This is a genomic window from Mojavia sp. (assembly GCF_059505145.1).
In genome coordinates this window covers 115,343-172,896 of record NZ_JCACKA010000036.1, presented here as the reverse complement: position 1 = coordinate 172,896, position 57,554 = coordinate 115,343, and the positions used below count along the sequence as shown (strand labels likewise).

32 protein-coding genes and 3 pseudogenes are annotated in these 57,554 nt (G+C 42.3%); 18 read left to right on the top strand and 17 right to left on the bottom strand.

What is annotated here, in order from left to right:
• Positions 1–588 precede the first annotated feature (588 nt).
• Together psaB and AC5JL8_RS07005 are read left to right on the top strand one after the other, a co-directional pair.
• Complete coding sequence (psaB, locus tag AC5JL8_RS07010; RefSeq protein ID WP_495879058.1) at positions 589–2,817, top strand: photosystem I core protein PsaB; 2,229 nt, start codon at positions 589–591, stop codon at positions 2,815–2,817.
• Between the two features lie 579 nt (positions 2,818–3,396).
• Positions 3,397–3,615, top strand: a complete 219-nt coding sequence (locus AC5JL8_RS07005; RefSeq protein WP_495879057.1) for a hypothetical protein — start codon at positions 3,397–3,399, stop codon at positions 3,613–3,615.
• A gap of 322 nt (positions 3,616–3,937) precedes the next feature.
• On the opposite strand, the gene AC5JL8_RS07000 is transcribed toward AC5JL8_RS07005, so the two are convergent.
• The 3 genes and pseudogenes from AC5JL8_RS07000 to AC5JL8_RS06990 all read right to left on the bottom strand — a co-directional run bounded on the left by AC5JL8_RS07000 (position 3,938) and on the right by AC5JL8_RS06990 (position 19,954).
• Positions 3,938–9,385 (bottom strand): SDR family NAD(P)-dependent oxidoreductase, encoded by a 5,448-nt coding sequence (locus AC5JL8_RS07000; RefSeq protein WP_495879056.1) that lies wholly within the window; start codon positions 9,383–9,385, stop codon positions 3,938–3,940.
• A pseudogene (locus AC5JL8_RS06995) lies at positions 9,378–12,941 on the bottom strand (amino acid adenylation domain-containing protein); the annotation flags it as partial. The pseudogene AC5JL8_RS06995 and the gene AC5JL8_RS07000, both read right to left, overlap by 8 nt.
• Positions 12,942–13,030: 89 nt before the next feature.
• Entirely contained in the window at positions 13,031–19,954 is a 6,924-nt protein-coding gene (locus AC5JL8_RS06990) for an amino acid adenylation domain-containing protein (protein ID WP_495879064.1), read from the bottom strand.
• 1,308 nt (positions 19,955–21,262) lie between these two features.
• On the opposite strand from AC5JL8_RS06990, the gene AC5JL8_RS06985 reads away from it, so the two are divergent.
• The 10 genes and pseudogenes from AC5JL8_RS06985 to AC5JL8_RS06940 all read left to right on the top strand — a co-directional run bounded on the left by AC5JL8_RS06985 (position 21,263) and on the right by AC5JL8_RS06940 (position 30,707).
• A complete protein-coding gene (locus tag AC5JL8_RS06985; protein ID WP_495879055.1) occupies positions 21,263–23,548 on the top strand; it encodes a glycosyltransferase in 2,286 nt (761 codons plus the stop codon).
• 288 nt (positions 23,549–23,836) lie between these two features.
• Positions 23,837–24,226 (top strand): annotated as a pseudogene (locus AC5JL8_RS06980) (ABC transporter ATP-binding protein); the annotation flags it as partial.
• A 31-nt stretch (positions 24,227–24,257) separates the two neighbouring features.
• Positions 24,258–26,123, top strand: a complete 1,866-nt coding sequence (locus AC5JL8_RS06975) for a glycosyltransferase family 2 protein (protein WP_495879054.1) — start codon at positions 24,258–24,260, stop codon at positions 26,121–26,123.
• Positions 26,124–26,277: 154 nt separating this feature from the next.
• On the top strand, positions 26,278–27,189 hold the full coding sequence (locus AC5JL8_RS06970) for an SMP-30/gluconolactonase/LRE family protein (protein WP_495879063.1): 912 nt from the start codon (positions 26,278–26,280) through the stop codon (positions 27,187–27,189).
• A 115-nt stretch (positions 27,190–27,304) separates the two neighbouring features.
• Positions 27,305–27,502 (top strand): annotated as a pseudogene (locus tag AC5JL8_RS06965) (IS701 family transposase); the annotation flags it as partial.
• A 94-nt stretch (positions 27,503–27,596) separates the two neighbouring features.
• A complete protein-coding gene (locus tag AC5JL8_RS06960) occupies positions 27,597–28,085 on the top strand; it encodes a DUF6335 family protein (protein WP_495879053.1) in 489 nt (162 codons plus the stop codon).
• A gap of 165 nt (positions 28,086–28,250) precedes the next feature.
• A complete protein-coding gene (locus AC5JL8_RS06955; RefSeq protein ID WP_495879052.1) occupies positions 28,251–28,481 on the top strand; it encodes a hypothetical protein in 231 nt (76 codons plus the stop codon).
• Between the two features lie 353 nt (positions 28,482–28,834).
• Positions 28,835–29,056: a hypothetical protein gene (locus AC5JL8_RS06950; protein ID WP_495879051.1), complete on the top strand. Its 222-nt coding sequence runs from the start codon at positions 28,835–28,837 to the stop codon at positions 29,054–29,056.
• A 387-nt stretch (positions 29,057–29,443) separates the two neighbouring features.
• Complete coding sequence (locus tag AC5JL8_RS06945; RefSeq protein WP_495879050.1) at positions 29,444–30,508, top strand: hypothetical protein; 1,065 nt, start codon at positions 29,444–29,446, stop codon at positions 30,506–30,508.
• Entirely contained in the window at positions 30,498–30,707 is a 210-nt protein-coding gene (locus AC5JL8_RS06940) for a hypothetical protein (protein WP_495879049.1), read from the top strand. Before AC5JL8_RS06945 ends, AC5JL8_RS06940 begins: the two co-directional genes overlap by 11 nt.
• A 96-nt stretch (positions 30,708–30,803) precedes the next feature.
• Here the strand turns inward: AC5JL8_RS06940 and AC5JL8_RS06935 are convergent, their stop codons facing one another.
• From AC5JL8_RS06935 to AC5JL8_RS06925, 3 genes are all read right to left on the bottom strand, one after another.
• On the bottom strand, positions 30,804–31,013 hold the full coding sequence (locus tag AC5JL8_RS06935) for a hypothetical protein (protein ID WP_495879048.1): 210 nt from the start codon (positions 31,011–31,013) through the stop codon (positions 30,804–30,806).
• 450 nt (positions 31,014–31,463) lie between these two features.
• On the bottom strand, positions 31,464–32,624 hold the full coding sequence (locus AC5JL8_RS06930; RefSeq protein WP_495879047.1) for a WG repeat-containing protein: 1,161 nt from the start codon (positions 32,622–32,624) through the stop codon (positions 31,464–31,466).
• A 125-nt stretch (positions 32,625–32,749) separates the two neighbouring features.
• Positions 32,750–32,953, bottom strand: a complete 204-nt coding sequence (locus AC5JL8_RS06925) for a hypothetical protein (RefSeq protein ID WP_495879046.1) — start codon at positions 32,951–32,953, stop codon at positions 32,750–32,752.
• A 539-nt stretch (positions 32,954–33,492) separates the two neighbouring features.
• Here AC5JL8_RS06925 and AC5JL8_RS06920 point away from each other — a divergent pair.
• The 3 genes from AC5JL8_RS06920 (at position 33,493) to AC5JL8_RS06910 (ending at position 36,141) form a co-directional block, all read left to right on the top strand.
• The gene (locus AC5JL8_RS06920; RefSeq protein ID WP_495879062.1) at positions 33,493–34,338 is read left to right on the top strand and encodes a class I SAM-dependent DNA methyltransferase; all 846 of its coding nucleotides are present in this window, start codon (positions 33,493–33,495) and stop codon (positions 34,336–34,338) included.
• 100 nt (positions 34,339–34,438) lie between these two features.
• On the top strand, positions 34,439–35,362 hold the full coding sequence (locus tag AC5JL8_RS06915; protein WP_495879045.1) for an ABC transporter ATP-binding protein: 924 nt from the start codon (positions 34,439–34,441) through the stop codon (positions 35,360–35,362).
• Positions 35,359–36,141, top strand: coding sequence for an ABC transporter permease (locus AC5JL8_RS06910; RefSeq protein ID WP_495879044.1), 783 nt, complete (start codon positions 35,359–35,361; stop codon positions 36,139–36,141). The genes AC5JL8_RS06915 and AC5JL8_RS06910 overlap by 4 nt, the downstream gene beginning before the upstream one ends.
• Before the next feature lie 110 nt (positions 36,142–36,251).
• Here the strand turns inward: AC5JL8_RS06910 and AC5JL8_RS06905 are convergent, their stop codons facing one another.
• Together AC5JL8_RS06905 and AC5JL8_RS06900 are read right to left on the bottom strand one after the other, a co-directional pair.
• Positions 36,252–41,774: a trifunctional serine/threonine-protein kinase/ATP-binding protein/sensor histidine kinase gene (locus tag AC5JL8_RS06905; protein WP_495879043.1), complete on the bottom strand. Its 5,523-nt coding sequence runs from the start codon at positions 41,772–41,774 to the stop codon at positions 36,252–36,254.
• Between the two features lie 762 nt (positions 41,775–42,536).
• Entirely contained in the window at positions 42,537–44,225 is a 1,689-nt protein-coding gene (locus tag AC5JL8_RS06900; protein WP_495879042.1) for an NAD(P)H-quinone oxidoreductase subunit 4, read from the bottom strand.
• Positions 44,226–44,449: 224 nt separating this feature from the next.
• Here AC5JL8_RS06900 and AC5JL8_RS06895 point away from each other — a divergent pair, with 224 nt between their 5' ends.
• On the top strand, positions 44,450–45,013 hold the full coding sequence (locus tag AC5JL8_RS06895; protein ID WP_495879041.1) for a thiol-disulfide oxidoreductase DCC family protein: 564 nt from the start codon (positions 44,450–44,452) through the stop codon (positions 45,011–45,013).
• Here AC5JL8_RS06895 and AC5JL8_RS06890 read toward each other — a convergent pair.
• From AC5JL8_RS06890 to AC5JL8_RS06880, 3 genes are all read right to left on the bottom strand, one after another.
• Positions 45,010–46,665 carry a pseudouridine synthase gene (locus AC5JL8_RS06890; protein WP_495879040.1) on the bottom strand — a complete coding sequence of 552 codons (1,656 nt, stop codon included), beginning with the start codon at positions 46,663–46,665 and terminating at the stop codon, positions 45,010–45,012. The genes AC5JL8_RS06895 and AC5JL8_RS06890 overlap by 4 nt on opposite strands.
• 110 nt (positions 46,666–46,775) lie before the next feature.
• A complete protein-coding gene (locus AC5JL8_RS06885) occupies positions 46,776–47,096 on the bottom strand; it encodes a type II toxin-antitoxin system RelE/ParE family toxin (RefSeq protein WP_495879039.1) in 321 nt (106 codons plus the stop codon).
• Positions 47,096–47,317, bottom strand: a complete 222-nt coding sequence (locus AC5JL8_RS06880) for a ribbon-helix-helix domain-containing protein (RefSeq protein WP_495879038.1) — start codon at positions 47,315–47,317, stop codon at positions 47,096–47,098. Before AC5JL8_RS06880 ends, AC5JL8_RS06885 begins: the two co-directional genes overlap by 1 nt.
• A gap of 141 nt (positions 47,318–47,458) precedes the next feature.
• On the opposite strand from AC5JL8_RS06880, the gene AC5JL8_RS06875 reads away from it, so the two are divergent.
• On the top strand, positions 47,459–47,587 hold the full coding sequence (locus tag AC5JL8_RS06875; RefSeq protein ID WP_495879037.1) for a hypothetical protein: 129 nt from the start codon (positions 47,459–47,461) through the stop codon (positions 47,585–47,587).
• 128 nt (positions 47,588–47,715) lie between these two features.
• On the opposite strand, the gene AC5JL8_RS06870 is transcribed toward AC5JL8_RS06875, so the two are convergent.
• Positions 47,716–48,267, bottom strand: coding sequence for a Uma2 family endonuclease (locus AC5JL8_RS06870; protein ID WP_495879036.1), 552 nt, complete (start codon positions 48,265–48,267; stop codon positions 47,716–47,718).
• A 190-nt stretch (positions 48,268–48,457) separates the two neighbouring features.
• Here AC5JL8_RS06870 and AC5JL8_RS06865 point away from each other — a divergent pair, with 190 nt between their 5' ends.
• The gene (locus AC5JL8_RS06865) at positions 48,458–48,796 is read left to right on the top strand and encodes a hypothetical protein (protein WP_495879035.1); all 339 of its coding nucleotides are present in this window, start codon (positions 48,458–48,460) and stop codon (positions 48,794–48,796) included.
• Between the two features lie 503 nt (positions 48,797–49,299).
• Here AC5JL8_RS06865 and AC5JL8_RS06860 read toward each other — a convergent pair.
• From AC5JL8_RS06860 to AC5JL8_RS06840, 5 genes are all read right to left on the bottom strand, one after another.
• Positions 49,300–50,700, bottom strand: a complete 1,401-nt coding sequence (locus tag AC5JL8_RS06860; protein WP_495879034.1) for a carotenoid oxygenase family protein — start codon at positions 50,698–50,700, stop codon at positions 49,300–49,302.
• A gap of 18 nt (positions 50,701–50,718) precedes the next feature.
• The gene (scyC, locus tag AC5JL8_RS06855) at positions 50,719–51,690 is read right to left on the bottom strand and encodes a scytonemin biosynthesis cyclase/decarboxylase ScyC (RefSeq protein ID WP_495879033.1); all 972 of its coding nucleotides are present in this window, start codon (positions 51,688–51,690) and stop codon (positions 50,719–50,721) included.
• Positions 51,691–51,725: 35 nt separating this feature from the next.
• Positions 51,726–52,778, bottom strand: coding sequence for a tryptophan dehydrogenase ScyB (gene scyB, locus AC5JL8_RS06850; RefSeq protein ID WP_495879032.1), 1,053 nt, complete (start codon positions 52,776–52,778; stop codon positions 51,726–51,728).
• 384 nt (positions 52,779–53,162) lie between these two features.
• Positions 53,163–55,010 (bottom strand): thiamine pyrophosphate-dependent enzyme, encoded by a 1,848-nt coding sequence (locus AC5JL8_RS06845; RefSeq protein WP_495879031.1) that lies wholly within the window; start codon positions 55,008–55,010, stop codon positions 53,163–53,165.
• Positions 55,011–55,478: 468 nt separating this feature from the next.
• A complete protein-coding gene (locus AC5JL8_RS06840) occupies positions 55,479–56,336 on the bottom strand; it encodes an iron-containing redox enzyme family protein (RefSeq protein WP_495879030.1) in 858 nt (285 codons plus the stop codon).
• Positions 56,337–57,554: the final 1,218 nt, after the last annotated feature.

The window sequence follows — 57,554 nt, the reverse complement described above, 5'->3', positions numbered from 1 at the left end:
GATGACTTTGAAATCCTTATTAGTTTTTGTTAGGAAATAAGGTGCGTTTCCCCTGTTACCGCATCAGCATCAGAAAATTATCTGCTGCAAAAATTGGCTTTGTGATTTCTGCATTCCAAGCTTGCTGCTAGCCTTTATTCTACTTTTACGTTAAACGCTAACAGTTTATAGCAAAACATTGCGTTTTGGTGTGGTTTATTGCAAAATGTAAATAAAAGTAAAGTAAAATTCCACTCAAAAATTTGCAGAAGAAACCGTGGAAATGGCTTCAGATTCTATTAACAATCTGCAACATTTAGATTGTATTCAAGGTTACAAAGAAAGTTAATACTAATCTCCTCCTTTAGGAGGAAAAATGAGGCAAGTAGTTGTAGTTTATTGGTTTATTAATCCTATACACATGAATTGCATCATACCTTTGAGGATGTAAGGTCAGGAATTAAAACTGTTAATCCTCGTAATCGCCAGTTTTTGCTATTAAATTGACATTCAATTGTGGTTTTTTGGATGTCTATTCAATTGCTAGGCATTGCTGGCTTACTACAACTAGCAACTTGGATTAGGTTAGATAAGGATGCAATAAACTAGATGGCAACAAAATATCCTAAATTTAGCCAGGATCTCGCTCAAGATCCGACTACGCGTCGGATCTGGTATGCGATGGCTCAGGGTAATGATTTTGAAAGCCATGATGGCATGACAGAAGAAAATCTTTACCAAAAGATTTTCGCTACTCACTTCGGTCATGTGGCAATCATTTTCCTGTGGGCTTCCAGCCTCCTGTTCCATGTAGCCTGGCAAGGTAACTTTGAACAGTGGATTAAAGACCCGCTGCATATTCGCCCAATCGCCCATGCGATTTGGGACCCCCACTTCGGTAAACCAGCAATCGAAGCTTTTACCCAAGGTGGCGCTACCAATCCTGTAAACATTGCTTATTCTGGGGTCTACCACTGGTGGTATACCATTGGGATGCGGACGAACAATGACCTCTACCAGGGTTCAGTGTTTCTCCTGCTGTTAGCAGCATTGTTCTTGTTTGCTGGTTGGCTGCACTTACAACCCAAATATCGTCCTAGCCTCACTTGGTTCAAGAGTGCTGAACCTCGTCTAAACCACCACTTGGCAGGTTTGTTTGGTGTTAGCTCTCTGGCTTGGGCTGGTCACTTAATTCACGTTGCAATCCCCGAATCTCGCGGACAGCACGTAGGTTGGGAGAATTTCCTAACTACGTTACCTCACCCAGCAGGTTTGACACCCTTCTGGACAGGTAACTGGGGTGTTTATGCTCAAAATGCAGATACAGCTGGGCATATCTTTGGGACATCTCAAGGTGCAGGGACTGCAATTCTGACTTTCTTGGGTGGCTTCCATCCCCAAACACAGTCGCTGTGGCTGACCGATATGGCTCACCACCACTTGGCGATCGCTGTTATCTTCATCATTGCCGGACACCAGTACCGGACTAACTTCGGGATTGGTCACAGCATCAAAGAGATGCTCAACGCCAAAAATTTCTTTGGCGTCCAAACTGAAGGACAGTTTAACCTGCCACACCAAGGGTTATACGACACCTACAACAACTCGCTGCATTTTCAGTTGTCTATACACTTGGCAGCTCTAGGCACGGCGGCGTCTTTGGTAGCGCAGCATATGTACTCGCTACCTCCCTATGCCTTCATGGCCAAGGACTACACAACACAAGCAGCGCTATACACCCATCACCAGTACATTGCTGGCTTCCTGATGATTGGTGCGTTTGCTCATGCCGGCATTTTCTGGGTACGGGATTACGACCCAGAGCAAAACAAAGGCAACGTACTCGATCGCGTGCTGAAGCACAAAGAAGCGATTATCTCTCACTTGAGTTGGGTATCGCTGTTCTTAGGCTTCCACACCCTTGGGCTATACGTCCACAACGATGTTGTGGTTGCTTTTGGTACACCTGAAAAGCAAATCCTGATTGAGCCGGTATTTGCTCAATTTGTTCAATCTGCTCATGGTAAAGCTCTGTATGGAATGAACGCTTTGCTATCTAACTCAGATAGTATTGCCTACACAGCTTGGCCAAACTACGGTAACGTCTGGTTATCAGGCTGGCTGGATGCCATTAACTCCGGCACTAACTCTTTATTCTTGACCATCGGGCCTGGTGATTTCTTGGTACACCATGCGATCGCTCTGGGTCTGCACACCACCACCCTGATTTGCGTCAAGGGTGCGTTGGATGCTCGTGGTACTAAGCTGATGCCCGATAAAAAGGACTTCGGCTACACCTTCCCCTGTGATGGTCCTGGTCGTGGTGGTACTTGCCAAACTTCGTCTTGGGAGCAGACTTTCTACCTCGCCTTTTTCTGGATGCTCAACCTCCTTGGCTGGACTACCTTTTACTGGCACTGGAAGCATCTAGGTATTTGGCAAGGTAACGTAGCTCAGTTCAACGAGAACTCTACTTACCTCATGGGTTGGTTCCGTGACTACTTGTGGGCTAACTCCGCTCAGTTAATTAATGGATACAACCCCTACGGTACAAGTAATTTGTCTGTATGGGCTTGGATGTTCCTGTTCGGACACCTGGTTTGGGCAACCGGGTTCATGTTCCTAATTAGCTGGCGTGGATATTGGCAAGAGTTGATTGAAACTCTAGTATGGGCACACGAGCGTACTCCACTGGCTAACCTGGTTCGTTGGAAGGATAAACCTGTTGCTTTATCCATCGTTCAAGGTTGGTTGGTTGGTCTAACTCACTTCGCAGTTGGCTACATCCTTACCTTTGCAGCATTCCTCATAGCATCAACCGCTGGTAAATTTGGCTAAAAATTTTTGATATCCTCTGACCTTTAGCAATTTCCCCCTCTATACCTTCAGGTGAGAGGGGGATTTTTATATTTCTATATCAATATCTGGGGAAGGAAGAGGCTGGGTAAAGTCGAGCATTCAGCTTGATATATTTTTCTGTGTGTTTGATATCGCAGTGTTCCAAAAAGACTTGAATTTCTCTGGTGCTGTAAAGAATGGCACGCTTGTGCGCGTTATTTATTGAGGCAAGCTCTTTGAGCAGGGGGAGCGGGGGGGGTGCTGGGGGAGACAAAGAAATAAATGTATTCAAAGTTATTGCAGTAGTAAGAGATACTGTCAATTACTCTTTACTCTCTCAGCCTCCCCAGGCTAAAGAGCTTATCTTCGTGACATTCTTTCCTGGTAGTGATTGACCTGGGTGTGAGGAGTTAAGCATCGAATAATACATTTATCTCTTGAGGCAGAAGCCTTGAATATGAAAAAGCTTTTACCTTAACTACATTAAGAAAAAGTTATTGAATAGCTCACTTTTGTTTAAAATCATCAGTGCGCCATTAACATTTATCTTGATCCTGTCTTTTAGCGTCAGGAGCATACTTGCAAAACCCAGAGCGTATTCAAGTCGGAGACGAAGTACTGATTTTAAAACCTAACTATGTAGCGGGAAAATATGGCGTAGTTCTTGGTCGAGAGTCACGCTCAGATAGTCAAGCAAGCCTGCGCTGGCTGATTCAAGTGGTAGATTCGGATTCGTCCATTATTGTAGTGTCGCTCACAAAAGATGAGTTTATCTTGAGCAGTCCAGAATCAGACTGACTTCAGTATCGTACTGGTGGCTCGTTATCGTACATTCAAGGGTTTAGGGACTTCCAAGTAAAAAAATATTCCATCGCTTTGATGGCACTTGTGCAGGAGAGAAGTGACGGGTAGGCAGGGGTCTCCCCAAGTGAAGCAACTTCGGAGAGCAGGGGGAGGGAAAGCCGTTTTGAAGGAGTAAAATTGGATAATTTATTTTTTGGAGTTCCCTTAAATCCCCGACTAAAAATGTCTTTAATTTTGAATTTTGAATTGTTAATACTATGTTGCGATCAGACAGATTCGGATTCCCTCCCCTCTGCTCCCCTGCTCCCCTGCTGCCCTAATTTACTATCTTTGAATGCAACTCGGTATAAGTATCGCTTTCCAAGTATATCTTTAAGCAATTAGCCATAACTTGGACGTGAGGGGGGAAGTTCATTGTAATGTGATTGCCTGGAACTTCGTGGATTTCTAGTCCTTCGATTGCCAAATTTTGCCAGCCAAGTTCTGGGTTTTGGGGGTTGAAGGAGTCGCGATCGCTTGCTCGGAAAAAGATAACCCGACCTGGATAAGCTTGCGGGACATAACTTCTCATCGCTTTAATGTTGCTTCTAAACAGATGGTAGTAGTGGCGCAGTTCACTTATATCTAAGTCAGCAGGCATTCTCAAAGCAGTTTTTCCTTGCTCCAAAAAGTAGCGCAGCCGTTCGTCAGCGCTCAGTTGCTCTAGGGAATCCGAGGCGATCGCAACGTTAGCACCAACATCCAACAAGTAAGCCATGATTTTGAGTTCGTCATCTTCTATGTTTTCTGAAGGCATATGACCAGGGCCAGGAGTATCGATAAGAGCCAGTAAAGCAACTTTTTCCCCAACTGCTTGGAGTTGCTGCGCCATCTCGTAGGCAATCATACCCCCAAAAGAAGCGCCTCCCAGAAAATATGGCCCTTGCGATTGAACGATACGCACCGCTTTTAAATAATGAGCTGCCATTTCCTCAACCTGAGTTAAATTGTGGCTTTCCCCTGCCGTATTTTCGGACTGTAAACCATAAACTGGTTGATCTGAGCCGAGATAATGTGCTAAATCACGGTACTGGTAGACGTGTCCGCCAGCAGCGTGTACCAAGAACAGAGGGGTCTGTAAGTTTCCGGCTTGAATTTTTACCAGCGACGATGGGAGTGTTTTAGTAATAGATGGCGAGTGGGTTGTTTCTATTAATTTTATTAACGCGGCAATTGTTGGGGCGTCGATTAAACTATGAGGAGACAGTTTTGTTTGAGTAGCTTCACTGACCTTGCCAAGGAGATGAACGGCTAGTAAAGAATCTCCCCCCAGTTCAAAGAAGTCATCGCCAATGCCGACTGGCTCGACACCCAAACATTTTTGCCAGATATCTGCAATAGTCTGTTCTAAGCCATTGCGCGGGGCAACATAAGCATTGCTTAGTTCCGGTCGAGAGTGGAGCTGTTTTGAAGGGTTGTAATTTACAAGCAATGGTTGAGATACAAAATGCTGCTGGAAGCGGGCGATAAAATCTTGAGTTGAGACTAAAACTTGGGGTAGAGCGATCGCTAGAATGCGACTAAATGCCTCGGTTCCCTCAGACGGTAATATTCCGTGTTTCAAACTTTCTTCGCGCCATTTCTTGAGTTCTGCTGGCACAATTGCATTGGCTGCTTGTCCAACCTCTTGCCAGCTATCCCAGTTAATTGCAACGGTGAACCTGTTAGAACGAGTGGTATTGTATTGAGCAAAGGCATCTAGAAAAGCATTCGCACCACAATGGTCTACTACTCCAGGAAACGGTAGAAATGAATTGAGAGAAGAACAAAGTACAAAGAAATCTAAATTCAAATTTTTGAGGAGAGTATCCAGTACCAAAGTTCCTTGCAGTTTAGGTGCGAGAAGACTAGCTGAGGTTTCTGGCGTTTTCATTTGAATTGTGCCTGCTGGTGAAATTCCGGCGGCGTGGATAACACCGTGAATTGAACCAAAGCGATCGCCAATTTCACAAATAACCGCTTGCATTTGTTCAAGGTTGGCAACATCGGCACACGCAACTATGACTTCTGCACCTAATGCTTCCATATCCTGAAATTTGCGAATTTTGACGCTGGTACTATCCTGTTCGTCATGAGAGGTCAGCCATTGTTCCCACTCGGATTTTTTGGGAAACGGCGATCGCCCAACTAATACTAATTTTGCCTGTACTGTTTTTGCGAGATATTCTGCCAAAACTAAGCCAATACCGCCTAATCCACCTGTAATTAGATAAACTCCGCCATTTTTTAACCGAGGTCTTGCTTTCTCAGTTTTATCTAATCGGACGGGTGCAAAGGTTTGTAGCCAACGATGATTACCACGATAGGCGATCGCAATATCTGAGGTTTGAATGGTTATTTCTGTAAGCAAATTGCTAATTAACTTCTCTTCTTGCTGAGTTCCAGGTTCGGGCAGAACTATATCAATGCTGCGACAAGAGATATTGAGGTATTCTTGGGGAATAACTTTACATGGGCCGAGTAGGGTTGCTTTCTCCGGGCATAGATTTTCTTCACCTGTCACTTCTTGCAGGTTGTTAGAAATGACAGCAATTTTTAGGCGATTGCCTCCGGCACTGCGCTCCGCGCAATCGCTGAGATTTTGTTTCCCTATTGCCTGTGCTAAAAAGAACAAGCTCCAAAAACCTAAATTTTGCAACTTTTCTACTTGCTCAAATCTCGTTTTTGACGACTCGTTAGGCGTAACACTCCACAAATGCACAATAGTTTGCGGCATCTTGTTGAGTGCGTACAGTTCTTTTAACAAAGCATCATAGTCTTGGAGTTGTGAGGGATTGATCGTATAAATATTGTTGCCCTCGCTACTAAAATATTTGCCTATACTGACAGTAATCACATCTTGACTTGCGAGTTTTAGTTGGTTGACGATGCGATCGCCTAAACCGCACTCATCTAAAAACACCAACCAACAGGAACCTTCTTTAGTACCGTCAGTATTTTGCACCGGAATCGGTGAACGTTGCCAAGAGGGAATATAGAACCAGTCAGCAATATCTGATTGTTTGGTCAAAGAGTTAGCAGCCTCAGTCTGCGCCCAGTCCATACCAGATACCGCTTGCGGTTCAATCCAGTAACGCTGACGTTCAAAGGGATAGGTTGGTAACGGCACACGATAGCGTTGTTCGCCAGTATAAAACTCTGACCAATCAATTTCTACACCTGCTAGCCAAAGTCGTCCTAGAGTATTTAACAAAAATGCCACATCTGATTGTTCTTCTTGGGGATGGCGCAAGGAAGAAAGGATGACCGCCCCTGCATCTTTATCGGGATGCTGTTTAGCGAGTGTCATCAGCGTTCGGCCCGGCCCAACTTCTAAGAGAATTCTATTTGGGTCTTGCATCAACTGTTGCACACCATCAGCAAAGCGTACTGTCTGACGTAGGTGTTGTGCCCAATAGTTGGGATTGGTAGCTTCTGCGGCGGTAATCCAAGTGCCGGTAACGTTGGAGATATAGGGAGTTTGTGGGGGGTTCAGCTTTACTTTCTTAACCCGCTCAATGAAAGGTTCTAAAATAGGTTCCATCATTTGCGAATGGAACGCATGGGAAGTATGCAAGCGACGACTTTCTGGTAACTGCTGTTCTAAAGCATCTATCTCTGCAATTGTACCTGCAATGACGCAACTCGAAGGTGCATTGATGACTGCCAGAGAAAGATGTTCGTTGAGGTGCGATCGCACTTCTGTTTCTTTTAAAGGTACGGCTAACATGGCTCCCGGAGGCATTTGCTGCATCAACCGCCCCCGTGCTGCAACCAATGACAAGGCATCTTCCAAAGAGAATACACCAGCAATACACGCTGCAACATATTCGCCAATACTATGCCCAATTGTCGCTTGAGGACGCACGCCCCAAGACATCCATAATTGTGCTAAAGCGTACTCAATGACAAACAGTGCTGGCTGTGTAATTGCTGTTTGCTTTAATTGCTGTGCGGCAATTTCTGCTTGTTCTTCGCTAGGATACAGAACATCACGCAAATCTATTCCTAAATCAGGTTTGAGGAATTCCGAGCATTTATCGATTTGTTCACGAAATGTCGATTCAACCTGATAAAGTTCCAACGCCATATTCACGTATTGGGAACCTTGGCCAGAAAACATGAATGTGATTGGCCGTTGTTTGGATTCTTGAGTATTTGTCAAAACTCGCTTCGGATCGAGGCTAGAAAGTACTGTAACAGCGTCTTCAGAATCGCTACAAACAACTATCCGGCGATGACTAAAAGCCTTGCGACCTACAGCAAGCGTGTAGGCAACATCAGCCAAGTTGAGTTCGGGATGCTGTTTTAAATGTGCAATTAAATTGTGTGTGGCTGTATCAAGTGCAGATTCAGATTTGGCTGAAACTATCAACAACTGATAATTTCTCCCCTGCTCCTCTGCTCCCCTGCCCCCTTGCCCTCTTAAAGATGGTGCTTCTTCTAAAACAACGTGGGCATTCGTACCCCCAATCCCAAACGAACTGACTCCAGCACGGCGAGGACTGCCATTTTTTTGCCATGCAGTCAGTTTTGTATTCACATAAAAAGGACTATTGGCAAAATCAATTTTGGGATTTGGGGTTTCAAAGTGCAAACTGGGTGGTAGAGACTGGTGCTTAAGTGCCTGAACAGTTTTGATTAAACCTGTAACCCCAGCTGCTGTATCCAAGTGTCCGATATTTGTTTTCACCGAACCAATAGCACAAAAATTCTTTTTCTGGGTGCTAGCGTGAAAAGCTTTCGTGAGTGCGGCAATTTCAATGGGGTCACCTAATGGTGTTCCCGTACCGTGTGCTTCGATATAAGTAACGCTTTCTGGATCAACTTCCGCCATTGCCAAGGCTTGAGCAATCACTTCTGCTTGTCCGTCTACACTGGGAGCGGTGTAACCTACTTTCATAGCTCCGTCATTGTTGAGAGCAAAACCTTTGATGACAGCATGGATAGTATCCCCATCTGCGATCGCATCTTCTAATCGCTTTAAAACGACAATTCCGACTCCACTTCCCGCCAAGGTTCCCTTCGCTTGAGCATCAAAAGCCCGACAATGACCGTCCGGCGAAAAAATCATGCCTTCTTGGTACAAATACCCCGTTTTTTGCGGCAAGCTAATCGAAACTCCTCCTGCCAAAGCCATGTCGCATTGATAGTTCAGCAAGCTTTGGCAAGCCATACAAATAGCGACTAACGAAGTCGAGCAAGCTGTTTGAATATTAACGCTCGGCCCTTTGAGGTTGAGTTTATATGAAACACGAGTGGGCAAGAAATCTTTATCGTTGGCAATTATGATTTGATAAGCGCCAGCCGAACGAGCAAACTCAGATGCCCAAAGATTATTCAATAAGTAGGCACTCATCCCCACCCCCGCATACACTCCAATTGCACCTGTGTATGTTTCTGGGTTGTAACCCGCATTTTCCAGCGCTTCCCAAGCAGATTCTAAAAATAAGCGATGTTGTGGATCGGTAATGGTGGCTTCTTTGGGACTAAAGCCAAAGAAAGCAGCATCAAATAACTCGACATCTTCTAAAACTGCTTTGGCTTTAACATAGTCAGGGTTACGAACTACGGCTGGTTCGATGCCATTCGATTCTAATTCTTGCTCCGAGAAGAACGAAATGGACTCTACGCCATCCTTAAGATTCTGCCAAAATTTCTCCACATTTTTGGCTCCTGGAAATCTCCCAGCTAGTCCAACAATGGCAATTCCTTCTAAGCCGACGCTAGTTTGTAAACTATCCATTGTGTTGCTTCCTTTGCATTCTTTGCTTTTGTAGATGCAGGGCTTGTTTTTGCTTGTTGGCGCGTTCGCGGCTTTGTGTAAATCCGGGTTGTACTTCGTCCTGACTCAAGTGTTTAGCCAAACTACTGATAGTGGGATATTGAAACAATTCCACCATTGAGATGTCTTGCTGCAACACGTCGCGCAACTGGCCGTGAACTTGTGCCATACGCAGAGAATGACCGCCTAAGTCGAAGAAATTATCGTGCAAACCAACTTTTTCCACTTGCAAGACTCGTTGCCAAACCGAAGCGATCGCTTGCTCTATCTCTGTTTGGGGTGCAACATAGCTGCTGTCTAGTTGCGATCGCAGAGCCTCCGGTGCGGGCAATCCCTTGCGATCCACCTTGCCATTCGGAGTTTGAGGTAAGGCATCGAGAAACACAAAGCTAGAAGGCACCATATAGTCGGGTAACTTTTCTTTGAGAAAGCTTCGCAAGCTTTCAACAGCCGTGCGTTGCAAAACTTTTAAAAAGCCTCCAATTTTGAAGAGATACTCAACACTTTTATTCAAAACCGCTTGCTCGGATGGCGTAATCTGAAATTGAATCCCAACTCGTTTTCCTTGCTGCCAAGCAATTTTTCCAGTAAACCACTGAGCTTCACTCGAACCTGGTAGTGTAAGGTACAAGCGGAGGTGTTGAGCGATACCTGCCATCTCTGGCATTCCTACCAAACAAGCGCCTCCAACGGAGATATCCTCAGTTTGGAGTTTCACTGTCCCGTAGCCGTTCAATTCTGCCAAACACTCGCTTTCATAAGGCACCCGATTCGGTTTTTGCTTCGAGACTATATAAGCAACCAGCCGCTTGTCACCTGATGTGTCCTCTCGTGCTATAGCGATCGCTTCCCGTACATCTGGGTGCTGGCTCAAAACCGCCTCAATTTCTCCCAGTTCAATACGGAAACCGCGAATTTTTACTTGATTATCAATGCGTCCAAGGTATTCGATATTACCATCAGCAAGATAACGAGCCAAGTCTCCAGTTTTGTACAGACGCTCCTCTGAGCTCTGAGTGCCCAATGCCCTCTGCCCAATGCCCTTTGACTTGAAAATAAACTTCTCAGCGGTCAGTTCCGTTCGGTTAAGGTAGCCGCGTGCTAAACCGACTCCGGCAATATATAGTTCACCAGGAACGCCGAGCGGGACAGGCTGTAGATGAGCGTCAAGTATATAAACTTGCGTATTCGCAATTGGATAACCGATAGGTAATTTCTTGTGGCCTGGAGTACATTCAGCAACAGTGGCACAGACAGTACTTTCTGTTGGGCCATAAGCATTGAAGAACCGACGACCAGGTGCCCAACGTTTCACTAGTTCGGGAGGACAAGCTTCTCCAGCGACAATAATTGTCTGCAAATCGGGAAGTTCCTCTGCTGGCAAAACTGCTAGTGCTGAGGGAGGCAAGGTAACAATTGCGATCTGCTGGTCGCGCAACAACTCAAGCAAAGTAGTACCTGGAAGCAAGTCGTCCCGTTGGGCAAGGACAAGGGTTGCTCCAGCGAACCAAGCCATGACAATTTCCCAAATAGAAGCATCAAAACTGAGGGATGCAAATTGCAAAACACGGTTGTCTGGCTGCACGTTGAAAAGCTGTTGCTGTGCTGTAGCTAGATTGCACAGACCGCGATGTGTAAGTAAGACACCTTTAGGTCTACCTGTAGACCCAGAGGTGTAGATTGTATAAGCTAGATTGTCAGAGGTGACGCCAGAAACAGGGTTTTCCTCACCGCAGGTATCCGTTTCCCACTTGTCTAGATAGACGATGGTTGTCTTTTGTAATGATTCGTTGTGTGTCTGGTCAATGCCTAATGACTGCTGAGTTAGCAGCACGGGAACTTGAGCATCCTCTAACATAAATGCCAAACGCTCGGCAGGGTAACTAGGATCGAGTGGCAAGTATGCACCACCTGCTTTGAGAATGCCTAATATACCGATGAGAGTTTCTAGCGATCGCTCAACGCAAATCCCCACCAGTACTTCTGGCCCGACACCGAGGGTTTGTAGGTAATGCGCTAGTTGATTAGCTTTGGCATTGAGTTCTCGGTAGGTAAGCTGCTGATCTGCAAAAACTACTGCTACAGCATTGGGTGTTTTCTCCACCTGCGCTTCAAATAACTGATGAATGCAGGCGTTCTGAGGATAATCAGCTTCGGTGTGATTCCACAACTGCATCTGCTGCCACTCTGGTTGAGTCAGCAACGGTAACGCACCAATGGACTGGTCTGGATTAGCAAGGATACCTTCGAGTAAGGTTTGGAAATGCCCGACCATACGAGCGATTGCATCCGTTTCAAACAAATCGGTGCTATATTCAAACGCGCAGATGAAACCTTCTGCTCTTTCTTGTAATGTCAATGTCAAATCAAATTTTGCTGTGCCCGTATCCATATCTAGGAGGCTGTAACTCCACGGTGGAGTCAGGCCTGGCATGGGGGGTGCAATAGCAAAAGCTACTTGGAACAGAGGATTACGACTCAGTTCACGTTCGGGTTGCAGCGCTTCTACCAGTTTCTCGAAAGGCACATCTTGGTGAGCGTCGGCTTCTAGAGTCACTTCCCGCACTCTAGCCAGCAATTGCCGGAACGTCGGATTGCCAGACAGGTCAGTTCGCAACACTAAAGTATTGACAAAAAAGCCCATTAACCCCTCTAGCTCGGGACGTTGGCGATTGGCAATAGGCGAACCGACTAAAATATCTTCCTGTCCTGTGTAGCGGTAGAGTAAGGTTTTGAACACTGCTAACAGTGTCATAAACACAGTGACGTTTTCCTGACGGGCGAAAGTCTTCAGCGCCTCGCTAAGGGTTGAGGATAGGGCAAAGGGTTGTCGCGCCCCTTGGAAAGACTGGACGGCGGGCCGTGGTCTGTCGGTTGGGAGTTGTAGCACGGGCAAAGAACCGCCGAGTTGCCGCTGCCAGTAAGCGAATTTGCTTTTTAGAAGCTCACCTTGCAACCACTCTTGCTGCCAAAGGGCAAAGTCAGCGTACTGGATGGGAAGTTCGCTAAGAGGTGAAGGATTGCCCTGTGAGAAAGCATGGTAAAGAACCATTAATTCCTGCATGAGTACGCCAAACGACCACCCGTCTGAGATAATGTGGTGTACCGTTACTATAAAGGTGTACTCCTGTTCGGCAAGGCGCAAAAGCGTGACGCGCAGCAGCGGCCCTTGAGCTAAATTAAACGGTCGTTGAGCTTCTGCGGTTGCCACTCTTTCGACTTCAAGTTGGCGGTTTGGTTCGCTTAAGTGGTTGAGGTTTATTTCTTGCAATAAGTAGTAATGCCGCAGGGTAAAATTTTCTTCCACCGAAGCAACAGCTTGTACGGGTTGTCCGTCGACGATTGCAAAGGTTGTTCGCAGAATTTCGTGGCGACGAACGATTTCGTTAAAACTCTTCTCTAGCGCCACCCGATCTAAGCGTCCGTGAAATTGTACAGCACCGGGAATGTTGTAAATAGGACTGTTGGGAATTAATTGGTCAAGAAACCATAACCGTTGCTGAGAAAAAGAGAGAGGAAAGACAAAGACTTCCTCATCAGCAGCTAAAGAATTTCCAACAGCCTCTAAGGAATTGGTAGGAAGTTTTTGTATCATTTTTTTATCCTTTATTGTTCGCAACCCAAGCCATCTGTCCCTTTGTTGAGAGCAGAGCGCTTCATACGATAAGCAGCGCGAGAAACTGATGTAATGGTGGGTTCTGGATCTGTTGCCGGAGTATCTTGAAGTTGGGCGAGTGCTTCTGCGAGTTCCGCCACTGTCGGAGACTCAAACATCAGGCGTAAGGGCAATTCCACCTGGAAAAGACCGCGCAACCGAGAGATTACCTGTGTTGCCAAGAGCGAGTGTCCCCCCAAATCTAAGAAGTTGTTGTGGATGCCGATGCGATCGCATCTGAGGACTTCAGCCCAAACACCAGCAATAGTTTGCTCTATAGCATTACGAGGCGCAGCAAATCCTGCTTCTAATTCTGACTTGGCTGGTGGCGCTACGCTTGCCGAACGTTGCTGCAAGGCACGCCGATCAACTTTGCCGCTTGGAGTAAGAGGCAAAGCATCCAGCAGGATAAAACTCGTAGGAACCATGTAGTCGGGTAACTTCTGCTTGAGAAAATTCCGTAAGTTAGCACTAACCGTGCGCTGCCAAACTTTTAAAAAGCCTTGGGTTTCGAGAAGATAGTGAACACCTTGCTCCCACAACTCTTGCAGGTCACGTGTAAGGTCGAGTTGAATTCCGGCTCGATTTTCTTGTTGCCAAGCTATACTCCCCAACAGCCATCGTTCCTCATTGGAACCTGGTAATTGCAAGCGCAGACGGACTGGTTGTCCCGGTTCAATATCACTGACGCCGACCAAACATACTCCACTGATAGAGATGTCGTCAGTTTCTAAGATAGCTGTTCGCTTACCAGTAAATTCCACCGGACAGGCAACTTGATAAGGAACTCGTTCTGGATAATGGGTATTAACAACGTAAGCCACCAGGCGCTTGTCACTCGCTACATCTTCTTGTACAACAACTACTGCTTCCCGCACATCTGGGTGCTGACTCAACACCGCCTCAATTTCGCCCAATTCGATACGGAACCCACGCAATTTCACCTGATGGTCGAGGCGTCCGAGGTATTCAATACTGCCATCAGGAAGGTAGCGAGCCAAGTCGCCAGTTTTATACAAACGCTCTTGTGAGTGCTGAGTGCTGAGGAGCCAGTGCGTTGCGCGGGGAACCCGCGTTGAAGCAACTGGCGTTGCTGAGTGAGATTTCAAAATAAACTTCTTAGCGGTCAGTTCTGGTCTGTTGAGGTAGCCTCGCCCGACACCAACTCCTCCAATGTAAAGTTCTCCAGGCACGCCAACGGGTACAGGTTGTAAATGGGAATCTAACAGGTAGATTTGTGTATTGCTGATCGGGCGACCGATGGGAACGGTTGATAAATTGCTATCTCGCTGGCATTTCCAAGCAGTAACGTCAATGGCGGCTTCTGTTGGGCCGTAGAGGTTGTGTAATTCGGCATTCAGTACAGCAAAGTAACGTGCTTGTAAACTAACGGGTAGGGCTTCACCGCTACAGATAATACGTTTGATGCAGTTGCAAGTTGTTACTTGTGGCTCTTCTAAGAAGACTTGCAGCATTGAAGGAACAAAGTGCAACGTTGTAATTTGCTGCTGAGTTATGACCTTCACTAAGTAACTGCTATCTTGATGTCCGCCCGGTTGAGCGATAACTAAACGAGCGCCTGTAATTAATGGCCAGAAAAATTCCCAAACCGATACGTCAAAACTGAAAGGTGTTTTTTGCAACACGCGATCGCTTTCTATTAATTGATAAGCTTCCTGCATCCACAACAAGCGATTGCAAATTCCTCGATGAGTATTCATCGCCCCTTTTGGCTTTCCGGTTGACCCAGAGGTGTAAATTACATACGCTAGGTTTTCGGCGTTAACTTCGCTATGGGGATTTTCTTCACTACATTGGGCAATGATTGACCAGTCGGTATCCAAGCAAATAACTTGTGCTTGGTGAGGTGGAAGAGAGACAACTAACTGCGACTGAGTAAGCAGAATGGGGACTTGGGCATCTTCGAGCATGAAAGCTAAACGTTCTTTAGGATAGCCCGGATCGAAGGGAACGTAAGCACCACCAGCTTTCAATATTCCTAGCAGTCCCACGACCATCTCTAAGGAACGTTCCATGCAAATACCAACTAGCACCTCAGACCCTACGCCTTGTGCTTTTAGGTGATGGGCGAGTTGATTGGCACGTTGGTTTAGTTCGTGGTAGGTAAGAGTAGGCTTGACACCTTCTAACCCATCAAAGATAACTGCAACAGCATCGGGAGAGCGTTCTACCTGCTGTGCAAATAATTGATGCAAACATACATTTAGAGGATAGTCTGCTTGGGTGTCATTCCACGCCTGCAACTGCTGCTTTTCTGGCTCAGTTAACAGAGGTAATTCTGAGAGTTTTTGTGTTGGATTTGCAACAACCGCTTCTAATACAGTTTGGAAATGCCCGACTAAGCGCACAATAGTCGCTGTATCAAATAAGTCAGTATTATATTCAAAGTAGCCCACTAAACCTTCCGGGCGATCGTCGAGCGAGAGCGTCATATCCATATTTGACGTTCCCGTATCCACAATTAAAGGACGCAAACTCCATCCAGAATCTAATACTGGTGTTGGCGGTTCCAGAACGAATAGCACTTGAAATAAGGGCTGATGACCGAGATGGCGTTCTGGTCGCAAGACTTCAACTAACTTTTGGAAGGGTACATCTTGATTGGCGTAAGCGCCTAAGGTAACTTCCCGCACTCGTCCCAACAGTTCTTGGAAACTGGGATTGCCGGAAAGGTCTGTCCGCAACACTAAGTTATTAATTAAAAACCCAATCAACCCAGCAATTTCGGGGCGATTCGATCCGGAAATTACCGCCCCTACAGAGATATCATCTTGTCGGGCATAACGTGCTAGTACCGTTTTGAATGCGGCTAGCAAGATCATAAACAGGGTAACTCCCTCACGGCTACTAAGCGCCTTCAGATCGTCTGCCAAACTTTTAGGCAATTTTAGCGAATGCCTTGACCCTCGGAAAGTTTCCATTGCCGGACGCGGACGGTCTGTTGGCAATTGCAGCATCGAAAGATTGGCAAGGTGCTTTTCCCAGTAAGCCAGTTGGGGCGCGAGAACTTCTGCTTGCAACCATTGCCGTTGCCAGTAAGCAAAGTCTGCATATTGAATTGATAATTCTGGTAACGGCGAAGGTTTGCTTTCACAAAAAGCTTCATAAAGTACCGCTAATTCTTGCAAAAAGACGTTGTACAGGGAAATGCCATCAAAGATGAGATGGTGCATCGTCATGTACAAACGATAATCTGTCTCAGTGAGCCTTACTAAAATCGCTCGCAGCAGAGGTAATTGAGTTAAGTCAAAGGGTTGCTGCGCCTGAACGCTTGCAAGTCGCAACGCTTCGGCTTCTCGTTCGGCTGTGGGAAGCGCTTGCAAATCTATAACAGGCAAAGAAATATAAGGAGCAGGATGGATTGCTTGAACGGGTTGTCCATCGACCATTTCAAACGTCGTGCGCCAAATTTCGTGCCGCCGGATAATTTCGTTAAAGCTTTGCTCTAGGGCAGTTGCATTCTGTAATCCAGGGAGGCGAAAATCCGCAGACTGGTTAGATAAGGCAGTACCGGGAATCAATTGTTCAAAGAACCACAAGCGCTGTTGCGAAAACGAAAGCGGTAAGTTTTGATTCCGAGGAATAGGAACAATGGGAGGTGCTTGCAGCCCAGGTTTTTCTTGGCTGCTTTCTATTTGCTGGGCGAGTTGGGCAATAGTGGGCGAGTCGAACAGCGATCGCATAGGCAAATCTACCTGATAGCTGTCGCGGATGCGGGAAACTACCTGAATGGCGAGTAAGGACTGTCCGCCCAATTCTAAGAAGTTGTCTTGAATGCCGACTCGTTCTAGTCCCAGCACTTCTGCCCAAATTTCTGCCAGTCCTGTTTCTAAGGGCGTGCGCGGCGAGACAAAGTTTTCTGCTAGTTCCGGTCGAGTTCCATCGGGGGCTGGTAATGCTTTGCGATCAACTTTACCGTTGGGCGTAATCGGGAGGGCATCCAACAAAAGAAAGCGATCGGGCACCATATAGTCAGGTAACTTTTCTTGCAAGTAACTCCGCAGTTGCGGAATCAGCTTGCGAGCCAGTTTACTTTTAAGGGGATTGTTGGCGTAAGCGCTCCAAGGTTGGGGATGAAAGGTTTGAGAATGGGCATGGGGCATCGGGGAGCCAGTGCGTTGGTGAGGCAGTCCGGTCTTGGGGGTTTCCCCCAGGAGGAACTGCCGAAAGGGTTTCCCGACTTGAGGCAACTGGCGTGATTGGGCATTGGTAACTCCTTCCTCATGCCCAAAAACTCTATCTCCTTGTGGTTGGAGTTTTTCATTAGGACTGCCTTCTTTGTAGACGAGGGGTGGGATATCTCGCCGCTGAAACACCACGTCGTAACAACCTGCAACATCAGACCAGATGATATCGATGTTGTACGGTAGGTCTTCGCTGAATGCCCACAGTTCCTCTGGATCTATTCCCCATCCTTGCAAAGTTGGCAATATCTGGGTGCGAAACTCATCGACTGTCTCAACACCATCGCTATTTGCCAACCATTCTAGAGTCTTGACTTCTGTGGATAAACGTGCATCAGGAACTTGTCGCAGTCCCAATATCTCTGGCTGGGTTTCGGTGAGGTGTTGGCGGAGTGCTGGTAACGTGAGTTCCTGCTGCTGCCAGTCTAACCAGGTGATATCGCCTGAAGAACTAACTTCGCTACCGATGTGGAGGGTGACATCGTAGCGGAAGCGAGTTAATTCATTGTGATGGACACCGCGTTTGAGTTGAATTTGAACACGGCCAATTTGAGGAAAGTGCTGTTGCAAGGCGAGGAAAAAGCCAGGATCAATAACAAGTTCTTCCTCTTGGGCAAAGCGCGATCGCACTCGTTCTTGTAATTGTGTTCGTGTTAGCGAATCGGGAGCTTGATATAGTTGCACAGAGGCATGATACGCTTCCAACAACGGCAAACTACGGACATCGCCTACAAAAATACGACCGCCCGGTTTCACCGCCTTGACTGCCCCTGCCATTACTTGCACCATATAGTCGATGCTGGGGAAGTTTTGGCTAACTGAGTTCAAAATCACCGTGTCAAAGCTGGCTGGTTCAATACCTGCAAAGTTATCAGCCGTGCGGTGTCCTAACTTGATTTGCGGTAACTTTTGGTCAAATCGCTGTAATTGTTGCTGGAGATATTGCAGCACTTGTTGAGAAAAATCAGTTCCCCAATAAAGGCTGCACTGCGGTGCAATGCGGAACATTAACATTCCCGTTCCACAACCAAGTTCTAAAACCTGCTTGGGTTGCAAAGATTGAATTCGCGCCACAGTTTGTTCAACCCATTCGCGCATTTGGGCTTCTGGGATAGGTAAACCTGTGTAGCTGCTATTCCATCCAGCAAAATTGAATGTATGATCGCGATCGCCAGAGGTTTGTTTGTAAGTTTCATTAGAAACGCTTTGCCATTGCGAGATAAACTCAGCTTGTAAATCGGCAACTTGTTCCGGTTCGCCTTCGTATTCAGGATTTTGAACAACATAAGCGATTAAGCGGTTCTGTCCCGGTACGTCTTCGCGTGCCATCACGACTGCTTGCTGCACACCTGGGTGATGTCCGATTACCGCTTCAATTTCACCAAGTTCGATTCTATAACCGCGAACTTTCACTTGTTCATCAATGCGTCCCAAAAACTCCAAGCTACCATCAGGGAGGTAACGAGCTAAGTCGCCAGTTTTATATAGTCTGGTGACTGGTGACTGGTGACTGGGGATTGGGAAATTCTCCTCTGCTCCTCTGCCCTCTGCCTTCTTCAAAATAAACTTCTCTGCCGTCAATTCCGGTCGGTTGAGATAGCCTCTTGCTAAACCCAACCCGCCGATGTATATTTCGCCAGGTACACCGACAGGTACAGGCTTTAACTGTTCGTCTAATAAATAAACTTGCTTGTTAGCAATCGGATAGCCGATAGGAGGTTTTTTAATATTGGGGGTGCATTCAGCAATTGTCGCGCAAACAGTTACTTCTGTTGGGCCGTAGGCGTTGAAGAAGCGGCGACCAGGTGCCCAACGGTTAATCAGTTCGGGGGGACAGGCTTCGCCAGCAACAATGAGCGATCGCAAATCGGGTAATTCTTGTACGGGTAGAACGGCTAAGGCTGATGGTGGTAGCGTTACTGTTGTAATTCGCTGTTCGCGTAACAGCTTTAGCAAACCCGTTCCTGGCATCAATGAGTCCTGCGTTGCTAAAACTAGTGTTGCGCCTGCTAGCAATGCCATGAAAATTTCTGACACAGAGGCATCGAAGCTAAAGGAAGCAAATTGCAAAATGCGGCTATCTGGTTGTACGTCGAAGATGCGGATCTGTTCTCTGGCTAGGTTGCCAACTCCCGCGTGCGGAACTAAGACACCTTTAGGTTTGCCTGTAGAACCGGAGGTGTAAATCACATAAGCAAGGTTGTCTGAAGTGACTTCACTGGTAAGGTTTTCTGGGCTGTGTTGGGCAATTGCATCCCAATCTGTATCTAAGCAAATAATTCGTGCGTTGTGCGCCGGGAGAGACTCAACCAAACTTTGCTGAGTTAGCAACACTGGTACTTGGGAGTCTTCTAACATGAACGCCAAGCGTTCTTTAGGGTAACTGGGATCTAGAGGAACGTAAGCACCGCCTGCTTTCAAGATGCCTAATATCCCAACAATCATTTCGATTGTACGCTCCAGACAAATACCTACCAGTACTTCTGGCCCTATGCCTAAAGTTTTTAGGTAATGTGCTAGTTGATTGGCACGAGTATTTAACTCTTGGTAGGTGAGGACGCTTTGAAAGGCTTGCTGGTGAGACGGTTGTTCTAAAATTGGTAGCAGGCTAACCTGCTGATTTTCCAACCCCTCAAATACTATCGCTATAGAATCAGGTGATTGCTCCACCTGAACTTCAAATAGCTGGTGGATAGATGCATCTTGAAAGTAACTAAGCATTTAATTCTAGCTTCCCCTGAAAATTGAATAAGCGATTTTGATGCAACTTGATTGTCAAGCAGCTTGCCTTAAGCGAGGTAGCTGAACGATTCTGCTTAAAGCCACAGCAGAGATTTTCCACGTTTATTAATTGTCGTTAGCGATCGCAGTGCTGATTTTCTAATTTTTAGTCTAAAAAAATACTAATGTGAATGAGAAATTTACTTAAAATGTAGTGGCATAGAAAAATCGTCATGTTTAGAGATTTAAGCGGCTTATGACAAGTAAAAGCAAGCTAAAAATATTGTTCCCATGAAATAAACAAAGTTAACAAGCCTAGCCCTCTTCTGTCACTCTCCGAAAACAAAAATCGAAGGCAACTTTTAAAACTCTGACTGGGGTTAGGTTTGTGGCTTTATTTTCTAATATGATGGATATCATCATAGCTTTAGGCTGAAACTCTTGTCTGATAAGGGTTATATCTTTTTATCTAGGGAAAGTGACAGAAGAGGGCTAGGAACTTCCAAGGAATAAAATCACCAACATAAGAATGATAATCATTGTTAGAAAGAAGGAGAAGCAGCCGTCGGCTGCTTCTCCTTCCCTTTTTGTAGTAAATTCGATTGGGAGGAAAAATTTTGGGTGGAGAGGAGTGTTAATAGAATTAACTGATTCAGTCAAAACAGTATTTAAGGAAACAGCAAGGCAACTCAAAAGTTGGCAATTTTCAGAGATAAAAACATTTATTCTGAATCAAGATAATGGTAGAGAGAATAATTCTCGGTTTAAATGTCAGCTTATGATTTTTGTTGAGTAATTTATTCCTTGGAAGTCCCTTAAAAGTGATTTTTGGAGCTTTTTTAGACCTGTGAATTTGTTCAATACCTTTGTTAGACAAGCACCTCCTAAATTACCCTTATTCAAAATACCGTATTTTTAAAAGAGCCGCACCAAATAATTTATCACTCATGTTTAGCAATGGTATCAATAAAACCAGAAAAAGCGGTTATTAAGCGTATATTTACAGCTTATTAATACAAATCAAATGTATATTTAAATACAGAAATAATTTTGTTAATAAAGTTTGTATTTACAACTACCAAGTTATTTAAAATTTTATGTGACTTTGGATAGAAGATATAAAAAAAGAATTACGTTAATCTTTGGAAATATTTGAGCGGAAATTTGAGGATCAAACCTTAAAGACTTGACAAGTTTTAGATTCAGGCATATGGAATGTTTATGAATTAAGATTACGTAAATAAACAAATAAAATTTATGAGTAGTGCGAAAGTAGCTATTGTTATTGTTACCTGGAACAAGCTACGTGATGTTTCCTTGGTGATTGAAGACATTAAGGGACTGAATTTACAGCATTTAGAACTAGATATTTATGTTGTAGATAATGCTTCAACGGATGGTACTCAAAGTTACTTAGAACAGCACTATTCTTTTGTCAAAATTTTGCAAACAGGTAACAATATAGGCGGTTCTGGTGGATTTTCTTACGGTTTAGAATTTGTTAGCAGACTGGAATATGATTACATCTGGCTACTTGATGATGATGTACGTCTAGATTCCCTAGCTTTAATGCCGCTAATTAAAACTTTACAAAATTATCCTGAAGTAGGATTAGTTGGTTCTCAAATTCGGAAATTAAAACAACCAAATTTAATTCAAGAATTAGGTAGCTATATTAATTATAAAAAGGCACATTTGACAACAAATTTTAGTAATTTTAGTCATATTTCAATTGCAGGTTCTTTTCAAGATATATCGTATATTAACGTCGATGTTTGTGCATCTGCGTCATTATTAATACGTAAAGAAATTATCCATAACTTAGGAGTATTTGAAGACTATTTTTTACATTTTGATGATGTAGAGTGGTGTTTGCGAGCCAAGCAAGCTGGTTGGATTGTAGCAGTTAATCCAGCTTCTATCGTTTGGCATGATTCACCTGATTTTAAATGTAGACCCTGGATTAATTATTATGATGAGCGCAATCTCTGTTACTGTTGGCAAAAACATCGACCTGACTTAGTCTTAAAAAGAGTCGTTGTAAGTTTGCCGCGTCTAGTTTATTACGCTGCAACAGGGCGGTACTTTCTAGCTGAACTTTCCCTGACAGGTCTTCAAGACTTCCTTGCAGGTATTCGTGGAAAGATGCCAAGATCACTAAATTATAAACAATATTCTCTAGATGAGATTATTAACCAACCTTCTAAGGTTTTCGTACAATTTAGTGTTTATGAAGATGATTTACAAACTAAAATTTTCACCAAAATGAAGGAAGAGCAAAAACTAACTTTATGCTATCTTCCCCAAACGTTAGAAAAGCGTTTTTGGTTATGGTTATTTGCTTTTTTTTGCAAACCGATAGATGTAGCTTTTATTAATTGTAAACAGCCCAACCTTTATGCATTTAATCTAGCAAAAAAAATTTATTATTTTGCAGGGGATGGTTATATACCAGTTTCAATGAATGTTTTAGCTATTATCCAAGCAGTGGCTCAAACTATCAGTCAAATGTGGCAGATATATTGGCAAGTTCGCAAACTCAAGTTATCAGCAATGCCGAACATGTCGCCAACCTTAGTATCTCCCTTAGTCTCAATTGTAATTTGCACAAGCGATCGCCATCATTTTTTGGAAAAAGCGCTGAAATCTCTCGAACTCATACGCTACCCAGATATTGAAGTGATTGTGATTGATGCCTCATTAACAACACAAACAAGTGAAATAGTTAGTAGCGTAACTAGCAACAATAAGTTGACAGTAAAATTTTTGAGAATTGAGCTTCAAAATATTAGCTATTCCCGCAATCAAGGAATTAAACTAGCATCAGGTTCAATTATTGCTTTTTTTGATGATGATGCAATTCCGCCATCAGTATGGATAGATAAATTGCTATTTACCTATTCGCTACATGGCAACAAATGTGGCGCGGTTGGAGGTACAGTTAGAGACTTAACTCGTGCCGATCATCCCCTACAGTTTCATCGTGGTATTACCAATGTTTTGAGCAAAACAATTGCAATCCGCCCTGCTAATGCTGTTGATTATAATCAAGCATACGGTTTTTGGTTTAATAGTTTAATGGGAACAAATTCATCTTTTAAAAAAGATTTATTAGAGAAAATTAATGGTTACGATGAATTTTTTGATTACTTTTTGGATGAAACTGATGTTTGTTTACGTCTAATTCAAGCGGGTTATGAAGTCCATTATGCTGATGTTACTGTAAATCACTATCCTCAACCTAGCCATAACCGCATAGACCAAAAACATCTGACTTGTTGGTATTCTCTAGCAAAAAATACAACTTATTTTGCTTTTAAGCATGGGTTTAGAAAACTCCCATTTCTCATATTCGTTGCTCGTTTAATCTTACTTTTAATCCATCGCTGCCTACTGAGAATATTGCGATTAAAATTCACGCATAATCTTCCAGTTTTAACTTTAATTAAGTACATCCAGCAAAGTTTCTACGGATTTTGTATTGGCTGGAATGCTGGGATAAATTTGTATAAACCTAATCTTAATAAAGCTAATTTTGGTTGAGTAGTCCTATATTTTATCCAGCAACAATTGTGTCGGTAACAGTAAAGTCGTTTCTAATACTAAACCCCTTATTGCCCGTGATTGAAAGTATTCGTCAAATTTCGTTCTCAGGAACAATACCCAATGTTTATCTAATTGCACACTCTCTTTTAAGTGGAATTATTTTTTTTGTACTAGGGCTAAGTTGCTTTCGTTGGTGGCGATATTCATTCATGGATGTACTGTAAATGGAAGTTATTCGTCTAAATCAAGTTTCTTTGTGGCGACGCACGCAAGAAGAGTTTTCTTATGATTACCAGATCGCCATCTATTTTAGAGTTTGCAGAACTACAAGAATATTCCTTAGCCCCTGTGAAAGTCTTGTCATCCGGTATGGCGGCGCGGTTGGGGTTTGCGATCGCAACTGATGTGCAGCCAGACATTTTGATTCTGGATGAAATATTATCGGTGGGGGATGAAAGTTTTAAAAACAAGTGTAAACAGCGAATTGAAAAGTTTTGGGCTGCGGATGCTACCGTTTTAGTAGTTTCTCATGATTTGGAATTTGTTAAACAGTCATGTGAGCGCGTAATTTGGTTGGATAAAGGAAAGGTAAAGTTAATTGGAGAAGCCAATCAAGCCATTGAAGCCTATTTGACAAGTATGATACACACACATCATTCTACTATTTCTCTTTAAAATTCAGATTTCTAATATGGATAATATAAAAATGACAGATGTTATTTTGACCCCAAAGCTAGAACAGGAAACCACATTAACTGACGTTAAACTTCAAAATATTATTTTACCAAATACAGATATTTGTACTGTTGAAGAACTTTTTTTAAGACTAAATAATAAATGTTTATTGAATTATGAGCAAAATCTTGTTGAGCTAAAAGAAGGAGGAATTATTAAGTTTAATACTTATTTTAATGCTTTCTCATCTCACAAATGGCAAGAATATACGATTGTCAAAACTATAAATATTAAATTATTGTTACAGGGAAGATTTCACATTAAACTTTTGCATATAGATTATTTGTCAGGCTACGCTAACTTAATTGATCAAAAGTTAATTACTAACAATGATTTAACTGAAGTTAGGGTTTTCAATAACATCAAAATACAGGAATATAAAGGATTACTATACATTCAAATTGAGGCTTTTAAAAATAATAGTATATTTGCAGGTGGCTATTTTTATACAGAAGTTGACGTTTTGCCAAAAATTGACACAAAAATTGCTATTATTATATGCACTTATAAAAGAGAAAATTACATTAATAATAATATTAAAATTCTGCAAAAATATTTATTGAGCAATCCTAATTTAGAAAATGCTTTTGAGATATTTGTGATTGATAATGGGAGAACATTAAGTAGCTTCACTAATTCTCAAATTCATTTAATACCTAATAAAAATACGGGTGGTAGTGGCGGTTATACTAGAGGAATTATAGAAGTTTTAAAGCGTAAATTATATTTTTCTCACATCATACTTATGGATGATGATATTATTATAGCTCCAGAATCATTAGAAAGAATTTACAATTTTCAAAAAGTAAATAATCAAAAAGACTTATGCCTTGGTGGTAGTATGCTCAAACTAGACAGCAAATATATCCAACATGAAAATGGGGGTGTATGGGATGATGTGGTTGTCAGAGTAAAGCCAGATCTTGATTTAAGAATTTTAAAAAATGTTTTATTTAATGAAATAGAGGAATACATTAACTACAATGCTTGGTGGCTTTTTTGCTTTCCGACAAAAGTTATAGATGATTTTAAGCTACCCTACCCATTTTTTATAAGAGGGGATGACATAGAACTGTCTATGAGGTTAATGCTAAAAATCGTAACTCTTAATGGTATATGTGTGTGGCACGAATCATTTGAGAGTAAATATTCTCCTACACAAAATTATTACATGAGGAAGAATGAAATAATTTTAAATTTTATTTATTCTGAGCAATTTAATAAATTGGATGCTATTAAGCTGATTTTAAAATCTACTCTGAGAGAGGCATTGTGCTACAAATATAAAACGGCAAACCTTATTTTGGAAGGGATATCAGATTTATTGAAAGGCCCTGACAGCTTAAAAGAAACAGATCCAGAGAAGAAAAATTTATTAATTTTAACTAAAGGAGAAAAAACTACAAAAAAAGTAGAGCTACCATTTGTCTATGAAAAGTATGCTAAAAGCATAGCTGAGACAGAGAATTCTTTACACCGTTGGTTTAGGAGAATTACATTAAACGGTCATCTATTACCTATTTTTTTATTTCATAAAGATAATAAATTATCTCAAAGGGGATATACAATTGTTCCAACGCATGGATATAGGCCTATTAATTTTTTTAGAGCTAGAAAAGCTTTGTACTATAACTTAACTAACCAAGAAGGGTTTATAGCTAAAATATCACGATGGGAATTTTTTAGAGTTTTTGTTAGAACAAGCATAATATGTTTAAAAATATTCATAAATTTTTCTCGTTTGAAGCAACTTTATAGGCAAACGCTACCTGAACTTACTAATAAAAGTTTTTGGGAAAGCTATTTAGAAATAAATAAACACTCTAATAATTTATAAGTTATACTTCTTTTAACTTTTCATGCAATATAGTAAAGGTCATTTCAAGCGTGCCATTCCATCCTCAAGGCTAATAGACGCTTCAACCAAAGAAATTAGTATTTCCTTTGGCTGCTAATTCATGTAAATTTTTTGCAGATGTAATATTTGTTAGATTGTGCAAGATAAACTCTACAACGTTTTAAACGCACGGGCCCGCTTGGGTGAAGGCCCGATCTGGGATGATACCGAAAAATTGCTTTACTGGGTTGATATCTTTAATCATCGGGTACATCAGTTCCACCCTGCTAGTGGGAAAAATGTGTTTTTTGATGTAGGCGATGTAGTAGGGGCGATCGCTTTTGCTGGTGCAAATCGGTTGATTATGGCGCAACGTCATAGTTTAGCATTCCTTGATATTCAGACAGGTACAGTTACCTCAATTGTTGAGATGGAAACAGATTTGCTCGATAATCGTTTCAATGATGGCAAATGCGATATACAAGGTCGCTTTTGGTTCGGCTCAATGTCTGCTTCAGAGAAAGAGCAAGCTAGCCTTTATCGCTATGACTTTGATGGTTCATTACAAGTGATGGAAACAGGACTGACTGTTTCCAATGGTTTAGGCTGGAGTCCAGATCAAAAAACATTTTACTTGACAGATTCTCCAAAGCAAAAAATATATGCTTATGACTTTGATGCGGTCACAGGTAATATTAGCAACCGCCGTATTTTTGTTGATTTAACTGGTGAGTCTTTCTATCCTGATGGGCTGACCATAGATAGTCAAGGATATATATGGTCAGCAATGTGGAATGGATGGTGTGTAATTCGTTTCAGCACAGAAGGACAAGAAGTTTTCCGCTTACAGCTACCAGTACCACTTGTAACTAGCTGCACCTTCGGAGGCGAGGATTTACAGATACTTTATATCACCACTGCCTCTATTGGCCTTAGCCAACGAGAAATTGAAAAAAGTTTTAACTCTGGTGATTTATTTGCCTTTAATACTGATGTTATGGGATTACCAACGTATGAGTTTAACTTGTCTAAAAGACATAAACAAGTTTATCGGCGATCTCATTAGCGTGAACGGCACGTCTTCTCCTTCTTTGACGAAGACAGCGAACCAGACGCGTAGGGTAGCTTGCTTGTTGTGATTGAGTACGACGAACGCTGCCACAACCCAACAATTCACCCCATATTTTATTTTAGTTTTTTGTGCCTATACTTTTATTCTTTGGCATCAGTTGACAGGAGGCTTGAGACGCAGGTGGGTAAATAAACCTTTAAACACCTTTACTGAAGCTTTGGAAGCCTTTAGAACAGCTATGTCTTATCGATTTTTTGACTGGTTGACCTTCAACCGTGACGTATTTGCTGCGAATATCGCTAGTTTACCTAATAAATTCTCATCCTATTTGCGGATTATAGGGAATATCATTTTCAGATATGTTCTATTTAGAGGTATTCGGATGATTCGCAGGAAGCATTATGGCTGATCTAACTAGCAAAACAGACAACGAACCCAATACAAACAACGAACGCAATCTTTCAGATATACCCATCGAAGATACTGATCTTCTTTCGGATATACCTATAGAAGATACTGGCGAACCAATTATTTCAGATCTATCCCAGGCAATTACTGAATCGTATGGAACGGGTGTGGCCCTAGAGCCTGGGCTTGAAATCGGCGGACGAACCATGCACGACCGGATGGAGCAGTACACATCAGCTAGTCCAGAACTAACGGGAGGTGATATTGATGCTCGTTGGGATCAGGCTGAAGCAGTTGGTGATGAAGCAGTGGGAGGAACTGTTCCTACTCCTGATCAGAGCATTGTTGAAGAACTCGGAGTTGCTGTTGGGTTAAATTATGACGACGGGGTATCTCTTCAGACAAACGAGATTTTGGAGTCACGTGACTCTGGTAGATGGGAGTTAGACCCCATGTCTTCGGAAGATTATCAGGAGCGTTGAGTGTTATCTGGAAACGTGCGATGCCGCTGTTTCTCCCACCGTAGGTAATCGCATTATCCGTGTGATTCAAACCCAGTGCTTGGATAAGGATTTGAGTGAACCCTCTCAATAAGAGAACTCAAAAAAAATTAACCAATCTTGATTAATACTAATGAGGAGCAATTTATGGCGATCCAAGAATCTCCCGACACCAGGCCAACAGACTTAGATATCTCTGGAAACGTTGATACACCAGATACACCAGCTATGCCAGAACCAGATGCAAGTGTTACTTTAGGCGATTCGGCAAGCAACCCTTTAACCATTTTTCCGCTGTCGGAAGAAGAACAAGCAACGGAGTATTGGCAAGACACTGAAGATGCCGAACGCTCAACAACAGCTAGTGAGGGGGAGTAAAGCGATTAAAAATTACATTTTATGTACCTCCAGGCTTTCGTTAAGTTGCAATTGATGCGGACTCAAAAGCTGATTAGCAACTGGTACGAAGTGCAAAAAAACTATTTGATGGGGTACGTTGCTTGCAGCCGTTGACATCGCTCCTTCCCCAAAACCTGTCATCGATCCTGTTAAGAGTTCCCTGCCTCAACGAGTAATTTCACAACTTATTTAGGATTGCTATAGAAGCATTTCAAAAAATTGTTGAAGATCTCAAGGGAAGCATTGAAGATTTTGGCATTCATGATTGGGGAAAGGCTCCTTATGGCGCTGCTTGTCATGCATGGCGACCTAATGTCAAGTCAGGAGAGGTAATGGTACGTTTAAGAGCCTTTAGCCTGATCGATGACCAATACAAGCATAAAAATATTCATATCTGCGGAGAAGCTTACTCTGATTACCAAGGATTTATTGAAGGTGCGTTGCGTTCTGTTCAGGACGTGTTGAAATGGATTGAGGCGCAAGAGGAACGAGAAAATGTTAGTAGACCAAAAACTTCTGCGTTAGCGAAGCTCACCGAAGGTATCGCTCTGTAATGAATACCTATTTCAGTATAATTTTGCTTAAAAACTGTGTTTTAAATACTAATGTTGAATGGCTCAGTTGGACTAGGAAACCCCATAATTAAAATTAGGGGTTTCAAGCGAGGACACCGTATGCCTTATACTGTGTATTTTGAAATACATATTTTATGTAATTAATACTTAAATGTAGGCAGCTCAAATCCTTTTTCTTCGGGGCTAATTTCTTTCCCTACACCCTACACCTGCCCCCGTTGGCGCACTCTGTCTACGACACGCTCCGCAAACGTAGAGAAGGGGCTTGGTCACTGTCACCATAATGAGCTAATTAATAGGAACTTCTCGATTGTGGGGAGCATCGATTCAACTAGCTAAATAACATAGGTAAGGTAGTAAAGAGCAATGCGCCGAGCAGTATTATTCCTATCCAAATTTGTAATCAGCCTATGGACTATACTAGTCGTTTCTTTTTTATCCTTACTTATATTTAACGCTCCAAACGTACCTAATACTGCTCCTTTTGCTGAAGTATCGATTAAAACTAACAATGGCTCTACCATTCACTTACCCAACCGAATATTTAACTGCACAGAAACAGGACAAGAATTTCAGTGTCAGGCAAACATCCAAGATCGTTTGCTCAAGCTCACCCTGACAAAAGGAAGTGAGTATAAATATGACCTAAGCAATTGTCGAGCGTTGTACAACAATCAACCGATTGACTGTTCGGAGAAGGGACAAACCTATGCCCCCATAATTGCCAAAATATACGAGATTACAAACCCGGAATTAACTCCTCAACAACTACAGGCAGTTAGGCAGAAATATTGGGGCATTAATGCCCTTAAACAATTCGGTGAACTTGGCTTAATGTGGATCAGTACGGGGCTGTCACTTGTCGCAGGTCTTAATGCCGCCTTCCTAGCCTGGTTTTATCCAGGGAAACTTAGCAAAGCCTTTGCAAGCCTTGTATGTGGATTTGGAATGTATCGCTTCGTCTGGGGATTACTGGGTCGTGTGCAGTTTGACGTTGTAACACCCTATGGATTTACGCCCGACAGTTGGTCTTGGGTTGTCGATGGAGGAGCGTTGATTGCGGGTGTGGGAACGCTTATTGCCACCGCTTTGGTGCTTTGGAGAAGATTTCACCGCTTCATCAGACTTCCGATGAGCATTAGCAGTAGCGTAGGAATTTTCAACCTCTGCTCGTTCTCCCTTTTATGGATATTTACTTATTTACCTTCTTTATTTGGTTTCACCGAAACCTTGTTACAAAACAGGTCTGTGCTGATGTGGGTCGGCACAACTATTTCGTCTACCTTTGCAATTGTTGCTGCAATCTTATTTTATTTACATACCAATCAATCCATCAAAAAGTTTCTCTGCCTCAGCAGTGGCATTGGTGCAGTAGCTTTAGCCATAAATCTTTTCTTGTTTGTTCTGTTAGGATTAGGATATGCAGACTAAAAAAGATGCTCCCCTTAATACATCTCATTCCTTTGCAGCTTGGTTGAGCAATCTTTGGGTCTCTTGGATGACGACGAAAAGCTCTCAGCTTGGCAAGACCTGCCAGATGTTTGAGAATTTGCGATACGCTGCTGACGTATTGAAATGGAAGACTGGTATCGTAGCGATCGCCCCCAGAGTATACCCCAGTCATTATTAGAAAACACCAATCAAACTTTCCTCACTCCCCATATTGGATCTGCCGTTGATGATACGCTCTCTAAGTTCTATTATTTCTTGGGTAGAGAGCGCATCGTTAGAAGATTTTGCGGTTTTGGTTATCTGTTTTAATTCGCCGCAAAGCATTAGCAACCAGCATCCCCTTACCACTGCCACCAATTCCAAAAATAATGCAATTGCGGATCAAGGAGGCGATCATCCCAACAATATCTATGACATTGCTTTGGTTGTGGACATTAGATTGGGTTGATACGGGTGTGAGGGTGTAAGGGTGATAAATTTTCATTTCCTCCTACACCCCTGTACTCCTGTACCCCTGTTGCCTTGTCTTCTAAGTAATCCAAGACCGCATCTGACAGTGAATAACCCCGTTGATTAGCAAATTTTAACTCTGCTTCTACCGCATCTTTGCCCACCTGCTGGTAGTAGGCGCGAAAATCGTCCCCATCCAACACATGAGCAACACAACCGTATTCTCTAATCGTTACTTGATTGCGTTGTACTAAGCGTGCTTGCTGAACGCTACTAAAAATTGACTAAAGGGCGATCGCTACTCCGGTAATTGGTAAAAACTTTTAGCATCTCAAGATTGCTAATTACTGAAGTAGGAAGCCCATTATAGAATTTTTTCAGCATTTTTAAGGTGGGGTCGTCGTTGTCTTTTACTTGATATCTGCTGCGATTATCAGATGATGGAATAACGGCATAATTAGGGGATGAGCCAACAAAAAAATTCTTATTGCCATTCAACTCTACACCAAGCAGACTCGCGGATCATAGGAGCCAAACTTTGGTGCAGTTGAATTGTCATTTTTCCTGTTTTGTCGATATAACCACATTTGTTCCCAATGCTAACTAGTGCTAAAGAGTCGGAAAACTTAGCAGTGTAATCAAACTGTGGCGGGATAAGCATTTTTCCTGTCTTGTCAATGTAGCCTCTTTGATTGCCGATGCTGACTGATGCTAGTCCAGAGGAAAAATCGGAAGCACTGGTGAACTGTGGCGAGATGACAACTTTTCCTGTTTTGTCAACATAGCCAGACTTCTCGCCAATGGCGATCCATGCCATGCCTTCGGAGAAGTTAAAGGCATAATCGAATTGTGGCTTAATGACAACTTTGCCTGTTTTGTTAATATAGCCTCGCTTACTGTTGTATCCAACCGCAGCTAGTCCTTCAGAAAACTTAGAACCTGCATATAACTTTAGCTGGTCGAGCTTAATCACGAACTTGCCTGTTTTGTCGATATAACCATATTTACCACGCCCAGCGCCCTTGATTTGTACCCATGCTCGTCCAGAGGAAAAAGCTTCAGCAACATCAAACTGTGTTGGAATGACGAGCTTCCCGGTTTTATCGATGTAGCCAGACTTATCACCAATTTTTATTCGTGCTAATCCTTCATAAAAGTTGGCAGCATCTGCTCTTTGTGGACTGAACATAGTAAATGCACTCAACTTTGGCTGGAGAACACGCTTACCTTTTGAATCAATATAAAAAGCTTGATTACCAATGCTGACCAATGCAAGCCCTTCGGAAAAGGTGGCAGCATAATCAAACTGTGGTTGAATCACAAAATTCCCGGCTTTATCGATATAACCCCACTTACGGTTAACTAGTACCCGTGCTATTCCCTTAGAAAAATCTGAAGCTCCGTCAAACTGAGGCTGGATAACCAGTTTACCTGTTTTATCGATATAGCCCCATTTGTCATCAATCTGTATCCGTGCCAACCCCTCAGAAAAGTTTGACGGAGAATAGTACTGGGAGCTAGCAGAAGAATTATTCTGATTCTCGATAGAGCTTAGTTTTTGATTAACACCTAGTCCCAATAATCCTTGAGAGGGTGCTAATCCTATGACAGCAAAACTAATGAATAAAGAAAATATTTGTTTCATAATCTATTTTTCAAAAATACTAATTTTTTTCTGTTTTCTGCAAAGTCTTAATCTCTACGAATGTTTAAGCTGATGATTTGTGCCTCAATTGTTAGTTTGCTTTCAAAATTTGTGAATGATGTTTCTTAATTCAGATAGCAACTAGTTTTATTTTCTGGAGTTTTGGTGGTTTTATATAGTGTATTGGTAATATCAGTGGCTTGACCACCATTATCAATTGTTAGCCTCGCAATGTCTGGCAATTGGTAATCTCGTGATTCTGTAGACACAGCTTGTACAACTGCAAAAGCAGCAGAATATTGTTTAGCTGCTGTAAAAATTTCTGTCATTATGCGTAAATTATGATCCTGGGCAATTGTTTGCTTGAGCTAATGCAGGGGATAAAATTGGCTGGACAAAACTATCTAACAGCACTAAAAGTGATAATGTCAAAGCGAAAAACTTGAAATCTGAATTTTTCATACTGAATAATAACAGTTCTAATTACAGCTTTATTTTTATATACAGGCTCTTCAGTAGTTATTACGCAGAATAGCCTCCTATAAAAATCATATTTTATTTCTGAAAAAACCTACGTAATAATACGGGTAAATATATCTGTCTAACAGCGAACAATGATAAGCTAGCATCTTTTCTAATTAAAGTTTTTAGCGGTCGCATCTTTATCGGGGTAAGCGATCGCTTTTCATCTAACCTGATAAAACAATTCAGTTATTACATACTGTTACCGCCTTCAGGGGTTAAAACATATAAATGGATGTAGGAACTTCAGAAATGCTTAATACTTCTTATTGTGTTAATCTATACCATTGGTTATTTGTGTGCCAATCTATAAAAGAAAAGTTTTGGTTAAGAGGTACGGAAAGTGATGAATCGTGAGTTAGAAACACAAACAGCTTTAACAATCGAGAAATTACCTATTTCTTTAGAAGAAAACAGTGGAAAAACTGTTAATACGGTTATTCATTATGATGGCAGGCATTACGATTTAATTTATGAAAATGTTTATATAATGCCTCCTGAATTAAAAAAACAAGAAATTCTCTTCTGGTATGACCAAGCAATTCAATGTGGAGATCCAGTTCTAGAATTGTGCTGCGGTACAGGTAGAATTGCTATCAAACTAGCAGAAAAAGGTTTACAAGTTACAGGAATTGATAGCGCTCAGTCAATGCTTGTAGAAGCAAGAAAAAAATCTACTCAGGTGGAGTGGCTCGAAGCAGATGTGCGAAAATTTAACATTGATAAAAAGTTTTCTCTTATTATTTTTCCTATTAATTCTATCTGGCATCTTTCTAGTTTAGAAGCACTTGAATCTTGTTTTGCTTGCGTCAAAAAACATTTAAAACCCGATGGGAAGTTCGTAATTGATGCACTCAATCCTTGCACTCAAGAAAGTATTGAGATTTTGTGCGATCGCCGCAGTAATCTCTACTCTGTATACCCAGATCCGGATGGAAAAGGTACAGTGGTAGTTACTTACTCAAATGAATTTGATTTTACTCAGCAAATCTATAAGCAGAAGCTGTTTTTTAAACTAATAGGGCAGGAAAAAGAGACTGTAGAAGAGATGACCTATCGTTTGTATTTTCCACAAGAATTAGATGCCTTGTTAAAATACAATGGATTCACCATAGAATCTAAGTTTGGAAGTTACGCTCGCACCCCGTTCGCGTCAGGCTCGCCACAACAGCTAATAGTTTGCCGCCTCTAGAAGTGATATTAGTTAAGTGAAGCAAACCGTTGGTTACAAAAGTGTGATCGCGGTTTGCCTTCTTTAATGATTAAGTCGTTATGGGACAAGCAGCATTTAGATGAGAGTCGAATCAATGGCATTAGTGGCTGGCGATTTATGGAAATTCTATGGAGATCGTCCAGTTGTTGAAAATGTGAGTTTTACCCTCAATCCCGGAGAAATTCTCGGTCTTTTAGGGCCGAATGGAGCGGGAAAAACCACAACGGTAGGAATGCTTTACGGAGCAGTTATTCCCAGTCGGGGATTTGTACAGTTAGGCTGTTGGCACGTGCATCGTCAAGGTCGGCAAGCCCGTACTTTTATGGGAATTGTCACTCAAGATGATAACTTAGATCCGGAGTTCACAGTTTTTCAGAATCTCATTCATTTTGCCCATCACTATCGCCTAGTTGGTAAAGCCGCACGACACCGAGTTGGGGAATTACTAGACCGAGTGGGATTGCAAAATTATGCCAAGCATCGTCTAGATGAGCTTTCTGGTGGACTGAAGCGGCGGGTAGTCTTAGCACGTGCCTTAGTTAACCATCCCCAAGTTGTGTTTTTGGATGAGCCAACAACGGGTTTAGATCCAGATGCCAGACAAGATTTTTGGAAATTGGTCAGTCAACTCAAACAAGATGGCTGTGGAGTGTTACTCACAACTCACTATATGGATGAAGCACAACGATTGTGCGATCGCCTATTATTACTTCAACAAGGAAAAGCAATCGACCAAGGTACTCCAACAGAATTGATCGAGCGCATTGTCGGTCAAGAAATGGTTGAAATCGAAGGCGTTGCAGAATCTATTTTGCAACAGCTAGCGGTACAAGCAGGAGCTTGGTATCGCCCGTTTGGTAGCAGTTATTTGTTAGCTTTACCCGCAAACAACCCCAATCCTTTATGGGAACAACTTATCGCTACGCAACCAACAAGCCTGACTAGGCGACGGGCTAATTTAGAAGATGTTTTCTTACGACTCACTGGTACGTCATTAGAATGAAGTTTAATTCAAGTATTACCGTTTGGGGCATCTATTCAGTCTGGCGTCGTAATGCTAAGGTGTACCAACATACTTGGCTAGTTAACTTGCTGCCGCCAATCTTAGAACCCTTAATTTATCTGGTAGCTTTTGGTTATGGCTTAACTCCTTTAGTGGGAGAAATAACTTATGGCGGACGAAATATTAGTTATCTAGAGTTTATTGCTCCAGGAACAATTGCGATCGGAGTCCTCAATCAGTCCTTTTTTGAAGGAGCCTACGGAAGCTTCATCCGTTTGAAATTTCAAAGAACTTGGCAAGCATTGTTGACAGCACCGCTAACATTTGCTGAGGTGTTTTTGGGAGAGTGGCTTTGGGCAGCAACTCGTGGTTTGATAGCGGGCCTAGCAACTGCGATCGTAGTAGGTTTCTGGGGGTTATATTCCGGTTGGAACCTGCTTTTGTCTTTACCCCTAATTTGTCTAGGCTGTCTTCTGTTTGCTGCAATGGGACTGCTGGCGGCAGGAATTGTCCGAACGGTAGACCAATTAAACGTACCTATTTTTTTATTGATCGTGCCCATGTTTACAATCTGTGGCACTTACTTTCCTCGTGAAACACTTCCCCCCATACTCCAAAAAGTAGCGAATGTATTACCCTTGTCGGCTTTTGTCGATTTACTACGTTGGCCGCTGAATGTACCAGAGTGGTGGTTAGCGGCGCTGATGTGGTTGTTGCTGTTAATGGGTGGCTGTATGTGGCTCGCTTGGAGACAAATTTACCCTCAGCTATTCCGGTGAAGGGAAGGGGGATTGGGAAAAAGTGCTGAGGGCTGAGTAAGGAATTCTCTGCTTCTCCTTGTCCCCAATGCCCAATGCCCAGTCCCCATTCCCCATTCCCCTGCTTCTACTTACTTGTGCTGCTTGATGGGAATCTCAATAATGAATTCAGTTCCTTGTCCGGGTGTAGAGTTGCACTTCAGTTGACCCCGATGTTTTTCAACAATCGTTTGGTAGCAAATCGACAATCCTAGACCAGTACCAGAACCAATTGGTTTAGTTGTAAAGAAAGGATCGAACACTCGGCGACGTACTTCTTCGGTCATACCAAGGCCATTGTCTGTAATTTGGATCGCCACGCGGTCAAAATCTAGCCGTTCGGTACGAATATGAATGGCTGGCAAGTTTGCCGTGTGGGAAGTTATTCCATTCTCTTGCTCTTGACATGGCAAATGGCCATCTCCATATTCTTGTTCGATAGCATCAATCGCGTTTGTCAGAATATTGATAAAAACTTGATTGAGTTGCCCAGCATAGCACTCAACCTCTGGGAGTTGAATATAGTCTTTATAGACTTCAATTCTCGGTCGTCCTGCCTTTTCTTTTAACCGATGCTGCAAAATTAGCAAGGTACTGTCAATGCCTTCATGAATATCCACTTGTTTCATCTCCGCTTCATCCAAGCGAGAGAAGTTACGCAGCGACAGAACAATCTCGCGGATGCGATTGGCTCCCATTTTCATTGATTCTAAAATTTTTGGGAGATCTTCTTTCAAGAATTCTAAATCCATATTTTCTTGCCGATCTCTAATTTCTGGTACGGGATCGGGATAGTATTGTTCGTAGTCCTGCACCAGTTCTAGCAAATCTTGAAGATAGTTACTTGTATGAACGAGGTTGCCATTAATGAAGTTAACTGGATTGTTAATTTCGTGAGCTACGCCAGCTACTAGTTGCCCCAAACTTGACATTTTTTCTGTTTGAATTAGTTGAGCTTGGGTTTGCTGTAATTGTTGCAAAGCTTGTTGCAAATGCTGGTTTTTGTCCTTAAGTTCCAGTGTTCTTGACTCGACTTTTTGTTCTAGATTTCTGCTGTAATCTTCTAAGCTGTCTTTTGCTTCTTTGAGTTTTCCGTTAGTTGATTCTAAATTGGCATACAGTAAAGCATTTTGAAGAGAGATTGCCATTTGAGAAGAAAGTAGCCCTAAAACTTCAAGCCTTTGGGGAGTAAAGGCATCAATGGTAAGATTGTTTTCTAGGTAAAGAATACCAATTAATTTACCTTGATTAATTAGGGGAATGCACAGAATAGACTTTGGCCTGGTTTTGGCAATATAAGGGTCTTGAGTAAATCTTCCTTCTTGAACAGCATGATTTAAAACAATGTTTTCCTTAGTTCGTGCCACGTAATTAATTAAAGAAAGGGGAAGGTAATACGCTGTGTTTTCTAAAGGAATAGACGAACATAAAGTGAATTCATTTTGTTCGACGGAACCCTTAGCCTCGATTGCTAACTTTCCTTCTTTCTCTAAAATCAGGTAACTCGTTTGAGCGCCTGCATTTTCCATGACGATTTTTAGTAACTTTTCTAGCAAGCGACTAAGAACGATTTCACCCGTTAGGGCTTGCGATGCTTTGATAAAAGTAGTGAAATCCAGGGTTTTTGATGCAATTCCACTAGTCGAGGTTGTCGTCTGAGTTAACTCAATCTCGGAATTGTCTCGTTTATGAATTTTGGAGAAAATTGCTGGATAACTTGATTCTAAATCTTTGAATTTTGCTGTTGCTCCCCAACGAATATAGGCATAGTAAGCTTCAATTAAATAAGTTTGAGCTACTTTCTCTCGACCAAGCGAAAAGTAAAACTCTGCTGCTAGTTCGTTAGCGATCGCTTCATCTTGAATGTAACCTTGCTCCTTGGCTTTGGCGATCGCGCGATCATAAAGCTCCATCGCTGCAACGACTTGTCCTAAAACTCGCGCTTTTTCAGCTTCTACAAGTTCGTACTTGTGCTGGAAGTTGCAGGGAGCGCGAAAGGCCCATTGCTGCATCTTTTGCTGATGTTCTTCAACTACAGCTAGGTACTGTTGTTTTTCGCTAGTTTTCGCTTGAGAATACAAACCGAGAAGAGCCAAGGAATAGAAAAAGGTATAGTTACCAAAAACTATCACCCACCCGCCAACAGGCGTAATATAGTCTGCCGCCAATTTCGCGTTTGCGACTGCTTGGGCACAGTCTTTAAAGAGATACAGTAAAATTACTTTGGCATTGTAGGTGAGAAACAGCAAAATAGGATTTTTTGCTGCTAAAAAAGTAGGCAAGCTTTGCAATTCATCAAAACTTTCGCCAATTAGTTGATATTTATTCTCAGACTTCCCTAATAGATTTAAGGTAAGCTGTTGCCAAATTTTAACGTAGTTAATCGAGTATTCTTGCTTCAGCTTTAGCAATAAATCGAAGTACTGTGTTTGTTGCTGCTCAACCTTTGCTAGTTGCTCTCCTGCCAAGAATAAATGGGAGCAATAGTTAATTGTACAATAGCTAGCAAACTCGATATCACCTGTTTCTAGACCGCTGTGCGCTCCTTCTATAAATGGTTTGAGAGTTGTTTTAACATGCTCTTTCCAAGGACGGATAAAGAGATTGAAGAGGTTATATATCTTGCATTTGAGTTCTCTAGCATTAAACTTCTCTAACAGTTCTAATGCTAATTGACCCGAAAGATATCCCGTTTCTGTGTCCCCTTTGATCGTACACAAAAGCATCCCATACAAAGCATAGGCAAAAGCTGCTAGCCCTGAATAACCCTGGTTAATACAGAAATTAATCTGAGTCAATATAATAAGTGGCAATATCTCAGGTCTGGCAAAGGTAGAACTAGCCGATACATTGATCAGGAGCCGTAAAATTGCTAGTTTGTGAGGATCGCTCATGACGGGAAGGTTGTCTAAGTCCTCAATTTGAGGTAACTCAACTACCCAATCCACCTCATTATTGGTGGATTCTAACGAAACTCCCAGCATTTCAAGTACAGAAAGCCCCGTATCCATCGCTGCGCTCATTTGGCTTTGAGCAAAATAAAACTGGATTTGCAGCTCGTACACCTTCACTTTATCGAGTAGGTTAGTTGTATGCTGCAATGTGGCTTCAGTTAAGGCGGCTGACCGCTCGAAGTTGGTGTTTAAGTACTCTGCTTCTGCTGCTTCTACGTGGAGGTTAAGCGTTAAGTCGTAATGAGTTTGCCAACACTTAGGTGCTAGCAGTCCCAATCCAACCGTTAAGTATCTAACTGCTGGTTCGTAAGCTGTTGCGGCCTTAGCTTTGCGGCCTGCAATGAGATTTAGGCGAGCTAGATCGTCTTTTTGGGTGCGTTCGCTAATCAGTTCCACCCCAATATTGAGTTGATTAACGATGTCAAATATACTTTCTTCAATTTTTTCGGGAGGGGTATTTTTTAGCAGCAGTTGACCAATTTTGAGGTGAGTTTCTTTTTTCTGATCCTCAGGAATCAGGGAATAAGCTGCTTGCTGCACTCGGTCGTGTAAAAATTTATAGGAAATGATTACTGCTTCCCAGTCTGTGGTTAGCTGTTCAAAGTCATCAAGAGTTTGTGACTCATCATCGGTTGCTAAAGGAATTTTATAAGCATTGCTGAGGGGTAAAATTAAACCTGATTGCAGAGCGCTCCAAAGTTCTGTAGCCGTTTTTGACTGACATTTCTCGTGTACAATTGCCAGAACGTCTAAATTAAAAGAGTTACCAATACAAGCGGCTAATTTAAGAACTTGCTGCGTTGTGGGCGGCAGTTTTTGAATATTTCTGGCAACGAGTTCGACAACATTATAATCGGTGATGTCAACGGCTTGAATTTTAGCGATGTCCCATTGCCAAGCGTTAGATTTAAAGTCAAAAGTTAAGAGCTTGTCTTGGTGCAGGGTTTGGAGCAACTGAGTCAGGAAGAAAGGATTACCTTGAGTTTTATTGAATAGTAGTTCGGCAAGAGATTGTGATTTTTCGCTTTCTTTGAGGGTATCAGCTACTATTTGACAGACGTGAGAAAGTTCTAAAGCTTGTAAGGCGATCGCGTTAACAGTTGCACCCGTTTTTTTAATTTCCTCCAAGGTCAGCATTAAAGGATGGGTAGCGCTGACTTCGTTATCTCGATAAGCTCCGATTAGCAACAGATGTTTGCTATCGGGGTCTGTCATCATCAGTTCAATTAATTTTAGGGACGCTGAATCTGACCACTGCAAGTCATCTAAAAACAAAACCAGCGGATGTTCGGGTTGAGCGAAGACTTGAATAAAATTTTGAAAGACTCGATTGAAGCGATTTTGAGATTCGGCTGGCCCTAATTGCGGAATGTTGGGTTGTTCACCGATAATGAGTTCTACTTCAGGAATGACTTCAACAATCGCCTGACCGTTATCACCCAAAGCCTCTAAAAGTTTTTGTTTCCAAACAGCTATACTTTCTTGAGTTTCTGTGAGCAACTGGCGAATCAAATCTTGAAACGCGTTAACAACAGCACTATAGGGAATATTTCGTTTAAACTGATCGAACTTACCTGCAATAAAATAACCGCGTGCTTTCACAATCGGTTTGTGAACTTCGTTGACTAAAGCGGACTTACCAATCCCGGAATAACCCGCCACCAGCATCATTTCCGTCGAGCCGGAACTGGCTGGTTTCTCTGACACAGTTGCAACGCGAACGAAAGCCTCAATAAGCGTAGCAACTTCGGCTTCACGACCGTAAAGTTTTTGCGGAATTTGTAGTTGACCGCAACGGTCTTGTTCGCCCAAAATGAAGTTTTCTATTTTGCCTGTAACCTGAAGCTGGATGAGACAAGTTTCTAAATCAGCTTGCAGACCGAGAGCGCTTTGGTATCTATCTTCTGCTGTCTTTGCCAACAACTTCAGGGTGATGTTAGAAATACTTACAGGAATTTGAGGATTGAGTTCGCTAGGGGGTAACGGTTGTTTGGCAATATGACAGTGAACTAACTCCATTGGGTCATTCGTTGAAAAAGGTAGCTTACCTGTGAGGATTTCATAAAAAGTGACTCCTAAGGAATAAAAGTCAGTACGATAGTCAATGGAACGATTCATGCGCCCAGTTTGTTCCGGGGACATATAGGCAAGCGTCCCTTGTATAAAGTTAGGATTGCTGAAGTTGGGATTTTCTTTTGATAAACGCGAAGCAATACTAAAGTCAGTAATTTTGACTTGTAAAGTTTCTGGATTGATAATAATATTTTGGCTTTTAATATCTTTATGGATAATCTGATTTTCGTGCAAATCGAACAGAGTCTTTGCTAGTTGAATGGCAATTTTGAGAAAGGTAACAATATCGATAGGGTTGTGATCAATAAATTGTTTGAGAGACTGACCGCCAAAATCTTCCCAGACTATAACAAGACTGTTGCGATAGTTTTCCAGCCCGTAAGGTTGAACGATTCCAGCTATTTTTAGCTTTTTTGAGATATCGTATTCGTGCCGGAGTTGCGTAATTTCTTCTAAGGTGGGACACTCAGCACGGAGCGTTTTGAGAATAACTGGTTTCGTAGCTTTTTCTCCTAAAGCTCGATATATAACGGTTCTCGAATCTTCATAAACTGTTTCTATAACTTTGTATTCTAAAAGAGTAGTCATAATTTTTCTCGTTTTACTGTCGTAAATGACACATTAAAAGGAAATAAAACAGATTTTTAACTGCAAGTTTACTGCCGAATTGGGGATTGCTTTTCCTAGCGGTAGCTTCAGGAATGGCGATTGTAACCCTAATGTCCTCCTATTAACTTAATATTCCCAAGTTCATTGGTTAATTTAGAGGATTCATGAAAACTATAAAAAGTTATGTTAGTCGCTTTTGTCCAAGTAACAAATTATAGTTATCGTTAATGTAGGAATCAGATTCAATTTTGGAAAAAAATTAAGGGAAAATACAGATAAAGATAAAAATTTAGATAAAGTGAATTGGGGATTGAGGAACTTGGGGCCCCCTTTGGGGATAAGGATTGGTATGTGTAGGATGCGATCGCTCTACAAGAAACTAAGATTAAAAGCGATCGCTATTGTTTACGTGAAAGCCACAAATTTTTAGGTATTTGCTGCAAAGACTTCAGTGATAGCCGCAAATATTAAAACAAAACTTAGAAACACGTTCAGATTTACGACAAATGCTGATGCAAAACTTAATTTCGCTATTTGAGTATTACTGAGACATAACTATTCACCTCAATTTAGTTGTAAAAGTTATGGCTGGCGAAATTGGTTTCTCAGGTCGCGCAACATTTTACTGCTTCCTTGGTCAAGCAAGCATGATGCTGATATTGAGAGCCAGTTAAAAAACGATCGCCCTTGCAAGTGAAGAGCGATCGCTTAATTTTCAACAGATAATAGAGGACGAAAAGCTTACTTCATGGTTGCCATAACAGGTACTACCTCAGCCTCTGCAAATTTAGGAGCTAAGAACCCATTAGCATAAATCCGAGGATTCGCTTGCGAAATTACAGTGTATGATTGGCGAACCTGAGCATTTACCGCGACAGTCTTGACATCGTACATCTGCATAAGCATCTTAGGGTAAAACCCAATACCGATAATCAGCACCAAAAAGCAGGCAGCGATAAACACTTCACGCGGACTGGCATCTCTATATACTGCCTCGGTAGGCACAACGCAATCTGTACCAAAACAAACCGCTTCTTCATCTTCCTGATTCTGCAAGCCTGCATCTGTAAGGTTGCAAGTAAGTTCTGCACCTGAGCCGTAAAATACTTGCCGCAGCATGGATAGCAGATAAATCGGTGTGAGAATAACTCCTACGGCCGCCAGGAAAACTGTTACGGTGCAGAAGGTCGAACTGTAGACATCGCTGGTTGTCAAACCCAGGAAAACCGAGAGTTCGCCAGCAAAGCCGCTCATACCGGGGAGAGCCAAAGAAGCCATCGAACCGATTGTAAACAGAGCAAAGACTTTGGGCATGGCTTGACCAATACCACCCATATTTTCCATTGCCATGGTGTGGGTGCGGTCATAAGTCACCCCTGCCAAGAAGAAAAGCACCGATGCAATTAAACCGTGGGAAATCATCTGTAACATCGCGCCGTTGATTCCCAAATCGGTGAAGGAGGCAATACCCAGCAATACAAACCCCATGTGGGAAATCGACGAATACGCTAGGCGACGCTTCATATTGGACTGGGCAAAGGAGTTTAACGCGCCATAGATAATGTTAACAACGCCCAGAATCGCTAAAATAGGCGCAAAATATATGTGTGCATTGGGTAGAAGCTCAAGATTTAGACGTATCAGCCCGTAGCCGCCCATTTTCAACAGCACGCCTGCCAAAATCATCGACACGGGAGCAGATGCTTCACCGTGGGCATCAGGCAACCAAGTGTGCATGGGGAAAACAGCGAGCTTAACGCCAAATGCAATTAGCAATCCCGCATAAAGCAGCAGTTCTAAACCAAGCGGGTAATCTTTCATGCCCAGGGCGGTCATATCAAAGGTTATGGAGCCGCCACCATAAAGCGCCATTGCCAGTCCTGCGATCAAAATAAATATAGAAGCGGCTGCTGTATATAGCAAAAATTTTGTTGCTGCATAGCGACGCTTTTGCCCGCCCCAAATGCAAACGAGTAAGTAGACAGGAATCAGCTCGACTTCCCACATGATGAAAAATAGCAGCAAGTCTTGGGCGACGAACACCCCTACCTGTGCGGAATACAGCACGAGCATGAGAAAGTAAAACAGGCGGGGTCTACGATCAACTTGCCATGCCGAAAACATCGAGAGTGTGGTCACAAATCCTGCTAGCAACACAAGCGGGACTGACAGTCCATCAACCGATAATGCCCAGTTCAAACCCAACTGAGGCACCCAGGCATAATTCTCCACGAGTTGAAAACTAGCACTGCTTGCATCGTAATGCTTCCAAAAGGTGTAGCACATCAAGAAAAAGTCTGCGATACCTACGCCTAGAGCATACCACCGCACGCGCTTGCCATCTTTATCAGGCAGCACAGGGATAAGCAGGGAAGCAACCAGTGGTAGTAGGACAATCGCGGTAAGCCAGGGAAATCGATCCGCTATCATGTCAATGAGAAAAAATACTTATCTGTGAATAAAGTCATTCTACTAGAGCTTGTAAACAATTGTGAATAAATATTTACTTCATTAGGCATAGAGAAATTTCTACCCTATGAGTTGTTGCAAAAGTACACATAAAAATGCAACTATATTTCAGTTAAGTTGAAACATTTATTTATATTTCTTAAAATATTTATATATAAATACCAATACCTTGATTAAAATCACCTATGTCTTCAACAAATTCTCAATCCTACAGTTCTAATGAAGTGCTGACTCAGCCTCCATCTACTACACCGTCTTCAACAAATTCTCAATCCTACAGTTCTAATGAAGTGCTGACTCAGCCTCCATCTACTACACCTTCATGGAAAATTAAGCTGCTGTATGACGGTGAATGTCCTTTATGTATGCGCGAAGTCAACTTTTTGCAAAAACGGGATGCGGGTCGGGGGTTAGTGTCGTTTGTAGACATTGCAGACGATGACTATAATCCAGAAGCCAATGGCGGAGTTGACTTTGAAACAGCAATGGGGCGTATCCATGCTGTGTTACCAGATGGGACAGTTGTACAAAATGTTGAGGTCTTTCGCCGTGTTTATAAAATCTTGGGGATGGGTTGGGTTTATGCCATAACTCAGTTACCTCTGGTTGGCGCGATCGCAGATTTTCTTTATGGAATTTGGGCAAACTGGCGACTCGCCATCACAGGTAGACCGAATTTAACTACTGTTCTAGCCCAACGCCAAGAACGACTGGCCTGTAATACCGAGGGGCGTTGTCGGATAGATTAAAATGGCGTTGTTACTTGTAGTTGCAGGGGATCTCCCAATTGCGGATGCTGGAAGCAAAGTTGCCTAGCGTGCAAATATAAGCGCTTGGTAACTGCGCCACAACCATAAAGGCGATCGCCCAAAATCGGTTTACCTAGCCCTTGCGAATCAGCAGCATGAACTCTTAACTGATGGGTACGCCCTGTTAGCGGCTTAAACTCAACACGAGTATAGTTTCCTTCTCTAGCTATTGCTTGAAAATGCGTGATGCTGGGTTTACCGCGCTGCCAATCAACTTGCTGATAGGGGCGATTATCAGGATTTCCCCACAGTGGCAATTCAATTACACCTCGGTCTGTGCTTACAATCCCGGAAAGTAGGGCTTCATAAACTTTGTGAACTTGCTGTTGCTGAAATTGGATACTCAGTTGGCGATGAGTTTGGCGATCGCGTGCCAGCACCAGAATACCGGAGGTGTCTTGATCGAGTCGATGCACGGCATTGAGTAAGATACCGTCTGTAAACAAATTACGCAAACGACCCAGAACGCTGTCTTGGCTATCAAAATAACGGCCGGGAACTGATAATAATCCTGCGGGTTTGTTGACGACAATCAACCATTCGTCTTTGTAAATAATTGGTAAGGTGACCTCTTCCCTAGAAGGGGAGGTTGGGGAGTTACTTAATCCTGACAGTAAAAAACCCATCAATGGCTGACAGCGTTCTGCACAAGCACCGTAAAATTTACCCGGAATTTTGTCTTGATCGGCGGCGGAAGATCCCCACCAAAACTCTGCCATTGCCAATGGTTTGAGATTATTTGTTGCTGCATAGTGCAGTAGCTTGGGGGCGCAACAGTCACCTGTGCCAGTAGGTAAGCCTCTCGGCATTAACTGCTGTAGCGATCGCGATTGTCCGAAAAAATTCATTACAGTGTAAGCCGCGTGCATCTGCGCCTGGAGTTGGCGAGAAAGTAGTTTACGCTGTTGTTTAAGTTGCCCTATTCGCGTATCTGCTGCTGCAATTAATTGCTGAAGCGGTTGTAAGACTTCATTTTGTTGGCGTTTGAGTTGTCGGCGCTCAATTCCCTGCTGACGGCTTTCTTCATCAAGTTGTTCAAGGGCAATAGTGAGTGCTTCTCCTGCGAGTGTTTCATAGAGTTGCTGACGTTTTTGCTGGCGTTGATGTTTGCAATCACGATGGCGATCGCTCATTGCTTGCAACTGCTGTTCAAACTCACGAGATAGGGTTTCGTAATCCTGCCTTTGTGGGAGTTGCTTGAGATGAATTAATTCCTGCTTGATAGCCTCCAATTCAGCCAAAGTCTGGGCTTCCTCTAAGGCAACTTCCTCTCGCCCCGGAATCGGTGGAACCCAACCTTCAACTACACTACAACCATTCAGCAACCCGGAGAAAGCTTTGAGTATTCGTTGTTCACTATTAGGTAATTCAACTAACAATACTCCATACATCTTGCCTTCAAGAGAATAAAGGTTATCGGTGGCAAGTTGTTGCATTAAACTCAGTGCGATCGCTTCTACTAAAGGAGTGCGAGGTAGCCTTAGTAAATGACCACTTTGAGGACAACGCCCTTCATAATAATAGCTTGGGGATGCGTTGCTGAGTGCAAAATTCCCGTCAATAAAATCTAAAAGCGGATGGAGACACATCATACAAGGTATGATATCAAGCCTGAGCGATCGTGTTTATGGGGGATGTGCGATCGCCTTTGCTGTAGACTATGCGATCACATTCACTTACTAAAAAAGCCGTTGCCTACACACTATAGTTCTTGTTCCAAAATTCTCTCAATATCTCTTCCAGCATAGAGAATTCGCAAAATTTGGATATTTTCGTCTTGTTTAAAGTAAAAAATTAGATACTTTTTAAAATCCTTAACAGCCCACTTACGTAGACCTTGTAAACGGGGATTCTGCACTTTATACAATCTACCCATTCCAGGCATTTTTGCTAACTGTGCAAAAGTCTCTCTAATTGCATCAAAAAATTTGAGTGCAGCATCAGGGTTTTCTTGGGCAATGTAAGCAAAATGCTCATCTATATCTAAACTGGCTTTAGGTGTGATAATTATCCGCTTTGTCATTATTGTTCCTGAAGCGGCTTGTTCATCAGGCGTATACGTTTTTGTTCCCACCATTCATCAGTAACTTCTATGGCTTCTCCACTCTCAAGTCCTTCAATTAAAAGTTCCTCTATATTTTCTTTAGCTTGGCGCTGTTGGTCTTGATTAATTAACTCTAAAAGATATTCGCTTATTGAAGCATAGCCGCCTTTTGTAACTTGTTCCTCAACAAAGATTTTCATTGAGTCAGACAAGAAAATATTTATACTAGTCATAAGCAAGCCAAAATTCAAAATAGTTCGGTTGGGATGCTCCCGTTTAATCTTGATTAATATTCTAATATGGATTGACTAAAGGCTCAGTACAGAGAGATTATCGAAAAAGTGCTGAAAGAGTATGCTGATTTTTTAGGTAGCAACGAGGAAGTTGTAGAACATCTCCGGGAGTACCTTGAAGATTTACAAGACGAACTTCAAGGGACAAGTGATTCAAGAACACTCAACAACAACTAATTGCAGCTAGCTGCTCAAAGTGCTAAACGAGAAATTGCGGAGGGAGGTGCGAAACCAATGGACTATGCTCAGTTATGAAGTCCGCAACCCCTTCATCTTTTTGGGATGCATACCAGTCTCTTGAATTCCTAAGCACTGACAATGAAATCTAGCGCCACAGATATATCTGGAAACCCGATTGGGTAAATTGTTCCACCTGTTAACGTGAACTTGGAAGCGTATTCACCATCTTGGGGGTCTCGAAATACTACAAGCTGCATTTTTTTGAGGTTAACTACCCAATATTCAGGGATTTCAGCTTCAGCATAGACTGTACTTTTAATTTCCAAATCTTTATCTAAGCTGGAATCTGAGTATTCAATCAGCCAGAAGATATTTTCAGGATAAGGATGACGATTGAGGTAATGACGACCCAAGCGTTGCACAATGGCGATATCTGGCTGGGCTTCCGAGTTTTTAGTCAGTCTAATTGGTTTACATTGACGAATCATAGCGCGATCGCCCAATAACCGAGTGAGATATTCCCCGGCTTCACTACTAAAATAGGCGTGGGGTTCGCCTTCCGGTGACATCTCTACAATTTCTCCTCTTAGTAATTCCACACACCGATCATCCAAGATGCCTGCTGCAATCATGCGATGATATTCATTTGTTGTCCACTTGGCTGGAGTTACAACCATAGCGATCGCTTTTTTATTGCTCTGATCATCTCATTTCACATCGTATCTTAAATAATCGCTCATACTGCAACACAGTTCAGTAGACTTCTGGCAAAATCCGAATAATTCTAAAAGGAACCACAGATGAACACCGATATTTATCGGTGTTCATCTGTGTTTATCTGTGGTTTTATATAGAAAACATAGACTTATGCAAGAAGTCTATTGCTGTGCCTTTACGACTAATCTTGAAGTTCCGAGTTCCAAGCACGACATTCCGAGTTTCAAGCTCGGTGTTCCGAGTTCCAAGTACGGCGTTTCGAGTTCCAAGCTCGGTGCTTCGAGTAAAAAGCACGGTCTTTCGAGTAAAAAACTCGGCGTTACGAGTTCAAAGCTCGGTCTTTCGAGTAAAAAGCTCGGCGTTACGAGTTCAAAGCTCGGTCTTTCGAGTAAAAAGCACGGCGTTACGAGTTCAAAGCTCGGTCTTTCGAGTAAAAAGCACGGCGTTTCGAGTTCAAAGCTCGGTCTTTCGAGTAAAAAGCTCGAATGAACACAAATTGTATGGGTGCATCCCAGTTTTTATTTTGCAATGAGAGGATAACGGTCATTGCGTTCGCGTAGCGTCTCGTAGAGAGGAGGAACGACGAAGCAATCGCATGGACTTACTCTGAGGAGGAGATTTTGCGCTTGCTTCGCTTCACTCCGTTTCGCTCGCAATGACATGCAAAAAAAGTGGGATGCTCCCAATTGTATTCACCTTGATAAAAACTTTTTCCCGCTTTTTAAGGTTATGGTGTACACACATCTCTATGCTGGGCGGACAATATTATCTGATCCCCCTCAATCCCCCTTAAAAAGGGGGACTTTTAAGAAATTTACGCGATTATTCCCTTTAAAAAGGGGACTTGAGAAAGTTTTCCCCCCTTAAAAAGGGGGGTTAGGGGGGATCAAAAGGTTGTGGGGCAAGTTTATAAGATTTGTGTGTACACCGTAGCTCCTACAAAAAGAGAAGTTTTCCAGATACCGTCAACAATCAGGATTTGCCGGACATTATCAGACAGAACTTGCAAAATTTGTCTGATCAATCCAAGTACCGTGGAACCCGTAAGGAACACGTTGGGGAATCATGATGCGAGCGACAGGTTCAGCCGTGATGTCTTTAGCATTTAATACAAGCAGTTCCGAAATGTTCGCCACTTCATCGTAGACAAAAGTTAGCAGCCAACCGTCATCCTCATCAATTGCATTTGGTCGAGGTACAAACACCCCCTCACCGCCATAACGTCCTTTTCCTAATACATGAGTTTGAGAGCTACCATTAGCAAAATCATACTTAATTACGCCATCGAACAGAGGTACGGAATTAGGTATCATTCGTGAACTGTAACCGTATCTAGTCTTGTGTCCCAGTTGTTGGTCGTTCACACGCGGAAATTCTGAAGGAATATCATCTAAAGGTTCTTCAATTACCGCACCTGTCTTCAGGTTGAACCGCCACTTATATAGAAAGGAAATATCACTGTGATTATCTTGTGGTCTTCCTGCAAGACCAAGCATAGTGGTAGTTGGCATTCGACAAGCGATAAGTACTACTTCATCTCCGTCCTCATAAGCATTGAGAGTATGAGCGACATAACACGCAGGTGCTTCAAACCAGCGAATGCTGCTATTATCTCCATGACGTGGCAGAATACCAAAGCGACTAGGAATATCTTTTTCAAAAAGTAAAGGTGGTTTTCCCTGTTGTGCGCGTTCCAAACGGAATGTCAAGGGCAGATTCATAAAGATTGTGTAGTTGGCGGTGATGGCAAAATCGTGCATCATCACCCCCACTGGTAAGTCAATTGGTACTGTCCGCAACAGCTTGCCTTGCGGGGAAACAACGCTGTATTGCAAGTGAGGTAAATTTACCCAAGAGTAGCCAAAAAACATCATTTCGCCAGTGGCACAATCGACTTTGGGATGAGCAGTGAAAGCGCTTTGCAACTCACCCCCATAAGTATAAGAACCGACTGTTGTGAGTTCAGGTACTTGGATTTGGTAAGGTTCTCCGCCTTCCCAAAGAGCCAACAAGCGATTGGCGTGCCAAACAACGGCTGTATTAGCAGTATTAATCGGAGGAGCATTAGGACTTTCTGGCTGAGGTGGTGTTAAAAAACCTGACCAAATTGCACGTCCAGCATCTTTTTCAGTTTTCCACCCCTGTGTTTGGATGTAGCGGTTATGATACTTGGCTTTGCCATTGCTAATCTGGACACCGTGTAACATACCGTGCCCATCAAACCAGTGATACCAAGCTGGAGATGGAAATAAGGGATTAGGGCCGTTACGAATTAACATCCCGTTAAGTTCAGGAGGTATTTCTCCAATTACTGAGAGATTATCTGCTGTTATTTCCAACTCTACAGGGGCAAAGTTTTTTTCTAAATAAAGATTACCTGCTACTAATACCATTATTTAACACGCCTCAAATTAGTTTATATTGCAACTATCAACAGCAACTTGTGGAAGATAGCTCATTCCACGAGCGAAGGTTTCAAGATTACCAGCTTTAGCTTCTAGCAAGCGTTTAATGCTCATATTTTCTGCTCCGTAATCTTCCATTTGAAGTTTGCCGTGACGGGGTGCTTTGCCACCTTTCCAAAAAGCGATGCGGTGGAGAATAAATCCACGAGCAGACGGATCGTTGAAAGCGCATGAACAGGGTATAAGTACGGTAGGGCAGCGTTGCAGGAATTGGTAATCAGGATAGAAGTAATCCTGCTCGATGAGATAATAATTGTTGAGTTTATGAGTTCGGAATGTGATTTTTACTGTTTGGTTATATTCATCTAAGAATTCACCCGATTGGTGAGCAACTTCGCCCTGCGATCGCAACAAATGTGACCAATTTCCAATATTCCGTAAGTCTTCCAAATATTCAACGGCTAATTCAATAGGAGCATCAACATAAATTGTGTCACTATCAACTGTATATTGCCCTTCAGCCGCTTCTGTAAGTCCCTCGTTGCGCTCCAGAATAGCTTTAAGAGAACGGCTTTCGCAAAGATGTACTGTTTTAATTCCCTGCATAATCATCGGAGTCCGCCGTTTTGGATCTATAAAGCTAATCCAATGAAAGTAAACTCCTTTTTCATTTGATTCCGGCTCCAAGTAGCTTGGAGGAAACAGCAGAACGGGATACCAATGAAAATAGTTATCAGGAGAAAATCCACAGTACCACTCAATGCCTAAAAATAGTGGATTTTCTATCTTTTTAAGATGATAATAAAGATTTCTCTGATAGCCAGCACAAGACCCTATCCAAGTATTATCATCTACCTTCTCTAACATTCGGCAATTAATAGTCCACTCGTTGAGAGTTTCTAAACGGCACAAGTAATTAAAAGCTGTATCCGGTGAAGTTGCAATATAGGCGGATGTAACAAACGTATTATTTTCCATTGCTCAATACCTTGAAGTTTTGATGTTTAACTAATTTAGTGATAAATGCTGTTGGTTTTTTGCTTTTGAATGCGCTCTTCTCCTAAAAGTTTAGATGCCATATATGTGGTGATTCCTTCAAAATCAGCTTTATGAAAAATCTCCAGAAGGGTATCATAAATTTTATGGACATGGCTGAAAGCTTTCACGTCATCATAGCCAATCATTTCGTTGTAAACGTTGATTAAGCCACCAGCATTAATTACATAATCTGGACAATAAAGAATATTTCTAGATTCAAGCATCTGGCTGTGTAAATCTTCATCTTCCAGTTGATTATTGGCAGCACCAGCAATTACAGGAGCTTGAATTTGGGGAATAGTTGAGCTATTCAGAATTCCACCTAAAGCACAAGGAGAAAATACATCAACATCCAATGAGTAAATTTCTTGAGGTTCTACAATGGTTGCTTTATAAAGTTCTGCAACTTCTTCTAATTTTTCTCTATTTAAATCGCTGACAAAAAGTTTGACCCCATTTTGATAGAGAAAATCACAGAGATGTTTGCCAACATTTCCTAATCCTTGAACTGCTACTCTCAGTCCATCGAGATTTTGCCTTTGCCAACGATACTCTGCTGCCGCTTTTATGGCTAAAGTCACACCGATCGCTGTTGCTAATGTTGGCCCACCTCCTGTTTCTGCAATTCCGACAACGTAACTAGTTTGTTGGCGTATTTTTCGCACATCTTCAGGCGAAAAATTTACATCTTGTCCTGTAACAAATCGTCCTTTAAGACTTTCGACAAACCGTGCATAAGATTTGAGCATGGCATCGGTTTTATCTTCAGGATGAGCAATAATAACTGCTTTTGCACCTCCAACAGGAATATTGGCACAGGCGGCTTTGTAGGTCATACTGCGACTCAGACGGAGAACGTCTTGCAAAGCTGCTTCTTCACTTACATAAGGCAATAGGCGAGTCGCCCCCATAGCTAATCCCAAACTGGTATCATGAAGGGCAATAATTGCTTTGAGATTGGTTTCATGGTCATGACAAAAGAGAACTTGCTCGTGACCCATTGCTTTAAGACTTTCAAAAAACTTCATAAATTTTCTATGAAATAAAAATATGGGCGTTGCTGAGTGAAAGTATGAATAGCCTTACGCACAGAGAAGTTGCGGTGCGGGGGTTCACGCCGTTGAGCAAACTTCAGTGGACACGGAGGCGCAGAGACGAAGAGGTTGAGATATTGAATTTTGAATTTCGACATAAATTCTTTGCGTCTTTGCGCCTACCCTGCGGGAAGCCCTTCGGGTGAATCCTACGGATACGCTACGCGAGCGGCAGTTGCTTCAAGTCGCTTAACCCTTTCTCGCTCATGGGGGAAACCCCCTGCGTACCCGTCGCTGCCTCACCAACGCACTGCCTCACCACTCCGTGTCTATGCGCGAAACAAAATTCATCCCATTAATCAGCAACGCTAAAAATGGTTACTTTAGCAAGGGAAATGAAATTTCTTTGTTTGGACTATCTGCAACTCCTTGGGCAAGTAAACCTTGATTACGTCCGCGAGATGGTGCTTGCCGAGTTGGGTCGATCATTACATCAATCACAAATGGGGTAGAGGCTGCCAGTGCTTGTTCTAAGGCTTTGCGAATATCAGATTCAGTTTCGACGCGAATACCATCAGCCCCCATACCGCGAGCAATCATCACAAAATCTGTGCGGGGAATGGTTGCATCTGCCTCAAGCCCTAGCATTGCCATTCCCTGGAAACACATATTGTATCGGGCATCATTGAGGACAATCCAGACGGCAGGAATCTTGTATTTCACTGCTGTGCTGATTTCGTTGTTCATCAACATTGCACCATCGCCAACAATGGCGATCGCTTTGCCATGAGCTTTAGCAGCACCAACAACTCCCGTAGCTGCATGACCCATAGCTCCAATTGCAGTACTGACTCGATAACGCTTAGGTAGGGCAAATCGTAGGAGGTGGGTTGCCCAAGTAAACGAATTACCCGATTCTGCCATAATAATTGCATCGCTGTTTTCAACGCACACCTGCTGAATCTGCTGCATTAAGACTTCAGGGCGTACTAGTTCATTGTTGCTTGGTTGAATTATTTCAGCTTCAGGATGAGGTAGGGTTACTAATTTTGATTCTGCAAAATTGTCTGGCCAGTATTGCAGCAGTGACTCCACAAAAGTTTTCACTTCACATAGAACAGGAAAAGTTGGCACGGATGGATAGGCAACCCCTAGAATATCTGGATCAACATCAACATGAACAAATCCAGCTTGGGGAATCATTTGGCTGCTCCAGAAAGAAGTCGGTTCCCCAAGGCGGGTTCCTAAGACTAATATGCGTTGAGGAGAATGCTTTTGCATATATGTAAATACTGAAGCATGACCCCCCAAACCTGTAACGCCCACAAACTGAGGATGATTTTCAGGGAAAATACCTTTGCCACGAGGTGAACACATGACTGCGGCTCCGGTTCTTTCAGCCAGTTGGCGGATCTCTTCGGCTGCGGATCTTGCACCAAAACCAACCCAGATCGCAAAGTTACCTTCAGATAGTAGATGTATGCATTTGGCAATTGTGTCTTTGCTAGGAATATTTTGCGCCAAAGATAAATCTACTTGAGGTAAAGATTCATGTATCAAACTCGACTGCAAGTTTGTCGGAATACTCAAATGAGCCACAAAGCCGTTTGGTCTTGTTAAGCCAAGAGCAATTCTGCGAGCAGCTTGTGGCAGTTGTTCGGCGCACTCAAGAGTTGTTGCATAATGGAACAGCGCTCCTGAGGTAAAAATTCCTCCAGGTATTGTCTGCTCATGAGTTTCTTGGATCGCATACCGTCCATGCTGTAATGCTGAAGTAGAAGCGGATAGGAGAATCACCTTTGCTCCCTCACCACGCGCTGCTAAAATCCCGGTCAAGGCGTTGGTAATACCTGGGCCTGCTGTGGTGAAGATGACAACAGGGCGATCGCTAGCCAAAGATGCTTCTGCTGCTGCAAAGGCTGCTCCGACTTCGTGGCGAAAGTGAAGTACTTGGATCTGGCTGTTTGAGAGTGAACCCCAAAGCTTTGCCATCGCGCCGCCAGAAACACCAAAGGCGTATTTAACTCCTAAATCTTCTAGTAACTTGACAATTGCATCTGAGAGTAAGAGCGATGGGGATGACTTGATGTCTGCGTGCTTTTCATGTCTGAGGTAATCATCATTGAGTTTAGCGTTAGTTAGCCTCGATTCCATTAACTTCATTGCCAATTTGTTGTAAAACGGGGATTGCACAAGCAAGTTCGATGAAACTTTATTTTCGTTCATAGATGATTAGAAAAAGTTATTACATGAAGACATACAAAAGCAGATATGTCGTGTTTTAGAAATGAGTGCAAATTGGCACTAGTTTGTTGCAGCGATCGCTAATAGTTGGCAGATTGATTCTGACGATTAGGTATTTTAAAAGCAGCACGAAACCGTTATCCAACAAACACGAAGTCTAAGATATTGATGTTAAGTTTTGATAATTTATGTCTGCACAAAACTACTGCCGTGCAATTTATAACTGCATGGGCTTGGTTCTAGATGTGAGCCTTTAAGTAGCAGTACCAAAGTAGCTATTCATGCATGAAAAAACTTAGTTTTCTGGAAATTTTTATAAATAATTAAGGAGGTAGCCAAAGTTCGTTTATAAGGATATTAGGGAGAAAAATACTTGCAATATCATTTTTCATGATTTAGCATATCGATTTTGTTTCCTAAACTTGACGAGGTTGATAGCTAAAGCTCTGATTAGTTAAAAGCTCTGGCTATAATGCCTTTATAAAACGAGTGGACAACATCAATATTCTCATTTATTATATTTAAAATTTCCTCATTGTCAACGAAAAAGTTAAGTAAATCTATGTCATGCCCAGCATGACTTAAATCAATAACATAGTGATTGTATAAAAAGGTTTGAGCTTCTCTATTAATTCCTGCTTCGCTCAAAAGTTCTAGTTGATAACCAATATGTTTAGCAAACAAAAACTCCATGTAGGATGAGTATCCTAAAAAGCCTATGAAGTTACTTTGATTTAACAGTTTATTTTGTGAATTAATTAAGCTTTTTGATTCATCGAAAACGTCATTAATTTTATTAAATATCTGAACACCTAATTTTTGTAAATCCCTTAATGCCAAGACTTCGTGTCCTATCTCCTCATCAGCCTCGGATTCCATTGTGTGAACAAATTTGCTTCCGCGTTTTAATTTTTCCTCAGAAAAACTTTTCGTATATTCAGCTATACGTTGATGAAATAAAACTTGAAAATCAGGGGTATGGCTACTACAATACCAAGCTTGAATTAAATAGCGGATATAACCGTCACAGGTGATTTTACCTTGCTCCTTTCTTGTAGATAGTAGTTCATCTATTTCTTGCATTTTTAGCTGCATCCGATTGATAACTTTTTGAGCTATAGGAGCTACTTGGCTTCTTTCAGCCTCTATTAGCTTGGCTTTTTGCTGAACCAATCTATCCAAAGAAATTTTATTTATATTTTTGCTTTGTAAAGCTAACTTGTTGATAATTTCTGCATTAATTGAGTTAATTTCATGAGAAATATCCAATAGTTCAAATGTGGTTACATTCATTTCTTGTGTACTCATTTTTTGTTTCCTTTAACTAAATAAATAACCTTAGCGTTAGCTTGCAGACGCTTTAAAATTAGCTCAAAATTTAATGAAATATAGCATCTGTTGTCATGAAGATACTGTCTAGAGCAAGCACTAAATTTTAAAATACCTGCTGAGACTCAGATAGTTTGCGCTTTTCGTAGTTAGAAAAATTTTGAGCCGTAAAGGTATGATTAAATACCTCAGATTTTCTCTTAGAAAGCGGTATTTGTTACCGTTTTTTGCAAACAAATAGGCTTGGCTAAAACTTTTCTAGAGCAACAATGTGACCTATTTTTGTATTACCTCATGGTGCAGTAAGCTGGTAAAGACAAGCCTTTATCAGCAAAGCATTAGAGTTAGCAAGATGCATACTCTTGAGACTACGAAAAATGATCGTATGTGCTTGTTAATACTCAGCTAGGATTTTATTCCAAAAGTAGTAGCATAGCATCTTACTTTAGATAGAGATTGTAAAAAATAAAATATGCTACCTTAAAAGTTTTGAGTTTTAAGCTGTTACATCCTAAAATTTTATGAGCCGCAAGCCAAAAATTTCTATGCTCTCAAAGAAAGGTCGTAAGTGTGCGATCGCCTCCGGTGCTGCGCTCCGCGCGATCGCATACTTAGGTGCTACTTAATCGGCAATTCAATGATAAATTCTGTTCCTTGTCCCACTGGTTTTGTTGTAAAGAAAGGATCATAGAACTATATTTACCAAATTATATGATGTCCGGCAAATTACCCTTAGTATGTCATTGCGAGTGGAACAAAGTGAAACGACGCAATGGCTAGGTTTTGGGATTGCTTCCCTACGGTCGCAATGACGGTTATTTGAACTGACATGATATTACGCATAGACACTTAATGCAGTGCCAATATATAATTCCCAATTCTTTGAAGATATCAACTGCATCATAGAAAATATAGGAATTTTATTGGTAAAAATCGTGAGTGGTAAAAAAAGTGTTTTTGAGGACTTTAGTCTTCGCTGCGAGAATTGTTTATTTATATTAATTAACGGAACATGATATAAACGCTGTACTAAAAGTTAGCGTTGCACAATCAAGGAATGATTCTTGTAGGGGAGCCACTGCGTTGAGCATCTTACCCGCTCGAAAAAATCAGGGATGAGTGTCCACCCATCCCACAAGAATATTAGGCATTGCAGAACAGTAGGATGAATTGGGGCAAGCTGGAGAGGCTGGGGTA

Coding starts and splice junctions, on each gene's coding strand:
- psaB (WP_495879058.1), top strand. CDS start 589: ATGGCAACAAAATATCCTAAATTTAGCCAGGATCTCGCTCAAGATCCG.
- AC5JL8_RS07000 (WP_495879056.1), bottom strand. CDS start 9,385: ATGGATAGTTTACAAACTAGCGTCGGCTTAGAAGGAATTGCCATTGTT.
- AC5JL8_RS06985 (WP_495879055.1), top strand. CDS start 21,263: ATGAGTAGTGCGAAAGTAGCTATTGTTATTGTTACCTGGAACAAGCTA.
- AC5JL8_RS06975 (WP_495879054.1), top strand. CDS start 24,258: ATGACAGATGTTATTTTGACCCCAAAGCTAGAACAGGAAACCACATTA.
- AC5JL8_RS06960 (WP_495879053.1), top strand. CDS start 27,597: ATGGCTGATCTAACTAGCAAAACAGACAACGAACCCAATACAAACAAC.
- AC5JL8_RS06955 (WP_495879052.1), top strand. CDS start 28,251: ATGGCGATCCAAGAATCTCCCGACACCAGGCCAACAGACTTAGATATC.
- AC5JL8_RS06950 (WP_495879051.1), top strand. CDS start 28,835: ATGGTACGTTTAAGAGCCTTTAGCCTGATCGATGACCAATACAAGCAT.
- AC5JL8_RS06945 (WP_495879050.1), top strand. CDS start 29,444: ATGCGCCGAGCAGTATTATTCCTATCCAAATTTGTAATCAGCCTATGG.
- AC5JL8_RS06940 (WP_495879049.1), top strand. CDS start 30,498: ATGCAGACTAAAAAAGATGCTCCCCTTAATACATCTCATTCCTTTGCA.
- AC5JL8_RS06935 (WP_495879048.1), bottom strand. CDS start 31,013: ATGAAAATTTATCACCCTTACACCCTCACACCCGTATCAACCCAATCT.
- AC5JL8_RS06930 (WP_495879047.1), bottom strand. CDS start 32,624: ATGAAACAAATATTTTCTTTATTCATTAGTTTTGCTGTCATAGGATTA.
- AC5JL8_RS06925 (WP_495879046.1), bottom strand. CDS start 32,953: ATGACAGAAATTTTTACAGCAGCTAAACAATATTCTGCTGCTTTTGCA.
- AC5JL8_RS06920 (WP_495879062.1), top strand. CDS start 33,493: ATGAATCGTGAGTTAGAAACACAAACAGCTTTAACAATCGAGAAATTA.
- AC5JL8_RS06915 (WP_495879045.1), top strand. CDS start 34,439: ATGAGAGTCGAATCAATGGCATTAGTGGCTGGCGATTTATGGAAATTC.
- AC5JL8_RS06910 (WP_495879044.1), top strand. CDS start 35,359: ATGAAGTTTAATTCAAGTATTACCGTTTGGGGCATCTATTCAGTCTGG.
- AC5JL8_RS06905 (WP_495879043.1), bottom strand. CDS start 41,774: ATGACTACTCTTTTAGAATACAAAGTTATAGAAACAGTTTATGAAGAT.
- AC5JL8_RS06900 (WP_495879042.1), bottom strand. CDS start 44,225: ATGATAGCGGATCGATTTCCCTGGCTTACCGCGATTGTCCTACTACCA.
- AC5JL8_RS06895 (WP_495879041.1), top strand. CDS start 44,450: ATGTCTTCAACAAATTCTCAATCCTACAGTTCTAATGAAGTGCTGACT.
- AC5JL8_RS06890 (WP_495879040.1), bottom strand. CDS start 46,665: ATGATGTGTCTCCATCCGCTTTTAGATTTTATTGACGGGAATTTTGCA.
- AC5JL8_RS06885 (WP_495879039.1), bottom strand. CDS start 47,096: ATGACAAAGCGGATAATTATCACACCTAAAGCCAGTTTAGATATAGAT.
- AC5JL8_RS06880 (WP_495879038.1), bottom strand. CDS start 47,317: ATGAAAATCTTTGTTGAGGAACAAGTTACAAAAGGCGGCTATGCTTCA.
- AC5JL8_RS06870 (WP_495879036.1), bottom strand. CDS start 48,267: ATGGTTGTAACTCCAGCCAAGTGGACAACAAATGAATATCATCGCATG.
- AC5JL8_RS06865 (WP_495879035.1), top strand. CDS start 48,458: ATGCAAGAAGTCTATTGCTGTGCCTTTACGACTAATCTTGAAGTTCCG.
- AC5JL8_RS06860 (WP_495879034.1), bottom strand. CDS start 50,700: ATGGTATTAGTAGCAGGTAATCTTTATTTAGAAAAAAACTTTGCCCCT.
- scyC (WP_495879033.1), bottom strand. CDS start 51,690: ATGGAAAATAATACGTTTGTTACATCCGCCTATATTGCAACTTCACCG.
- scyB (WP_495879032.1), bottom strand. CDS start 52,778: ATGAAGTTTTTTGAAAGTCTTAAAGCAATGGGTCACGAGCAAGTTCTC.
- AC5JL8_RS06845 (WP_495879031.1), bottom strand. CDS start 55,010: ATGAACGAAAATAAAGTTTCATCGAACTTGCTTGTGCAATCCCCGTTT.
- AC5JL8_RS06840 (WP_495879030.1), bottom strand. CDS start 56,336: ATGAGTACACAAGAAATGAATGTAACCACATTTGAACTATTGGATATT.